The organism is Ancrocorticia populi (assembly GCF_003123745.1).
GTDB lineage: Bacteria > Actinomycetota > Actinomycetes > Actinomycetales > Actinomycetaceae > Ancrocorticia > Ancrocorticia populi.
Genome location: NZ_QETB01000006.1, coordinates 114,886 through 172,556, shown reverse-complemented (window position 1 = coordinate 172,556; position 57,671 = coordinate 114,886). Strand labels below are relative to the sequence as shown.

The 57,671-nt window shown below is 59.1% G+C and carries 51 protein-coding genes and 5 tRNA genes (2 of these 56 only partly in view); 16 read left to right on the top strand and 40 right to left on the bottom strand.

The genetic code is table 11. The annotated features are described in order from the left end of the window. Nucleotides 1–954: the 5' portion of an argininosuccinate lyase gene (gene argH, locus DD236_RS11335; protein WP_243410301.1), read on the bottom strand. It extends 474 nt beyond the left edge of the window; 954 of the gene's 1,428 nt are visible here — the first part of the coding sequence; the start codon lies at nt 952–954; its stop codon lies off the left edge, out of view. 88 nt (nt 955–1,042) lie between these two features. Here argH and argF point away from each other — a divergent pair, with 88 nt between their 5' ends. After that, a complete protein-coding gene (argF, locus tag DD236_RS11330; RefSeq protein ID WP_109094507.1) occupies nt 1,043–2,041 on the top strand; it encodes an ornithine carbamoyltransferase in 999 nt (332 codons plus the stop codon). Nucleotides 2,042–2,043: 2 nt separating this feature from the next. Here the strand turns inward: argF and zupT are convergent, their stop codons facing one another. Together zupT and DD236_RS11320 are read right to left on the bottom strand one after the other, a co-directional pair. Next, nucleotides 2,044–2,838 carry a zinc transporter ZupT gene (zupT, locus tag DD236_RS11325; RefSeq protein ID WP_109094506.1) on the bottom strand — a complete coding sequence of 265 codons (795 nt, stop codon included), beginning with the start codon at nt 2,836–2,838 and terminating at the stop codon, nt 2,044–2,046. A 103-nt stretch (nt 2,839–2,941) separates the two neighbouring features. Further along, nucleotides 2,942–3,703 carry an NADPH-dependent oxidoreductase gene (locus DD236_RS11320; RefSeq protein WP_109094505.1) on the bottom strand — a complete coding sequence of 254 codons (762 nt, stop codon included), beginning with the start codon at nt 3,701–3,703 and terminating at the stop codon, nt 2,942–2,944. A gap of 68 nt (nt 3,704–3,771) precedes the next feature. Here DD236_RS11320 and DD236_RS11315 point away from each other — a divergent pair, with 68 nt between their 5' ends. Continuing rightward, the gene (locus tag DD236_RS11315) at nt 3,772–5,205 is read left to right on the top strand and encodes an MFS transporter (RefSeq protein WP_109094504.1); all 1,434 of its coding nucleotides are present in this window, start codon (nt 3,772–3,774) and stop codon (nt 5,203–5,205) included. A 70-nt stretch (nt 5,206–5,275) separates the two neighbouring features. Here the strand turns inward: DD236_RS11315 and DD236_RS11310 are convergent, their stop codons facing one another. From DD236_RS11310 to DD236_RS11265, 10 genes are all read right to left on the bottom strand, one after another. Beyond that, a complete protein-coding gene (locus tag DD236_RS11310; RefSeq protein ID WP_109094503.1) occupies nt 5,276–6,517 on the bottom strand; it encodes an argininosuccinate synthase in 1,242 nt (413 codons plus the stop codon). A gap of 72 nt (nt 6,518–6,589) precedes the next feature. Next, nucleotides 6,590–7,075: an arginine repressor gene (argR, locus tag DD236_RS11305; RefSeq protein WP_109094502.1), complete on the bottom strand. Its 486-nt coding sequence runs from the start codon at nt 7,073–7,075 to the stop codon at nt 6,590–6,592. Continuing rightward, nucleotides 7,075–8,244 carry an acetylornithine transaminase gene (locus DD236_RS11300; protein ID WP_109094501.1) on the bottom strand — a complete coding sequence of 390 codons (1,170 nt, stop codon included), beginning with the start codon at nt 8,242–8,244 and terminating at the stop codon, nt 7,075–7,077. The genes argR and DD236_RS11300 overlap by 1 nt, the downstream gene beginning before the upstream one ends. Then, complete coding sequence (gene argB / locus DD236_RS11295; protein WP_109094500.1) at nt 8,241–9,149, bottom strand: acetylglutamate kinase; 909 nt, start codon at nt 9,147–9,149, stop codon at nt 8,241–8,243. Before argB ends, DD236_RS11300 begins: the two co-directional genes overlap by 4 nt. After that, entirely contained in the window at nt 9,146–10,303 is a 1,158-nt protein-coding gene (argJ, locus tag DD236_RS11290) for a bifunctional glutamate N-acetyltransferase/amino-acid acetyltransferase ArgJ (RefSeq protein ID WP_109094499.1), read from the bottom strand. Before argJ ends, argB begins: the two co-directional genes overlap by 4 nt. Beyond that, nucleotides 10,300–11,346, bottom strand: a complete 1,047-nt coding sequence (gene argC, locus DD236_RS11285; protein WP_109094498.1) for an N-acetyl-gamma-glutamyl-phosphate reductase — start codon at nt 11,344–11,346, stop codon at nt 10,300–10,302. Before argC ends, argJ begins: the two co-directional genes overlap by 4 nt. Nucleotides 11,347–11,454: 108 nt before the next feature. Further along, on the bottom strand, nt 11,455–13,011 hold the full coding sequence (locus tag DD236_RS11280; protein WP_109094497.1) for a GTPase: 1,557 nt from the start codon (nt 13,009–13,011) through the stop codon (nt 11,455–11,457). Beyond that, entirely contained in the window at nt 13,008–14,735 is a 1,728-nt protein-coding gene (locus tag DD236_RS11275; protein ID WP_109094496.1) for a GTPase family protein, read from the bottom strand. The genes DD236_RS11280 and DD236_RS11275 overlap by 4 nt, the downstream gene beginning before the upstream one ends. Next, nucleotides 14,735–16,051, bottom strand: a complete 1,317-nt coding sequence (hisS, locus tag DD236_RS11270) for a histidine--tRNA ligase (protein ID WP_109094495.1) — start codon at nt 16,049–16,051, stop codon at nt 14,735–14,737. Before hisS ends, DD236_RS11275 begins: the two co-directional genes overlap by 1 nt. A 57-nt stretch (nt 16,052–16,108) precedes the next feature. Beyond that, entirely contained in the window at nt 16,109–16,831 is a 723-nt protein-coding gene (locus tag DD236_RS11265) for an MBL fold metallo-hydrolase (protein WP_109094494.1), read from the bottom strand. Nucleotides 16,832–16,997: 166 nt separating this feature from the next. On the opposite strand from DD236_RS11265, the gene DD236_RS11260 reads away from it, so the two are divergent. Both DD236_RS11260 and DD236_RS11255 read left to right on the top strand, forming a co-directional pair. Next, on the top strand, nt 16,998–18,347 hold the full coding sequence (locus DD236_RS11260; protein WP_109094493.1) for a DUF349 domain-containing protein: 1,350 nt from the start codon (nt 16,998–17,000) through the stop codon (nt 18,345–18,347). A gap of 82 nt (nt 18,348–18,429) precedes the next feature. After that, entirely contained in the window at nt 18,430–19,050 is a 621-nt protein-coding gene (locus DD236_RS11255) for a hypothetical protein (RefSeq protein WP_109094492.1), read from the top strand. Here the strand turns inward: DD236_RS11255 and DD236_RS11250 are convergent. The 16 genes from DD236_RS11250 to DD236_RS11175 form a co-directional block, all read right to left on the bottom strand. Continuing rightward, nucleotides 19,007–21,298, bottom strand: coding sequence for a RelA/SpoT family protein (locus tag DD236_RS11250; RefSeq protein WP_109094491.1), 2,292 nt, complete (start codon nt 21,296–21,298; stop codon nt 19,007–19,009). The genes DD236_RS11255 and DD236_RS11250 overlap by 44 nt on opposite strands. Before the next feature lie 97 nt (nt 21,299–21,395). Beyond that, complete coding sequence (locus tag DD236_RS11245) at nt 21,396–21,941, bottom strand: adenine phosphoribosyltransferase (RefSeq protein WP_109094490.1); 546 nt, start codon at nt 21,939–21,941, stop codon at nt 21,396–21,398. Then, nucleotides 21,938–23,041 carry a protein translocase subunit SecF gene (gene secF / locus DD236_RS11240; RefSeq protein ID WP_109094489.1) on the bottom strand — a complete coding sequence of 368 codons (1,104 nt, stop codon included), beginning with the start codon at nt 23,039–23,041 and terminating at the stop codon, nt 21,938–21,940. Before secF ends, DD236_RS11245 begins: the two co-directional genes overlap by 4 nt. Then, complete coding sequence (gene secD, locus DD236_RS11235; RefSeq protein WP_109094488.1) at nt 23,041–24,903, bottom strand: protein translocase subunit SecD; 1,863 nt, start codon at nt 24,901–24,903, stop codon at nt 23,041–23,043. Before secD ends, secF begins: the two co-directional genes overlap by 1 nt. A gap of 31 nt (nt 24,904–24,934) precedes the next feature. Then, complete coding sequence (locus DD236_RS11230) at nt 24,935–25,297, bottom strand: preprotein translocase subunit YajC (RefSeq protein WP_109094487.1); 363 nt, start codon at nt 25,295–25,297, stop codon at nt 24,935–24,937. A gap of 103 nt (nt 25,298–25,400) precedes the next feature. Beyond that, entirely contained in the window at nt 25,401–26,426 is a 1,026-nt protein-coding gene (gene ruvB, locus DD236_RS11225) for a Holliday junction branch migration DNA helicase RuvB (protein ID WP_109094486.1), read from the bottom strand. 2 nt (nt 26,427–26,428) lie between these two features. Continuing rightward, the gene (ruvA, locus tag DD236_RS11220) at nt 26,429–27,019 is read right to left on the bottom strand and encodes a Holliday junction branch migration protein RuvA (RefSeq protein WP_109094485.1); all 591 of its coding nucleotides are present in this window, start codon (nt 27,017–27,019) and stop codon (nt 26,429–26,431) included. 35 nt (nt 27,020–27,054) lie between these two features. After that, complete coding sequence (gene ruvC / locus DD236_RS11215) at nt 27,055–27,693, bottom strand: crossover junction endodeoxyribonuclease RuvC (protein ID WP_109094484.1); 639 nt, start codon at nt 27,691–27,693, stop codon at nt 27,055–27,057. Further along, nucleotides 27,694–28,455, bottom strand: a complete 762-nt coding sequence (locus DD236_RS11210; protein ID WP_109094483.1) for a YebC/PmpR family DNA-binding transcriptional regulator — start codon at nt 28,453–28,455, stop codon at nt 27,694–27,696. A 97-nt stretch (nt 28,456–28,552) separates the two neighbouring features. Next, entirely contained in the window at nt 28,553–29,143 is a 591-nt protein-coding gene (locus tag DD236_RS11205; protein ID WP_109094482.1) for an NUDIX hydrolase, read from the bottom strand. Beyond that, entirely contained in the window at nt 29,127–30,338 is a 1,212-nt protein-coding gene (locus tag DD236_RS11200) for a PrsW family intramembrane metalloprotease (protein WP_109094481.1), read from the bottom strand. The genes DD236_RS11205 and DD236_RS11200 overlap by 17 nt, the downstream gene beginning before the upstream one ends. Then, a complete protein-coding gene (locus tag DD236_RS11195; protein WP_109094480.1) occupies nt 30,335–30,910 on the bottom strand; it encodes a hypothetical protein in 576 nt (191 codons plus the stop codon). Before DD236_RS11195 ends, DD236_RS11200 begins: the two co-directional genes overlap by 4 nt. After that, entirely contained in the window at nt 30,907–32,034 is a 1,128-nt protein-coding gene (locus DD236_RS11190; RefSeq protein ID WP_109094479.1) for a glycosyltransferase family 4 protein, read from the bottom strand. Before DD236_RS11190 ends, DD236_RS11195 begins: the two co-directional genes overlap by 4 nt. 3 nt (nt 32,035–32,037) lie before the next feature. Continuing rightward, the gene (locus tag DD236_RS11185) at nt 32,038–33,036 is read right to left on the bottom strand and encodes a phosphatidylinositol mannoside acyltransferase (RefSeq protein ID WP_109094478.1); all 999 of its coding nucleotides are present in this window, start codon (nt 33,034–33,036) and stop codon (nt 32,038–32,040) included. Between the two features lies 1 nt (nt 33,037). Next, on the bottom strand, nt 33,038–33,652 hold the full coding sequence (gene pgsA, locus DD236_RS11180) for a phosphatidylinositol phosphate synthase (RefSeq protein WP_109094477.1): 615 nt from the start codon (nt 33,650–33,652) through the stop codon (nt 33,038–33,040). Between the two features lie 70 nt (nt 33,653–33,722). Continuing rightward, nucleotides 33,723–35,054 carry a family 20 glycosylhydrolase gene (locus DD236_RS11175; RefSeq protein ID WP_109094476.1) on the bottom strand — a complete coding sequence of 444 codons (1,332 nt, stop codon included), beginning with the start codon at nt 35,052–35,054 and terminating at the stop codon, nt 33,723–33,725. 86 nt (nt 35,055–35,140) lie between these two features. Here DD236_RS11175 and DD236_RS11170 point away from each other — a divergent pair, with 86 nt between their 5' ends. The 5 genes from DD236_RS11170 (at nt 35,141) to DD236_RS11150 (ending at nt 40,433) form a co-directional block, all read left to right on the top strand. Further along, on the top strand, nt 35,141–36,295 hold the full coding sequence (locus DD236_RS11170) for an ROK family transcriptional regulator (RefSeq protein WP_109094475.1): 1,155 nt from the start codon (nt 35,141–35,143) through the stop codon (nt 36,293–36,295). 73 nt (nt 36,296–36,368) lie between these two features. Further along, complete coding sequence (locus DD236_RS11165; RefSeq protein WP_109094474.1) at nt 36,369–37,688, top strand: extracellular solute-binding protein; 1,320 nt, start codon at nt 36,369–36,371, stop codon at nt 37,686–37,688. Between the two features lie 53 nt (nt 37,689–37,741). Continuing rightward, a complete protein-coding gene (locus DD236_RS11160) occupies nt 37,742–38,650 on the top strand; it encodes a carbohydrate ABC transporter permease (RefSeq protein ID WP_109094473.1) in 909 nt (302 codons plus the stop codon). Beyond that, nucleotides 38,647–39,531 carry a carbohydrate ABC transporter permease gene (locus tag DD236_RS11155; protein WP_243410300.1) on the top strand — a complete coding sequence of 295 codons (885 nt, stop codon included), beginning with the start codon at nt 38,647–38,649 and terminating at the stop codon, nt 39,529–39,531. The genes DD236_RS11160 and DD236_RS11155 overlap by 4 nt, the downstream gene beginning before the upstream one ends. Continuing rightward, nucleotides 39,528–40,433 carry an ROK family protein gene (locus DD236_RS11150; protein ID WP_109094472.1) on the top strand — a complete coding sequence of 302 codons (906 nt, stop codon included), beginning with the start codon at nt 39,528–39,530 and terminating at the stop codon, nt 40,431–40,433. Before DD236_RS11155 ends, DD236_RS11150 begins: the two co-directional genes overlap by 4 nt. Here DD236_RS11150 and DD236_RS11145 read toward each other — a convergent pair. Further along, nucleotides 40,430–40,978: an HIT family protein gene (locus DD236_RS11145; RefSeq protein WP_109094471.1), complete on the bottom strand. Its 549-nt coding sequence runs from the start codon at nt 40,976–40,978 to the stop codon at nt 40,430–40,432. The two genes, DD236_RS11150 and DD236_RS11145, sit on opposite strands and share 4 nt — an antisense overlap. Next, the gene (gene thrS / locus DD236_RS11140) at nt 40,975–42,978 is read right to left on the bottom strand and encodes a threonine--tRNA ligase (RefSeq protein ID WP_273488747.1); all 2,004 of its coding nucleotides are present in this window, start codon (nt 42,976–42,978) and stop codon (nt 40,975–40,977) included. Before thrS ends, DD236_RS11145 begins: the two co-directional genes overlap by 4 nt. Nucleotides 42,979–43,127: 149 nt before the next feature. On the opposite strand from thrS, the gene DD236_RS11135 reads away from it, so the two are divergent. Continuing rightward, the gene (locus DD236_RS11135) at nt 43,128–43,862 is read left to right on the top strand and encodes a glutamine amidotransferase (protein ID WP_109094469.1); all 735 of its coding nucleotides are present in this window, start codon (nt 43,128–43,130) and stop codon (nt 43,860–43,862) included. A 157-nt stretch (nt 43,863–44,019) separates the two neighbouring features. Here the strand turns inward: DD236_RS11135 and DD236_RS11130 are convergent. From DD236_RS11130 to DD236_RS11115, 4 genes are all read right to left on the bottom strand, one after another. Further along, nucleotides 44,020–44,095 (bottom strand) — tRNA-Gly (locus tag DD236_RS11130). A gap of 47 nt (nt 44,096–44,142) precedes the next feature. Next, a tRNA-Val gene (locus DD236_RS11125) sits at nt 44,143–44,214 on the bottom strand. Nucleotides 44,215–44,219: 5 nt separating this feature from the next. Next, nucleotides 44,220–44,290: transfer RNA gene (locus DD236_RS11120), tRNA-Cys, on the bottom strand. Between the two features lie 34 nt (nt 44,291–44,324). Then, nucleotides 44,325–44,397: transfer RNA gene (locus tag DD236_RS11115), tRNA-Gly, on the bottom strand. Nucleotides 44,398–44,578: 181 nt separating this feature from the next. Between DD236_RS11115 and DD236_RS11110 the strand changes: the two genes are divergently transcribed. Next, nucleotides 44,579–44,650: transfer RNA gene (locus DD236_RS11110), tRNA-Val, on the top strand. Nucleotides 44,651–44,850: 200 nt separating this feature from the next. On the opposite strand, the gene DD236_RS11105 is transcribed toward DD236_RS11110, so the two are convergent. Further along, complete coding sequence (locus tag DD236_RS11105; RefSeq protein ID WP_109094468.1) at nt 44,851–45,252, bottom strand: hypothetical protein; 402 nt, start codon at nt 45,250–45,252, stop codon at nt 44,851–44,853. Continuing rightward, on the bottom strand, nt 45,249–45,860 hold the full coding sequence (locus DD236_RS11100) for a sigma factor-like helix-turn-helix DNA-binding protein (protein WP_109094467.1): 612 nt from the start codon (nt 45,858–45,860) through the stop codon (nt 45,249–45,251). The genes DD236_RS11105 and DD236_RS11100 overlap by 4 nt, the downstream gene beginning before the upstream one ends. A 163-nt stretch (nt 45,861–46,023) precedes the next feature. Here DD236_RS11100 and glgX point away from each other — a divergent pair, with 163 nt between their 5' ends. The 3 genes from glgX to treZ are packed head-to-tail and all read left to right on the top strand — an operon-like array spanning nt 46,024 to nt 52,621. Further along, a complete protein-coding gene (gene glgX / locus DD236_RS11095; RefSeq protein WP_109094466.1) occupies nt 46,024–48,267 on the top strand; it encodes a glycogen debranching protein GlgX in 2,244 nt (747 codons plus the stop codon). A 9-nt stretch (nt 48,268–48,276) separates the two neighbouring features. Then, nucleotides 48,277–50,823 carry a malto-oligosyltrehalose synthase gene (gene treY, locus DD236_RS11090; RefSeq protein ID WP_109094465.1) on the top strand — a complete coding sequence of 849 codons (2,547 nt, stop codon included), beginning with the start codon at nt 48,277–48,279 and terminating at the stop codon, nt 50,821–50,823. Between the two features lie 28 nt (nt 50,824–50,851). Further along, the gene (gene treZ, locus DD236_RS11085; RefSeq protein WP_165819908.1) at nt 50,852–52,621 is read left to right on the top strand and encodes a malto-oligosyltrehalose trehalohydrolase; all 1,770 of its coding nucleotides are present in this window, start codon (nt 50,852–50,854) and stop codon (nt 52,619–52,621) included. Here the strand turns inward: treZ and DD236_RS11080 are convergent. Further along, nucleotides 52,587–53,627 (bottom strand): lipid II:glycine glycyltransferase FemX, encoded by a 1,041-nt coding sequence (locus DD236_RS11080; protein ID WP_109094463.1) that lies wholly within the window; start codon nt 53,625–53,627, stop codon nt 52,587–52,589. The two genes, treZ and DD236_RS11080, sit on opposite strands and share 35 nt — an antisense overlap. A gap of 61 nt (nt 53,628–53,688) precedes the next feature. Here DD236_RS11080 and DD236_RS11075 point away from each other — a divergent pair, with 61 nt between their 5' ends. Continuing rightward, nucleotides 53,689–54,270 carry a DUF3000 domain-containing protein gene (locus DD236_RS11075; RefSeq protein WP_109094462.1) on the top strand — a complete coding sequence of 194 codons (582 nt, stop codon included), beginning with the start codon at nt 53,689–53,691 and terminating at the stop codon, nt 54,268–54,270. Further along, the gene (locus tag DD236_RS11070; RefSeq protein WP_109094461.1) at nt 54,267–55,478 is read left to right on the top strand and encodes an HRDC domain-containing protein; all 1,212 of its coding nucleotides are present in this window, start codon (nt 54,267–54,269) and stop codon (nt 55,476–55,478) included. The genes DD236_RS11075 and DD236_RS11070 overlap by 4 nt, the downstream gene beginning before the upstream one ends. Here DD236_RS11070 and dxs read toward each other — a convergent pair. After that, a complete protein-coding gene (gene dxs, locus DD236_RS11065; RefSeq protein WP_109094460.1) occupies nt 55,468–57,336 on the bottom strand; it encodes a 1-deoxy-D-xylulose-5-phosphate synthase in 1,869 nt (622 codons plus the stop codon). The two genes, DD236_RS11070 and dxs, sit on opposite strands and share 11 nt — an antisense overlap. A gap of 65 nt (nt 57,337–57,401) precedes the next feature. Beyond that, nucleotides 57,402–57,671, bottom strand: partial view of an aconitate hydratase AcnA gene (gene acnA, locus DD236_RS11060; RefSeq protein ID WP_109094459.1) — the 3' portion only. 2,385 nt of this gene lie beyond the right edge of the window; the window shows 270 of its 2,655 coding nt (coding positions 2,386–2,655); its start codon lies off the right edge, out of view; the stop codon is at nt 57,402–57,404.

Sequence of the window (57,671 nt, the reverse complement as noted above, 5' to 3'; positions counted from 1 at the left end):
CGGGAGGCCCTTCAGAGTGGCCAGTAGACCCGTCAGATCGCCGATAACACGTCCGGCCTTGCCACGCGCTAGCTCTGCAATATCGGGATTCTTCTTCTGCGGCATGATTGAGGAACCGGTGGAGAAGGAATCGTCCAGCATGAGGTAGCCAAACTCCTTGGTGTTCCAGATAATTATCTCCTCGCTGATACGTGAGAGGTCGATGCCGATCTGGGCCATGATGAAAGAGAATTCGGCGGTGGTGTCACGGGCGGCGGTTCCATCAATCGAATTCTCAGTAACGCCGGCGAAGCCAAGATCGCCTGCGATCGCCTGCGGGTCCATATTCAACGTATTGCCGGCTAGTGCACCAGAGCCATAGGGGCTCAGGGATGCCCGCTTGTCCCAGTCAATGAGACGATCGATATCGCGCAGCATCGGCCACGCGTGGGCTAGAAGCTGGTGGGCCACCAACACAGGCTGGGCGTGCTGCATATGTGTGCGGCCAGGCATGACCGAGTCCCCCGCTGCAGCAGCTTGATCAACCAGCGCTGCCACCACGTCGAGGAGCTTGCCGCCAATGATTCGAGCCTCATCACGCAGGTACATCCGGATGAGGGTGGCGATCTGATCGTTGCGGGAGCGGCCCGCACGTAGCTTGCCTCCCAGATGATCGCCCGCGCGTTCCAGCAGTCCACGTTCTAAGGCCGTGTGAACGTCCTCGTCCCCCGGGCCCGGCACGAAGGTACCCGAAGCCACATCGCCGTCCAAGCGCGTTAGGGCATCGAGCATGCCGTCCAATTCCTCATTCGTCAGCAGGCCAGCCTTAGCTAGGCCACGGGCGTGGGCACGAGATCCGGCGATGTCATACTTCGCCAAGCGCCAATCGAATTGGGTGGATCGGGACAGCTCGGTTAGGGCGTCGGCAGGGCCGCCTGCGAAGCGGCCTCCCCACAATGCGATGCTTTCACTCATGCGCTCCATCGTAGACGGTTTGGCAGCGGCGTCTCGAACCTAATTGGGTAATGGCCTGGTCACGGAGCGGTCCGGCTAAGATTGGTCCATGAATTTACGCGGACGCTCCTTTCTCAAAGAATCTGACTTCACGCCAGCCGAGTGGCTGGGACTCATCGAGCTAGCTACCTCCCTCAAGAAGGAGACGAAGGAGGGACACGAACGCCAGCGGCTTCTGGGAAAATCGATCGGTCTCATCTTTGAAAAGACCTCTACCCGTACACGGTGTGCTTTCGAGGTTGCGGCTTTTCAGCAAGGTGCCCACACCACGTACCTCGATCCGGTCAGTTCCCAGATCGGGCATAAGGAGTCCGTAGCGGACACAGCGCGTGTCCTCGGGCGCTTTTACGACGGTATCGAGTTTCGTGGGGATCGGCAGGCTGACGTAGAGGCTCTGGCTAAGTTCTCGGGAGTGCCGGTGTTCAACGGTCTCACGGACGATTGGCACCCCACCCAGATGCTCGCCGATGCCCTCACCATCCGCGAGCATACCGGCAAGCCGTTTGATCAGGTGGTTCACGCCTACCTCGGAGATGGGCGCTTCAACACGGGGCGCTCCCTCCTCGTATCCTCCGCCATGCTTGGCATGGACGTGCGCATCGTGGCACCGGTGGCCTACCAGCCAGATGCCGAGGCGATCGCTATCGCTCGGCAGTTCGCTCAAGAGACGGGCGCTCGTATCACCATCACGGACGATGTGGCGACCGGTGTTGCGGGCGCGGATGTGATTTCCACGGACGTGTGGGTTTCCATGGGCGAGCCCAAGGAGGTATGGAATCAGAGAGTTGCCGATCTGGCCGATTATCAGGTCAACGCGCAGGTCATGGCACAGACCGGGAATCCTGACGCGATCTTCATGCATTGCCTGCCGGCTTTTCACGATCTGGAGACGGCGGTGGGCAGGCAGGTGTACGAGGCAACGGGCATGGACGCTCTCGAAGTGACCGAGGAAGTGTTCTCCTCCCCGGCCTCAGTGGTGTTCGATCAGGCCGAAAACCGAATGCATACGATCAAGGCCGTCATGGTTGCCATGCTTGCTGGGGCCTGAGCTCACATCAGAAGGAGTAGCGAAAGTGCCATCACGGCCATTCCCGCGATAAGGCCGCCGATGGCGAAATGGTGTTCGCCGTATTCTTCCGCCGATGGCAGGAGCTCGTCTAACGAGATGTACACCATGATGCCGGCCACCCCCGCAAATGCGATGCCGAATACTGTATCGCTGAGGAACGAGCGCAGGATCAGGTAGCCGATCACAGCTCCAAGCGGCTCGGCCAGCCCGGACCCGAAGGAGAGCCAGAAAGCTTTCTTGCGGCTCTGAGTTGCATAGTAGATGGGAGCTGAGACGGCAATCCCTTCGGGGATGTTGTGGAGCGCAATGGCCACAGCGATGGGGATCGCCACTTCGGGCGCTTGAAGGCCGGAGATAAAGGTGGCAAAGCCTTCGGGGAAGTTGTGGATCGCTATCGCAACAGCGGTGAAGAGCCCCATCCTGTAGAGCTTGTGTTGGGCATCAGTATCGAGTCCAGTCGCGTTTGCAAATTCATGTGGGTTGGCCTCGGATGGGACAAGCTTGTCGATGATGGCGATCACTGCGATCCCGCCAAAGAAGGAGGCAGCCGTTGCCCACGCTCCCGTTTTCTGCCCGAGATCGGCGGTCAGCGCCTCTTGGGCCTGAGGAAAGAGTTCCATCATCGACACGTAGATCATGACGCCCGCCGAAAATCCCAGAAGCACGGAGAGGTATCTCGGGTTTTGGTGGCGTGAAAAGAACGCGATGACTGATCCAATGCCGGTTGATAATCCCGCCAGCAGAGTCAGAAGAAAGGCAAACCCAACCGAGTTCATAAGAATCCCCTCCGCAGATTTTCGGTAACCCGAAAACTCTAACCTTTTGCCCTATAACTCGGGCAGTCCTTAGGTCACAGCAGGTGCGGTTGGGCCAGCAAAGTCACTCGAGTGCGAAGTTGAAGCCCTGAGCCTGAGCAACCCTCATCATGTATGTTCGCTTGGGGTTTTCGACGCGAAGCTTATCCGCGGTCTGCTTGGTGAATGTGTCGGACGGCTGCCCACCCTCGCGCAGATCATAATAGGTTCTCATTATTTGGTCGTAGTCAGAAAGCGCGGCCGTCCACGATTCGGGTTCCCGGTAGCCGTTCTCCATGACGCGCAGGCTCATATCCATGCGCGGCTTGAGCTGGGGTGATTGGGCGGGGTATCCGAGTGACAGCCCTACTACCGGGAAGGTTAATTCAGGCAGTCCCAGTAGTTCGATCACACGCTCAACATCATTGAGCACGTTGCCAAAGTAGTTCGTGCCAAGTCCCAGAGATTCTGCAGCAACCACGATGTTCTGCGCGGTGAGGGCCGCATCAGTGACGGCCTCCATGAAACAGTTCATGGAACCGCCGAAGGGCTCGTCCACGCCCTGCTCCTTAGCGATCTGTTGGGAGCGGTGGGTATCGGCTACGAGGACCAAAAGTTCGGTTGCTCGCGCCATATAGGGTTGCGTGGCAATCTCCGCCATCTCATCCTTGATGGCCTGATCGGTAATTCGGATGATGGAGACCTGCTGGAGGCCACGAGAGCTCGCGGTGACCCGTGCCACCTCCATGAGCTGACTAAAGGTATCGGCGGCGATTGGCTCCCCGGTGAACTCGCGGATTGTCCGATGATTGAACTGAGTTTCAATTGTGCTGTTTATTGGCTGCATGGACCCATTGTCCCACCCATCATGGCCGCTTATTTGGTGCTCGGCTAGACTCCTTGAGAAAGGAAGCGATGAACACTCGATTTTTCTCTGTTCCGGGGAGCGACCGGAAGTATGACCGAAACATTATTCTTGCGGTTTTACTGATTTCGCTCATGATGTCCCTGCTCCAAGTGAGCTCCGTGAATAACCTCTTGCCGTCCATCCATTTGGCGCTGGACACGAGTGATTCGTCCACCCAGTGGATCCTCTCTGGGTTTACACTCGCAATCGGTGTCATGCTGGTTCCCGCGGGACGCATGGGCGATCTGGCCGGACGTTCAGGAATGTTTGTGCTGGGTCTGGGACTCTTCGCAACAGCATCGCTGGGATGCGGAATGGCCACCACCCCCATCGTTCTCAACATCATGCGAGTGATTCAGGGCTTCGGCGCTGGCATATACTCGCCTCAAGTCACAGGAATGATCCTCCAGTACTTTCAGGGGAAGGCGCGTGCCAAAGCCTTCGGTCTGATGGGCCTCGTGGTCTCAATGTCGGTGGCGGTGGGCCCCGTGCTCTCGGGCAGTATGGTCAACTTGTTTAGCCCAGACCCCGGCTGGCGCGTAACCTTCTTCCTCAACGTACCCATTGCCCTGATCGCTATGCTCGCATCTTGGCGCTACCTGCCCTTTACACATCAAAAAACTCGCCAGCACCTGGACATTGATCCTGTCGGGATGCTGCTGCTGGTTCTTGCCGTCCTGTGCATCATGGTCCCGTTCATGAATGATGCCTCGTGGCGCTGGTTCCTGCTCATTGCGGGCGCGGTGCTCGTCACTGCGTGGGTGATCTGGGAGCAGAAGTACGAACTGCGCGGCAAGGAGCCGATGGTCTCCATCAACCTCTTCCGCACCCGGTCATTCGGATACTGCACCGCCATCTCTGGCCTGCAGTTCCTCGGTTCGTCCTCACTTTTCGTTGTTCTCGCGATGTTCCTCCAGCAGGGATTGGGCGTTTCTGCCTTCTGGGTGGGGCTCGTGGGCCTGCCCAACGCAATCGCATCCGGCTTCATGGCAGTCTGGTCCGGACGGCACGCGCTTGACCATGGAAAGCAGATTCAGATCTTTGCCCTTTCAACCATGTTCGCCACCACGCTGCTCGTGATCCTCGTTGCATGGGGCATGACGCACGCCGATTGGCCCCTATGGGTTATGTCCCTCGTGCTCATCCCGTTCGGGATAGGAGCCGGGTCGATGGGAGCGGCGAACCAGACTCAGGGCATGCTCGATGTGCCGCCGAGCCACGGGGGCGCCGCCGGCGGTGTTCTCCAAACAGTTCAACGCACGGCTACTGCCATCGGCAACGCGATGATCACAGGTGTCTTCTTTGCGGCCAATTCAGATGGCGAGGAAGCCGCTCACTGGTTCCAAGGCTTCGGCTCCAGCCTCGTGGTTGTGGCCGTCTGTGTGGGATGTGCGGCACTGGTTGCTCTCCGGTACTGGCACGTCTCGCGAACTCGCAACTGAGGAACAACAACGGGACCTTCCGTACGTACGAAAGGTCCCGTTGTTGTTATAGAAAAGGCCGATTAGAGACTCAGCCGAGCTTGGACTTGCCCATCGCCTCGCCCTTGCCAAACTTGACGTCGCGCGCGGCGGCAAGCTGGGACGTGAGGCCGAAGATCTCGATAAACCCCTTGGCGTTGGACTGGTTGTAGGAATCGCCCTCGTCGTATGTGGCGAGGTTGAAATCGTACAGCGAGCTCTCAGACCGGCGGCCCGTCACGGTTGCGCGGCCACCGTGCATCACCATGCGGATATCACCGGAGACGTACTCCTGAGTATCGCGGATGAAGCAATCGAGCGAGCGCTTCAGCGGGGAGAACCACTGGCCTTCGTAGACTAGGTCGCTCCAGCGATCAGAGACCGTGCGCTTGAAGCGTGCCTGCTCGCGATCCAGCGTCACGTTCTCCAGCTCCTTGTGAGCAACGTGGAGGGCCATCGCGCCCGGTGCCTCGTAGATCTCGCGGGACTTGATGCCCACGAGGCGATCCTCAACGATGTCGATGCGGCCGATGCCCTGCGCGCCGGCGCGGCGGTTCATTTCCTGAATGGCCTGAAGCGGGCTCACGGCATTGCCATCGATCGCCACGGGAATACCCTTTTCGAAGGTGATCACTACTTCATCGGGAAGAGGCGGGTAGGTGGGATCATCGGTGTAGTTGTAGACGTCCTTGGTGGGGCCGTTCCAGATGTCCTCAAGGAAGCCGGTTTCGATCGCGCGGCCCCACACGTTCTGATCGATGGAGAAGGGGTTGTGGTGTGTGGTCTCGATGGGGAGATTGTGCTTGTTGGCATAGTTAATGGAGAACTCGCGGGTCATCGCGAGGTCGCGCACCGGGGCCAGACACTTGAGGTCCGGCGCCAGCGAGGTGATGCCGTTTTCGAATCGGACCTGATCGTTGCCCTTGCCGGTGCAGCCGTGGGCCACAACCGTGGCGCCGAACTCGCGGGCCGCGGTCACGAGGTGCTTGACGATGGCGGGACGCGAAATCGCCGAAATCAGCGGATATGCGTCCATATACAGGCCGCCGGACTGGAGCTGGGGCATGCAGTACTCACTGGCGAATTCATCGCGGGCGTCAGCCACGTAGGCTTCTACCGCACCACAGTCGAGGGCGCGCTGGCGTACGGTCTCCAGATCTTCGCCGCCCTGGCCAAGATCCACGGCCACGGTCACTACTTCCATCCCGGTCTGCTCGCCGATCCAGCCGATGGCCACCGAGGTGTCCAGCCCGCCGGAGTATGCGAGGACTACGCGATCTTTATGCTGTGGCATTGTTACTTCCTACTCTGCTATTCCGCTCTCACGCTCACGCGTTCATGCGTTGTGAGATTCTTACTTATTCGACTATCTGAGATCGAGAAGGTCTTCTCGAAGTTTTGTAGCGGCTTCATCGCTAGCTGTGATTACGAGGACCGTATCGTCACCCGCGATGCATCCGAGAACATCGTCGAGCAGTGCTCGGTCAAGGCCGGACGCTAGAAGCTGTGCAGCGCCCGGCGGTGTTCGCAGAATCAGTTGATTACGGGCTTGCTGGACGCTGATGAGAACCTCCGCGGCCCAGCGGGCAAGCTGGACGCGCGCACCCTGTGTGGCTGCCTGTACCTCTTCGGGTTCTGGCACGCGATAATGCTGTCTGCCCCCGGCATCCTTCACCTTCACTGCGCTCATCTCATCGAGGTCGCGTGAGAGGGTGGCCTGCGTAACCGAGATACCTTCCTCGCGAAGGCGCTTTTGAAGGCCAGCCTGCGAGCCAATCTTCTCTTTGACTAGGATCTGGGCGATGAGCGCTTGGCGCGCCGAACGGGTTCCTGGAATAAATGCTTCTGCCATTAGGACTCCTGAAACTCTCTGGCGTATTCGGCCATGATGGTGACGAATGGGGCCAGATCAGCCTTTGTGATGATAAGCGGGGGCGCCAGCCGAATCGTGGTGGGGTTGGGCGCGTTCACGATAATTCCCTGCTCAAGGAGGCGATCGCGTATGGCAGGGCCGTCGCTCACGGCGATCCCGATCAGAAGGCCTTCGCCACGCACCGAATACCCTGCGGCCGATAGCTCGGAAATAAGCCAGTCTCCGATGGTCCCAACATGGCCGAGCAAGCCCTCAACTTCCGTGAGGGTTGCCAGGGCAACAGCGCTCGCCACAGGATTCCCCGCGAACGTGGAGCCGTGGCTGCCCGGTGTGAAAAGCTCACCGGTAGCGCCCACACCTACGCAGGCCCCAATCGGGAAGCCGCCGCCCAAACCCTTAGCTAACGTCACTACGTCCGCCTGAACGCCCGCCGAGGCAAGCCACTGACCGGTACGCCCCACGCCCGTCTGGATCTCATCGATCACAAGGAGGGCACCAGCGTCATCACATAGCCGGCGGGCGTGGGCAAGCAGGCCGGCCGGAAGTGGCATCACGCCAACTTCCCCTTGGATCGGCTCCATAAAGATGGCCGCCACGTTGCCGGGCGCGAATGCTGCGTCTAGGGCCTCGGGGCTCGGCTCCACGAACTCCACTGAGCCGGCCAGAGGCGCGAACTGATCCTTAATGGCTGGCTTATCCGTGAGAGTCAGCGCGCCAAAAGTACGTCCGTGGAAGGAGTGTGAGAGGGCCAAGACGCGGCCCTCGGGCTTGTGTAGGCGCGTGAGTTTCAGCGCTGCCTCGATGGCTTCGGTCCCGGAGTTCGTGAGGAATACCTTGGCTGGTTCAGCGTATCCAGACTGAGTAAATACATCTTGAATCTTCTCCCCCAGCTCTACCTGGGCGGGGCTGGTGAAGAAGTTGGAGATGTGGCCGAGGGTGCCCACCTGATTGGTAGCGGCCGCCACGAGGGCAGGATGAGCGTGGCCAAGTGCGTTTACGGCAATTCCGCCGAGCAGGTCGAGGTAGCGCCGCCCGTCCAGATCCCACACGTACGTGCCCTCACCGCGAACCAGCGCGAGTTGGGGCGGACCGAAGGTATTCATAAAAGCCCGTGAGTAGCGGTTGATCATCGTCTCATTCGTGCTCATGCCTTACTCCCTTCCCATGTAACCTGTGTGCCGATCCCCGAATCCGTGAATACTTCTAGCAGCATCGAGTGGGCCATACGCCCGTCGATCACGTGCGCTTGACCAACGCCTCTGTCCACCGCCCTCAACGCTGCTTCCATTTTGGGAGCCATCCCTGAATCAAGAGTCGGTAGAAGCGCGCGGAGATCGGCCGCGGAAATCTCATCCACAAGTGAGGACTTGTCTGGCCAGTTCAGATAGAGCCCCTCAACATCCGTGAGCATGATGAGCTTGCGAGCCCCAAGCGCCGCAGCAATGGCGCTCGCTGCGGTATCGGCATTGACGTTCAGGACTTCGCGCGGAGAGGCCACATCAATGGCCACCGTGGATACCACGGGAATCCGTCTGGAATCCAGAAGATCAGTGATGGCCACTGGATCCACTTCCACCACGTCACCCACGTGGCCGATATCCACCGGGGCGCCGTCTACGATGGCCTTACGACGCTTCGCTCGAAGCATGCCCGCGTCTTCACCCGAAAGCCCCACGGCATATGGGGCATCCTCGTTGATGAGAGACACGAGTTCGCGCTGGACCTTTCCTGTCAGGACCATCCGCACCACGTCCATCGCGTCGTGGGTTGTCACGCGCAATCCGCCACGGAACTCGGACTCAATTCCCACCCGTTGAAGCATGGCGTTGATCTGCGGCCCGCCGCCGTGCACCACCACCACCTTGATACCCATGTGATGAAGGAACACGATGTCTTGCGCGAAGGCGGCTTTGAGATTCTCCGACACCATGGCGTTGCCGCCGTACTTAATGACGAACGTCTGGCCGGAAAACTCACGTATCCATGGCAGGGCCTCTACCAGAACCTCAGCCTTATGCTGGGCCGTTGCCAGCCTAGTCAGAATCTCACTCATGATGAATATGCCGAATTCTCTTCAACGTAGCCGTACGTTAGATCGTTGGTAAGGACCCGGACGCTCTCTGCTCCGGCCTTCAAATCAATATCGATGTTGACCTGCCGCGGGCTCATATCCACGAGCTCGCGTGGATCGCCCACGCCACCGTTGCGGCACACTGTGACGCCGTTGATAGCTACGTCAACCGACCCTGCGTCAAAAGGGGCTACCGATTCAGGAACTGTGCCCAGCGATGAGAGGACACGGCCCCAGTTTGGATCGTCGCCGAACACCGCGCACTTCAGCAGGTTGGACCTGCTCACTGCGCGCGCCACGGCAAGCCCGGCGTTCTGGGACGAAGCACCGTGGACGTTTACCGCAATGTCATGGCTAGCACCCTCGGCATCCCCGATGAGCTGCTCGCCAAGGGATTGGGCCACTTCGATGAGATGCTCCGTAAAATCTTCGGGTGAGGGATGAACGCCGGAGGCGCCCGATGCCAACAGAATCACCGTGTCGTTGGTGGACATGCACCCGTCCGAATCGATGCGGTCAAGGGTTTGGCCCATAGCCACCTTGAGGGCCGCATCGGCCTCATCCTCATTAAGCACCGCATCCGTGGTGATCACCACGAGCATGGTGGCAAGTTGTGGCGCCAGCATCCCCGCGCCCTTCGCCATTCCGCCAACCGAGTAGTCACCGGAGTAGACAGCTTGCTTGGGTCGGGTATCAGTGGTCATGATCGCGAGGGCTGCTTCTTCTCCGCCATCGTCAGAAAGCTTGGAACAGGCAGAACTGACTCCAGCTCGAATCGCGTCCATATCGAGGAGTTCACCGATCAGCCCTGTGGAACAGATCGCGACATCGGCGGGGATAACGCCAAGTTCGGCAGCCACTAGGTGGGCGGTCGCTACAGTATCGGCGTACCCGGCATCACCCGTACATGCGTTCGCGCCACCGGAGTTGAGCGCCACCGCCTTCAGCGTCCTATTCGCCACCACCTCGCGGGTCCATTGGACCGGAGCCGCATACACACGGTTCGCGGTGGTCGCGGCCGCAGCTACATAGTGAGGGCCATTATTAACGACGACGGCGAAGTCGCGCCCGCCGCTATCTTTCAATCCGCACTCGACCCCCGCTGCGGTGAACCCAAGAGGCGATGTCACGCTCACGGCGCCACTCCATTCATAGTTAAGCCTGTTGTCTCAGGAATCCCCAGAGCCAAATTGATCGATTGGATTGCCGCACCCGCCGTGCCCTTGCCCAAATTGTCGATCACGCACGTGACCGTGATACGTTCACCGTCGCGATCCAGCACGGGGCTCACGAGCACACCGTTGGCACCCACAACGCTTGCCGTGGCAGGCTGCGCAGAGGTAACCGAAATAAAAGGTTCGTTCGCGTAGGCGGCCAAGTATGCCTCCCACACCTGCTCTTGCGTGGTACCGGCGGATACAGGAAGGGAAACTGTTGCATGAATGCCCCGCGACATCGGCACTAGTACTGGGGTGAAGGAGAGAGAACGAGTGGTTGCTCCCGCAGCTTGCAAGTTCTGCGCGATCTCGGGAATGTGACGGTGTGTTCCGCCCACCCCGTAGGCCACGGCGCTGCCAAGTGCTTCGCTTGCCAGCAGATGAGGCTTCAGTGCCTTTCCGGCACCGGAGTAACCCACGGCAAGTGCGGCCACGATGCCGGTTCCGTCAGCCAGCCCGGCCGCGATGGCCGGCTGAGAAGCAAACGTAACGGCCGAGGCGTTACACCCAGGAGCCGCGATGTGTGTGGCTGCCGCCAGAAGCTCGCGCTGGGTCGGGCCGGTATGACGAATAAGCTCGGGCATCCCATATGTCCACGGCTCGGCCGCCTGAGTACCGTAATAGGCCTCCCAATCCTCGGCTGATATGAGACGGTGATCGGCGCCTAAGTCCACGATCAGACAGTCAGGGTTGAGTTCCGCGATCTGAGCGCTTACCGCGGCCGACGCACCGTGTGGCAGGCCGAGGATCGCGATATCAGCATCCGCCAGAGTCTCGGGGTTCGTCTCTTGGACGTGAAGTCCGGCGAGCGAGCGCAGATGTGGCTGGTAATCCTCAATGGGTCCGCGTGTTGTGCCAGCGCATAGGGCGCTCACGGCAAGACCCGGGTGCCCGGCGATCAGCCGCAGAGCCTCTCCACCTGCATAACCCGTTGCTCCGGCAACCGCTACTCGTAACGTCATGTGTATAACTATACGCAATCATGCATGACCTCTCATGGCTGTCCACGGTGGGCTAAGCCACAACCCGCCTACCACCCCGGGAGTGCGTCAAATCTCGGGGAGTGAGATCTATAGCCTCCGGAGGTTCTGAACGTCCTCCACGAACCGCCCGTATTGAGCTAGCTCCTCACGCAACGGCACGGCCACAGCCGATTCGGCGGCTTCCGTCACCTGTTGACCTATGGCGCCATGAACCCGGGACCGGGTTCGCGAAGCGCCCCTCGCCAACACCCATCTGCCTACAATCGCACCAAGTATCCCGGCAAGTAGCCCTCCAATAAGGAGCATTGTCGGAACCGCGATAGGCCCGAACGCTGGCGGTTCAGGAAACTGGATGTGAAACGCGGCTGTAAGCCACAGCACTACCAGCCAAGCAAGTCCGGCAACGGCAACGAGTCCTGCAAGCCACTGGAAGGCAGCTGCAAACCCCCACCACAGAGGGTCCTTCCGCCCAAGGTCCGCCTTGGAAGCAAGCGACGAGGTCTCACAGGCGATCGAATCCGTCCGCTCCTCGCTAGCACCTACCACGTCGTAACGCCACCGCCTCGGCAAATTCTCGGCACTGCGAGACGCATAGCGGTGCACACTGGCTCGGGCGATCGCCAGTTGCCGTTCCTCGGGAACAAGCCGTTCGGAAACAGAATCGTTGTCTTTAAGGGGGTCCGCCCCGCGGGTGAGCCAAGAGGTACCCAGCCAGCCAACGCGGCGTTTACCGCGTTGACGATACGAAGTGGCTGCTGCATCAGCGAGCCGATTCGAGCCTGACGCTTCCAGAAGCACGTCAGAGACTTGGGAAAAAGGGGCTGGCTGATCCGGTACACGGACAACGCCATCCTCAGATTCCACCGCCGTGATCAACGCTTCACCTTGAGACTGCAGATCTGCCGCAAGACGGCGCATGGCCACCTGCTTTGAATCGTGAGCCTTCCCGATAGCCTCCTGAAGCTCGCGGATTCCTGCCCCGGTTGTGGCCGATGTGGGAATAATGTTGGCTTCGAAGCCTTCTAGCGCAAAGAGCTCGCGAAGATGCGATAGAACGGCCGGCAACTCGTGAGCTTCCAGCCGATCAACCTGATTGAAAGCGACGAGGCTGACGGCGCTGTGGTGTGAGAATGCCGCGAGGTAATCATCGTGCCACACCGAATCGGCATACTTCTGCGGGTCTGCAACCCATACGATGAGATCGGCGCGAGCAAGTATCTTCTGAGCCACGGCACGGTGAGCATATTCAGTGGAATCGATATCTGGCAGATCCACAAGAACCAATTGGGAATCGGGAGTAGCTGGCAGGCTCGCGCTTGTTGCAACTTCCTCGATTCCAAGCCACCGCGTAAGTGCAGAAACAGGAGCCCCTGTGACCGCAAGCGGTTGGGAAGTTGTGGGGCGGCGGGCCGCAACCGGCGCCACACTCTCACCGAGAACCGCGTTCAGCATCGAAGACTTTCCCGAACCCGTTGCGCCCGCAAACGCCACAACGGTGTGCTCAGTCCCTTCGGCCCTCCGGCCGCGGACCTTCACTAGGAGATCCTCACCTTGATTCACCACATGATCGTTAATGTGCCCGTTTGCCGCACCAAGCGCGTTCTCTAGACACACAATCCCTTCGGGCAACGTCAGCGTACTCACCGCAGTGTCCTCCCGTAAGCCTTCTCTAGGTTCTTGAACGCAGCCTCAACCGTGGCCGGAGCTTCCTCATCAACCTCCAACACGTCAAGGCACTCCCGGAATGGCTGAGACTCTTGAGCGAAGAACGCGCTCACGGCCCGCTCCAAATCCGTCCGTGCCTTATCCGCCATCCGCCGCACAGCATCTTCTCCGAACACGGCTTCCAACAGCTTCTGCGCCACAACTGCGGTTCCTCCGGCCACCGCAACTTCCCCACCCGTAAGCCCGGCAGTTGACGCGAAGATTACGATCATAAGGGCTGCGCCCACTACGTTGACACCAACGGAAAGCACGCGGGCGGTGGCCTTCTTCTCCTTGCCAGTGCTAGTGATCGCATCGGTGAGGCTCGCATGCCACTGGTCCACCAGCTCACGAGCAGCCTCGTTGCGCTCTTCACTGGATCGCACGCTCATCTGAGCCGCCGTCAAAACGCTCACGGATTCTGGCCGATCAAGCCACTGGGCCTCCAGCCTCGAAATTGCCTGCTCGGCTTGAGAGACAAGCAACACAACAAGCGAATCCGTGACAGCGTCTTCCACATGGTCCCCTTTGGGTGGACGCCCAGAGAACCATCCGGAGATCCGATCGCGAACTGAGGCAACTCCCGTTTCCAGCTTCCGCATCCACTCACCGGTGCCTACTACCTCTTGCCATCGGTGTAGGACCTCACCTCGAAGCACTGATCCGTCGTTTAGGAGGGTATCCATCCCGGAAGTTGCCGCAGAGAATGAGTGCTCCACGTCATGGACCATGGCCGATTTAGCGTCAACCTGCTGGCCAAGGGCCCCCACGATCTGCGGCTTGCGCTCGAGGAGTGCCCGCACCGCCCCGTCCAAACTCTGGCGCGCCACCGAAGTGCGTGACACCTTGTCTTCGGTCAGGCCGGCCAGCCATTGACGCAGTGGCGCCACGTCCTGTTCGGGGATAAACCCCGATTCGTCCACGGCCTCGGAGATCATGAAGATTGGCGCCGAACCAAGCCCGTGGCTCACGAGCCGCAGCGACAGATCCGGCCTAATCTGCATGCCAACCCCCGCCGGCACCCGGTTCAGCACAATAGCCAGCACCACATCGCGTTTGGCTGCCTCATCGAGCAGCGCCCACGGTATTGCATCGCCGTACCGGGCCGCGGTAGTCACAAAAATCCACAGGTCGGCCGCTTGAAGGAGCTGGCCCGCAAGCCGCCGGTTATCCTCCACTACAGAATCAATATCTGGCGAATCTAATAGGGCCACGCCGCTGGGAACGCCCGCCGCCGCAGCAAGCTGAAGTTCGCTTCCATTGCCCGGGTCACCGCTCGGCTGCGCGCTTGCCCCCATTCGCTTGAGATTCGGCAGAATTCGCGAATCGTTGAACCAGGCGGCCTCTTTTGGCGAATGCACGAGGAGTGGACGCCGGGTAGTGGGGCGAATAGCGCTGGATTCAGCCACATGCTCACGGATAAGCGAGTTCACCAAGAGGGATTTGCCCGAACCGGTTGAACCCCCGATAACACCCAGCAGCGGCGCCTCAAGAGTCTCAAAACGCGGAAGTATGTAATCCTCCAGCTGGTGCACGATGTCCGCACTTGCCTCACGCCCGTCTTCTCGATGCGAAGTGGCGATTGGAAACTGCACCTGACCCAACGCCTCATGCAATGCCTCTAGCTCGGGAGTTGGATCGGATTCGCGCACCGTCAGCTTCATCAGTTCTCAATCAATTCCGGGTAGAGATCTTCTGCGGGCGGTTCCCAAAGAGTGGGATCGGCGCTCACCTGTTCGCCCGAACGAATGTCTTTGACCTGTTCACCCTCTTCGGTGGCAAACCACACATACGGGATCCCGCGGCGATCGGCGTATCGGATCTGCTTCCCAAACTTCGCACTGTTCGGGGACACATCGGCGGAGATCCCACGCTTGCGCAGCTCCATCGCCGTTTTTTCGCCGTGGCGCCGCTCTCCCTCGTCATTCACCGCCACCAGCACGCAGGTGGGAACCTTCCGGCTGGGGGTAACGATTCCCTGATTGATGAGCCGGGAGATTATCCGGGATACCCCGATAGACAAACCTACTCCCGGATAAGCCTTCTTGCCGTCGCTCACCAGTGAATCGTAACGTCCGCCGGAGCACACGGAACCCAGATCTTCGTGCCCGATCATGGTGGATTCATAGACTGATCCGGTGTAGTAATCCAACCCTCGAGCGATCCTTAGATCGGCCACAACGGAACCCGGGATGAGTTCGTTCGCGCCCTCGATCAATCCGACAAGCTCCTCAAGTCCCTCTTCTAGTAGTTCCGAAGAGTACCCGAGCCCTCGAATCTGATCGGCAACGCTCGCGTCCGCGCCACTGATATCGGCCAGTGCAAGGGCAAGTTCTGCCTGTTGCTGGTTCGCGCCAACACCATCCGCAAGCATCTCCGCGATGGCCGCTGGCCCCACCTTGTCCAACTTGTCAACGATTCGCAGCGTTTCCGCCACGTCCTCAATACCGATCGCTTCGTAAAACCCTTGTGCAACCTTGCGGTTGGAGGCCCGTACCACTACCCGCGGGACGGGTAGCTTGGACAGCGCATCCACCATCACAAGGGGCAGCTCAATCTCGTGATGGAACGCAAGCGTATCAGCACCCACTACGTCCACATCGGCTTGAACGAACTCGCGGAAACGCCCGTCTTGAGGCCGCTCCCCTCGCCACACCTTTTGGATCTGATACCGCTTAAACGGGAAGTCCAGCCGCCCCTTGTTCTCCAAAACATAGCGTGCCAGGGGGACAGTGAGATCGAAATGCAGGCCCAGTTCCGCATCCTGAGCGTCCCCACCCTGAAGACGGTTGAGTAGGTAAACCTCCTTAGAGGTCTCTCCCTTGCGCAACAACTGATCAAGAGGTTCGGCGGCGCGGGTTTCTATCCCAGAGAAGCCGTGGAGCTCAAATGTGGCTCGCAGTGTATCAAGGATCTTCTGCTCGACGATGCGTCCGTCGGGCAACCATTCCGGAAAACCGGATAGAGGGGCAATCTTCATAGGCGCTATTCTTCCACGTTTTGCCTAGTGGCCTCACATGGCAACACGCAACGGCCTCTAAGCCAGCGCCTGCTTGAGGAATGGAGAACGTCGCAGTTCACGACCCATTGTGGAGCTGTGACCGTGCCCCGGGAAGAAAATTGTTGTTGGCGGAATCACCTGCGCGAGGTTCCGAAGTGATCGCTTTGCGGCCTCGGGATCGCTTCCCGGCAGGTCCGTCCGTCCCACCCCGTCGCGGAAAAGTACGTCCCCACTGAGCATGAGCGCCGTACCGAAGGAACCTTCTGGCGCCGGTGCAGCCTCTGGATCGGGCGCGATGTTTCCCTCTAGTGTGAAGACGCTCGATCCCTCCGAGTGCCCGGGCGCGGCGATGGCCGCAAAGCTGATTCCTGGCACGATCTCCGCGCCGTCAGCCTCGTAAAACTCCTTCGGAAGAGCCAATGGGTTATCCGGACGCACCCATTCACTTCCGGAGTACTGCACAAACAACTGGGAGAAAGAACCGGTGAACTGGGCTGGGCTTTCCAGTCGGTACAGATCAGGTTCGGGAATATAGACAGGTATTTTCCCCGCTACCGCCGCGCTGTCCCACACATGATCGCCGTGGCCGTGGGTGCACAAAACTGCGCTTAGCTGCAGATCCCGGGCAGCTAGTGAGTTCTTCACCCAGTCCCGCGCCCCTGCACCTGGATCAACTACGAGAGCCTTCCGCTGAGTTTCATCGGCGAGGATATAGCAGTTGGCTTCAATGAACGTGTTCGAGTAGCGCAAGAAGATCATACGACTACGCTATACGCGCCGCTTAGTAATTGCCACGAAAGCTTCGTCGTCGTTATAAAAAGTACGGACGACGACGGCGCATCACAAACCCGTCAAAACAACGTAGACTAGCCCCGAAGATTGTCACGTACGGTGAATCACCACCGTCTCCACTGAGGAGCTCCACATGAGTGAACCCACTCCTACCCCTAAGCCGAAGCCACGCCCAATTCCGCGCCCGCGGCCAACGGCGCCCAAGGATGTTGCGCCTGCACCGGCTCCCCTCGATCAGGCAGCGGCCTCAGCGGCTGCAGCTTGGGGCCGGGTAGATTCTGGAGGCAACGTCTGGCTACGTTCGGACGAAGGCGAACGCATCGTTGGCCAGTACGCCGCAGGTGGCGGTACCGAAGATGCACTGGGGCTCTATGTACGCAGATACCTTGACCTCGCCTCTCAGGTTTCACTCCTCGAATCTCGTGTGGATAATGTCAGCCCAGAAGAATCCCGGGCCTCGGTGAAGTCTCTGGAAGAACAGCTTGTTGAACCCGCCGTTGTTGGTGATGTTCAGGCGCTGCGCACTCGTGTTGCCACGGTAAAAGAGAAGATCAAGTCCCTTGCGACCAAGATTCAGGCCGAACGCGAAGCTGCACGCGATCAGGCCATTACGGAACGAACCAAACTCATCGAACGCGCCGAGGAGATTGCCGATACAGATCCGGCGAAGATCCACTGGCGCAATTCGCGTGATGAGTTCGCCCAGATCTTCGAATCGTGGAAGGCCGCACAGAAGAACGGGCCACGCATCGGACGGACCACTGAAGATGAATTGTGGCAGCGCTACTCGAAAGCCCGCACAAAGTATGAGCGCACCCGCCGCGCCCATTTCGCCGAACTGGACACAGAGCGAGCCTCTGTGGTGACGCGCAAGAAGAAGCTCATCGAGCGGGCTAAGGCGCTGTCCGATTCCACTGATTGGGGGGCCACGGCCGGACAGTACCGCGATCTCATGGACGAGTGGCGCCAGGCCGGGCACACGGCACGCAAGGATGATGACAAGCTGTGGGCTCAGTTCCGGGCCGCCCAGCAGGTGTTCTTCGATGCCCGCAACGCCCATTTCGCCGAACGGGATGCCGAATTCGAGGAGAATCTGGCCGCTAAGCTTAAGCTCGTGGAAGAGGCCGAGGCACTATTGCCCGTCAAAGACCTCGAGAAGGCACGCGAGCAGCTTCACGATATTCAGGACCGTTGGGAGGCAATCGGGATGGTTCCCCGTGCCGAACTCAACCGCACCGAAGGCCGCCTGCGCAAGGTTGAGGATGCCATCCGCAACGCGGAGGCGGAGAAGTGGCGCAAGACGGATCCGCAGAAGAAGCAACGTTCCGATGGCATGGCGGCTCAGCTAGAGCAGTTGATCGCAGATCTTGACGATGACATCGCCGCGGCCGAGGCATCTGGGAACGCGAAGAAGATTAAGGAACTCAAAGACGCGAAGGCCGCCCGTGAGGCGTGGCTAGCACAGGTGAACAAGGACCTCTGAGTTCTCCACAGCCGATGTGGCCCCGGTGATCCCTTTGGGGATTGCCGGGGCCACTTCTGTCTGGTTCGTGTCACAATGATGTATGGCGACGTGGCGTAACTCCCCCGAACTCACGAATAACGAACGGCTCCTGATACACGAGGGGCTCTACACAGAGGTTGCGCCCGGACATGTGATCGAAGCGGATTTGGCAGGGGCACCTGCCCTACGCGCCAACCAGCTTCTCCGTCATATTCCCCGAGGTCACATTGCCGTCACCTTCTCCGCCTGCTGGATATTCACGGGCTGGTGGCCTCCCGGGAGAATGCGTGAGGTCTACGCGGCCCATCCCAAGCGGACGAAGCCACCAGCCGTATACCGCCACGCCGTTCCCGAGGAATTCACGCGGAGGATAGGCGGACTAATGGTTACTTCCCCCGCCCGAACCGCCGTTGACCTGCTCCTCCTTGAGCCTCTCGAGGAGGCGATGGAAGGGCTCCTGCAGCTCTACGGCGCACACCTGACGATGGCCGAACTTCGCGCCCATGTGGATCTAGAAGCGCGCCGCAAGAAGCTCCCGATGGTACGAGAGATCGTAAACCAATTCGCCGATTACGCCACGTGGCGGCGTGACACGATGATCGAAGCCGTGCGAGAGGCAGCACAGGAAACGAGCGGTGCTACTTCGTTACCCGGCGATGATCACCCTTCTTCGAGCCGGTGACGCGATAGGCATCGTAAACGCCCTCGATCTTCCGCATCTCGCGCAGCACGGTCTGCAAGTGCAGAGGATCGGCCATCTCGAAAACGAAAGTGGACTTAGCAACCCTCTCCTGAGACGTAGAGATCGATGCCTGAAGCAAGTTCACTCCGTTTTCGCTCAGAACCTTTGAGATATCGTGGAGCAAGCCTTGGCGGTCGAGTGCCTCCACCTGTACCTGGACCAGATACACGGCATCTGCCGTATCTGACCAGTCAACATCGATGAAGCGTTCCGGCTCCTCTTCCCGCATGGCTGCCACGTTCGCACAGTCCGCCCTATGCACTGATAGCCCGCTGCCTCGGGTCACAAATCCGACGATCTTATCCGGCGGGACTGGGGTGCAGCACTTGGCCAGCTTTACCAGAACGTCCGTGGAATCGATGGATTGGACTACCACAGCGCTATCGCCTGTTGCGGTACGGCGGTGCTGGATACGCGTTGGAGTCACCGCTTCAGCAAGAGTCTCCTCAACACCGGCTTCCCCACCCTGAGACATCACTAGGCGCCGAACTACCGTTTCGGCAGAGATAGCTCCCTCACCGATTGCAGCGTACAGTTCGGTCACATCATTACGGGACAGGTCCTGGGCCACTCCGCGCAGCGTATCGTGACTCATCAGCCTCTGGATCGGCTGGTTCTTCCGGCGAATTGCGCGGGCTAGCTTCTCCTTGCCGGTTTCAATGGCCTCATCGCGCCGGGAGTGCTTGAACCATGCCTTGATCTTCGAGCGCGCACGCTGGGAAGCGACGAAGTCCAGCCACCCTTGGGAGGGCCCAGCATCCTCACCTTTGGCGGTGATGATCTCTACCGTGTCGCCGGATTCGAGACGGTGATCCAACGTCACCAGCCTGTCATTGACCCGGGCGCCCACAGTGCGATGGCCAACTTCCGTATGGACTGCATAGGCGAAATCGACGGGCGTTGAACCGGATGGCAGCTCCTGAACCTGACCCTTAGGAGTAAACACGTACACCTGATTGCCGGAGATTTCGTAGCGCAGCGAATCGAGGAACTCCGTGGGATCGGCCGTCTCGCGCTGCCAATCCACCAGTTGGCGTAGCCAGTTGAGCTGCGTCTCCTGCTCGCTCGTCTCTGGAACCTCTTCAGTGTGCTGCTTGACGTTCTCCTTGTACCGCCAATGTGCAGCCACCCCGTATTCAGCGCGCCTGTGCATCTCATACGTTCGGATCTGGACTTCGAGCGAGCGCCCGCCCGGGCCAATCACGGTTGTGTGAATGGACTGGTACAGGTTGAACTTCGGCGAGGAAATGTAATCCTTGATGCGGCCTTGGATCGGTGTGAACATCGTGTTGGTAATGCCGAGGGTGGCATAGCAATCGGGAATTGATTCAACTAGGACACGTATGCCCACCAAATCGTAAATATCCTCGAAGTCCTTACCCCGCAGAATCATCTTCTGATAGATCGAGTAGTAGTGCTTTGGCCGCCCGGTAATCGTGCACTTAATGTGGGTGGCCTTGAGCTCCTTCTCTAAAGATTCCTTGATCTGGGCGATGTAGGCTTCCCGCTCGGGCGTGCGCTCGGTAACTAGGCGCTCAATCTCCGTATAGACGGCCGGGTAGAGGGCTTTAAAGGAAAGATCTTCTAGCTCCCACTTAATGGAGTTCATCCCCAGACGGTGGGCTAGCGGCGCGTATATTTCGAGAGTCTCACGCGCCTTGCGTGAGGCGTTCGATTGGCTCACGTACTTCCACGTGCGGGCGTTGTGAAGGCGATCAGCCAGCTTGATGAGCAGGACCCGGATGTCCTTGGACATCGCGATGACCATCTTTCGTACGGTTTCGGCCTGGGCGGCCTCGCCGTATTCCACCTTGTCCAGTTTGGTGACGCCATCAACCAGCAGCTCTACAGTGGGGCCAAATTCGTGGCGCACTTCCTGCAGCGAGTAGCCAGTGTCCTCAACCGTGTCATGCAGCAGGGCACCAACAATCGTGTCTTCATCCAGCCCTATCTCCGCGAGAATCGTTGCCACGGCAACCGGATGGGTGATGTAGGGTTCACCAGATTTCCTAGTCTGGCCACGATGGCATTCGTCCGCTACCTCGAAGGCGTGGATGATGCGGGACTTGTTGACGTTGGCGGTACCGAGCGCGCGCATAAGCGGCTCGAGGATCGGCGGAAACTGGGGGCCGCTACGGCCCGTCAACCAATTCAATCGGGACCGCACCCGAGGTTGTGTTTCACTCATTGTTCCCCCAATCTTTCACCATAGTGTAGCTGGAGCTGTACACCCCACACCTAAAAAGAACGGCGGAACTGCCTAAACAATTCCGCCGTTCATTCATCTAATAGGAAAGAATGGCTTCGATCTCGCGGCCGTCAAGGGCGGAGCGTCCGCCCAAATCAACCAGTTCGATAAGCACACACAGCCCAACTGGAACCCCTCCGGCTTGCTCAACAAGGTTGAACGCGGCATTTGCGGTGCCTCCCGTTGCTAACACATCGTCAAGGATCAGGACCCTCTGGCCGTCCTCAACGGTGAAGGGCTGAACCTCCATACGGGCCGATCCATATTCCAGATCGTAATCCACGCCCACTACCGGTCCGGGCAGCCGCCCGGCCTTACGGATGGTCACCATGCCAACGCCGAGTGCGATCGCCAGCGGTGCCGCCAGTATGAATCCGCGTGACTCCAACCCGGCAACGGCATCCACCTTGCCGCGGTAACGGTCCGCGAGCATATCGATAAGCGCGCCGAAACCTTCCGAATCCGCAATCAGCGGCGTGATATCTCGGAACAGGACACCCGGAGCGGGAAAGTCCTGAACCTCCCGTAGCCTCGCTTGGACAAGAGAAACTGTCTCTTCGGGGAATGGGTTGCTTTCGCTCACTTCTTGCTCCTCTTCTTGCGTTTCGGTTGGGCGGAGTTCGCCTTGCGAACGCCTGGGTGGCGGATAACCCCGTGGCTCGGGACACCGTCGCTCAGCAGATCAATATCCTCATCTTCTGGGCGCTGATCTCGGGCAGCCAACACCTGAGCCGTGTGCTCTTTGATAGCGGAGCTCCTCTCAGCAAGAGCCACCGCGATGGGCGAGGCGATGAAGATCGACGAAATGGTGGACAGGATTAGCCCAATAAACATCACGAGGGCCAAATCCCTCAGCGTACCTGCTCCCAGAAGCAAAACGCCGATGAATAGAATCGAACCCACCGGCAGGATGCTGGTGACCGACGTATTGATCGAGCGGATGAGCGTCTGATTGACCGCGAGATTGGTTGACTCAGCAAAGGTATAAGCCGATTGCTTCGTTAACTCATCAGTGTTCTCACGGACCTTATCGAACACAACCACGGTGTCATACAGCGAGTAACCGAGAATGGTCAGCAGGCCGATCACAGTAGATGGAGTTACCTCGAACCCGAATGCGCAGTATACGCCCAGAGTCACGATTAGATCGTGGAACAGAGCGATGATTGCCCCGGCGGCATTCCGCCAGCTTCGGAAGTAGAGCGATAGTCCCACCCCAACCAGCACCAAAAACACAACGAAACCGTTCAGCGCCTTACTCAGGATGTCTTGACCCCACGATGGCCCAATATACGTCGAGGTGACGTCAGCAGGATCCACATCGTATGCTTTCGCAAGCTCCGTACGGATCTCTTCGGTTTCCGTGTTAGAGAAGTCATCGTTGTTGACCGTCTGGACACGCAGCGTGTGCTCTCCTACCTGAGCAACGCGAGCGGCATCGGTTACCCCGTGATCGCTCATGACGTCGGTGGCGGGTTGCTGATCCGTATTCTGCGTATTCGAGATCGTGAATTGCGATCCACCGGTGAACTCGATACCAAGGTTCAAGCGAACAGTTAGCAGGAGCGTAACCGAAACAATTACAGCTACGGCTGCAATCGACAGCCAGATCTTCCTCTTACCCACAATGTCATAGGACTTCTTGCCGGTATAAAGATCGTTGGCAAAGCTGTACATAGGCATTACAGATCGCCCCCTTCTATTCTCTTTGCCCGCCGTTCGCGTGCTCGCCTTTCGGCCAAGCTGAGATGTTCTTCCCCGTCAAAGGCGTTACCCAGATCCTCCGGAGAAGCCTCTGCGGGTGCCGGAGAATCCGCCGACGGGGTCTCGGGGACTGTCACACGTTCCTTGCTGCGGGACTTCCTCCGCCCAGCTCCGCGGTATGTTGGCTCGCGCCCGAGGGCCGCAGCATCCATGCCGGAGAACCGCCTACCCTCACCAAAGAACTTCGTCCGGGTGAGGAGCACCATGACGGGATAGGTGAACATCATGACGATCACAAGATCGATCAGGGTTGTGAGGCCCAGCGTGAAGGCGAAGCCTCTCACCGAACCGACGGCTAGGAAGTACAGAACTACGGCGCACGCCAGATTCACCATGTCCGCAACGATGATGGTTCGCTTGGCGCGGTTCCACCCGTGATGGACGGCCGATCGCAGCGGGCGCCCTTCACGGATCTCATCACGAATACGCTCGAAGAACACGATAAAGGAATCGGCCGTCACTCCAATGGAGATGATGAGGCCTACAACGCCAGCCATAGAAAGCCGGTATCCCATCACCCATGAGAGCAGGCAGACCAGAAGATAGGAGGTGGCAGTAGCCAGAAGGACGGACCCCGAGGCAACGATCGCGAGCCCGTGATACTGCCACAGAAGGTAGAGCACCACGAGGACCATACCAATCAGTCCCGCGATCAAGCCGGACTGAAGCGAATCCGATCCGAGCGTGGCAGAAATCTGCTCCTCAGACTGTACTTCGAAGTGAAGAGGTAGGGATCCGAAGCTCAGCTGATTCGCGAGAGTCTTCGTTGTTTCGGCGTTAAGCCCAGGGCCGCTGATCTGCGCACGGCCGTCCGTAATCGCGTTCTCATTCTGTGGTGCCGAAATCACCTGGCCGTCCAGCACAATCGCAAACTGGTTCTGCGGTGATTCCAGCTGCGCGAGGCGGCCGGTCACCTCACCAAATGCATCGGCTCCTTCGGAGTTGAACTCCATGGAAACGATCCACTCGTTCTGTTGCTGATCAAAACCAGAAGTAGCGGAGGTGACCTGGGTGCCCTCGACCTCGGCCGGACCCACGATGTACTTAGCGCCGCTTTCGGGTTCACATGTGACCAGAGGCGCGTCCGGATCGTCCTCGCCGCGGCTTACCGCCGCTGTATCAGCACAGTCGATTGTCAACGCATCATAGGTGACCTGCTCAGTTATCCATGCCGCGTCAGAAGCACTCTCGGGCTCAGTGGTCGGCTCAGCTGAGAGTTCACCATCACCGTCGGCATCCGCGATCTCCATCGCGGCCGCCTTCAACTCGTCATCCGTAAAGGGTTCTGAATTGTCAGTGTCCTCCGACTCAGCTTCGTCCGAGCCTTCGGCCTGAGCCACCATCTGATCGTAGGTCTCGCGGGTCAAGGGGCCCGTATCGGCTGTCTGAATCACGGCGCGCATCCTCAGTACCGCGGAGGTTCGCACGAGGTCAAGAGTTTCTTTCGATGGCGTGCCGGGTAGGCCCACCACTATGTTGCTGCCGCCTTGGGAGGTAATCTCCGCCTCGGCCACGCCTGAGGCGTCCACGCGCTGGCGGATGATCTCGATCGCCTGATCGACGTCATTCTGAGTAACCTCCGAACCATCTGTGGTGGTAGGGGTAAGAATGATCTGTGTTCCGCCCTCGAGGTCCAGTGCAAACTCTGGGAGCCACCGGGACTTGCTCCCCGTCAGCGAGCCGACAAGCAAGCTGGCAACCAGAGCAAGGATTAGGACAATAAGGAAGACAAGGCGGCGCCAAGGGGTTACCTTGGCCGCCTTCTGATTAGAAGAGGACATGTAGCTTTCTTTCTAGCACCTTGGGAGGTGATTACTCCCAGGCAGATCCAGACTTGTTTTCTCCGAGATCTCCGGTGCCAGATTCCTCTGTAGCGTCTTCTACGGTCTCTTCATCTTCATCATCGCCAAGAGGAAGATCAGATACGGCATTGATTGAGCTGCGCAGCCACACGGACTCATCGCCACTTGGGCTCTGCAGTGTCACAGCATCTCCATCAATATCCACGATGGTTCCGAAGAATCCGGCCGTGGTGACAACGTTATTTCCTAGCTCTACAGCAGCTTCGCGCTCTGCCGCCATCTTTTCGCGCATCTTCTTTGACGAACGAGACATCCACCAAAACATGAGGACCATCAGTGCAAGAAGGATGATCATTGAGATTGAGGGATCCACGGGCCACTCCTAGTATTCACAAGACATGTACCGCCACATTCTACTCAGCTTGGCTGAATACCGATGCTCAAAAAACGTGCGTTGCATCTCCCTTATGTGATCACTAAGTGAACAGGGTGTCACTTTGCTCGGGCGGAGCCATCCCCAGATGTTGCCAAGTCAGGGCAGTTGCCGCACGGCCCCGAGGCGTACGAACAAGGAAGCCCTCGCGAACCAAATAAGGCTCTGCCACCGATTCGACGGTTTCAGGTTCTTCCCCAACCGAGACCGCAAGAGTTGTGAGCCCCACCGGCCCTCCCCCGAAACGCACGCACACTGCCTCAAGGACGGCACGATCCAGACGATCAAGGCCTCGCTGATCCACCTCGAACACATCCAGCGCAGCCCGAGCAGCAGAAAGATCAAGCTTCCCGTTACCTTTAACCTGAGCCCAGTCCTGTACACGGCGGAGCAATCGGTTGGCGATGCGGGGTGTACCGCGGGAACGCGAGGCAATCTCATTAGCCGCATCCTGAGTCAGGTCCGCGCCTAGTTTCACAGCGTTGCGCACCACGATGGTGGCGAGCTCGTCGTCGTCGTAATACTCAAGGTGACCCGTAAATCCGAAGCGATCACGTAATGGGGCCGGAAGCAAACCCGCCCGCGTTGTTGCTCCCACCACCGTGAACGGCGGAAGCGGAAGCGGAATCGAGGTGGCGCCCGGGCCCTTGCCCACCATGACGTCTACGCGGAAGTCCTCCATCGCGAGATAGAGCATTTCTTCGGCGGTTCGCGCCAAACGGTGGATCTCATCGATAAAAAGGATGTCTCCTTCCTGAAGAGAGGAGAGTACGGCGGCTAGGTCTCCAGGCTTTTGGATCGCGGGTCCCGACGTGAGCCGGAGTGACCCTCCCACCTCATTGGCGATAATCATCGATAGGGTTGTTTTACCCAGTCCCGGCGGACCCGAGAGCAGAACGTGATCGGGAACATTTCCTCTGGAGATCGCCGCCTCCAACACCAACGAGAGCTGCTCGCGCACCACCGGCTGGCCCACGAAGTCCTCCAGATGGCGCGGACGCAGCGCGGCCTCTGCGGCACGTTCGGAATCTGCCGCATCGGGCATGACAAGATCGGACGATTCGGACATGGTCACCTCGCTCCGAGAATTTGAAGGCTTGAACGCAGAAGGCCAGCCACACTGCCATCAGTTTCAGTGGCGGCGGCACTCTCGTAGGCTGCGTGAGCATCACGCTCGGGCCAGCCCAACCCCACAAGCGCCTCTACAACGTCAGATTCGAGGGCATTAGCCGGTGCCGCTGGCCGAGCGCCCACACCGGTTGCCGGCCCCAGTTTATTGCCAAGCTCGAGCAGGAGGCGCTCGGCACCCTTCTTGCCAATGCCCGAGACGCGCTGCAGAGCGGCACTATCCTTGTTCGCTACGGCCGTCCGCAACGCGTCCGGCGTATGGACGCTCAGCACGTTCAATGCCACCTTGGGCCCAACGCCGGAAACGCCTTGCAAAATGTTGAACGTATCACGCTCATCATCATCGGAAAAACCAAACAGAGTAAGGGAATCTTCGCGAACCACGAGCGAGGTGGCCAGCCTTGCCGGAGCACCTTCGCGTAGTCCGGACAGTGTTGTGGGAGTAGCAAGCACCGCCAAACCCACACCGCCCACCTCAATCACGGCCTGGGCAATACCCACGTGCGCCACCGTGCCATGAACCGACGCAATCATTCCCCCACCTCTCGAACAACTGTTTGCAGTTTAGCTCATTGCTCTGACGTTTCAGTTGGAGCAACGGCCCCGTGTCTCCGCGACATGCGTTCTGCACCCGCCCACATCTTCTGCGCGGGTGTCAGATCATAACCAGTGGACCTCGGGAGCATCCCGGCTCCCCCATGCTGAGTGCGGTCCGGCTCAGCAATTAAGGACTGCTGGCCGCCTCGCCATGCCTGAGTAATGGCAATGGCCAGAGCATCGGCAGCATCGGCGGGCTTTGGGCGTTCCTGCAGGCGAAGAATCCGCTGAACCATAATCTGCACCTGTTGCTTCTCCGCACGCCCGTTGCCCGAAACAGCGGCCTTCACCTCGGGCGGCGTGTGCAGTTCAACGGGAAGGTCCGCACGCGCGGCCGCCAACATGACGATGCCAACAACCTGAGCCACGCCGGTGACGGAGCGAACGTTATCCTTCGCGAACACACGCTCAATCGCCACAACGTCTGGCTTGAACTGATCTAGGACCACGTCAAGCTCATCGGCGATCATGAGCAGGCGCTTATGGGGAGCAAGTTCGGCCGGCGAACGGGCCACCCGCACGTCTACAAGCGAAACTTGGCGCGCGCCATAAGAATCGATGGTGCCAAGCCCACACCGAGTCAGGCCGGGATCTACGCCCAGGATCCTCAATTAGTTCTCTGCTTCCAGCTCTTCCATCACAGCATCGGGGATATCCACATTCGAGAAGACGTTCTGAACATCGTCGCAATCGTCCAGAGCGTCGATCACCTTGAGGACCTTTGCCGCCTTCTCCTTGTCAACCTCAACTTTCATGGAGGGAACGAACTCGACTTCAGCAGAGTTGTAATCGATCCCGGCTTCCTGAAGAGCGGTACGTACAGCCACAACATCGTTTGGCTCAGATTCGATAATGAACACATCATCTTCTTCACGAACCTCGTCCGCACCCGCATCAAGTACGGCCATCAGGACGTCATCTTCCTCCAGGTCATCTACCTTTGGAGCCTCGACAACGCCGCGGCGTGAGAACAGGTAGGAAACCGAACCTGGATCTGCAAGCTGGCCGCCGTTACGTGTCAATGCAACCCGAACTTCAGAGGCCGCGCGATTTCGATTATCCGTTAGGCACTCGATCAGCACGGCAACGCCGCCCGCCGCATACCCTTCGTACTGGATGTTTTCGTAGCTGACACCATCGTCACCTTCGCCCGAACCACGCTTGAGCGCGCGATCGATATTATCGGCGGGAACGGAGTTCTTCTTCGCCTTCTGGACGGCATCATACAGAGTTGGGTTACCTGCTGGATCTGGCCCACCAGTGCGCGCTGCAACCTCAATATTCTTGATGAGGCGGGCAAATAGCTTGCCGCGCTTGGCATCAATAGCAGCCTTCTTGTGCTTGGTTGTTGCCCACTTAGAGTGTCCCGACACAGGTTTCTCCTTGATTCTTCACGTATATTCCGCCTCACATCATACCGCGCGAGCCGGTATGGAGCACTTCTCCCCTCGCGGAACGTGCGAATACCCGCTAATCCTCGCGCAACACCGGGCAGGAACCGTCCCACCCGGCATCCAACCGCTCAATGATATCTGCGATGCCTCGTGGATAGAATGTCTGGCCAGCCGCTTCAGCAGCTCGAATACCTTCGGGCGCCCACCAGCGAAACTCATCAAGCACATCGAGCTCTAGCGAAGTCAGGTGCTGATTCTTCCCGGCCGCACGGCGTTCAGCACTATCAACGCGCGCACAGAAGAACAGCTCATCCTGACGCCGGGTCTCCAGCGCGAAATAGAATGTGGCCCGGCGCTTAAGCACAGGCCCTATCAGCCGATCTGGATCCAAGGACAGTCCGGTTTCCTCGAAGAGCTCACGGCAGGCACCCCGAACCGGCACCTCATCTGGGCCAACTCCACCACCCACGGTGAACCACCATTGGTGGTTGAGATCCCCAACATCGTGTCCTCGGACCAGCAGGGATCTCCCCGAATCATCGAGCAGGATCACGCGGGCCGCGTTACGGTGCAGAATCCCGTCAGCATCAGCCACCCACTCGGAGTTGACTTCGGCCTGCTGGCTCTTTGTCAGCCCATTCTGCCTATTCTTAGACTCTTGGGGCATTCTGTCCACCCGTATGCTGCACATGTCCAGTAAAGACCTCACGCAGGTAGGCCAACAGTTCGAGCCTGCGGGCCTCCTCCGCGCGCACCCGTGGAGCATTGACGGTTCCTCGGTGCAAGGCACTCACACGGGCATTCGCTAGATTGAGTAGCTCCTCTTGGAATCTGCGCATGGCACGAACACCGTCTTGCTGATTGCCTCCGGCACGCGCAAGGTTTTCGCCGGCCCATGTTGCCGCCGAATCCCTATTCGCCACCGTTTGGATCATGGCCATTTCGTTCCCGGTAATCCAACCGGCCAGCGCATACTCACTCAGTACTCCGAGCACCATCTTTCGCTCGCGCACCCTGAGGTAGCAGATGAGGGCAACGGCGGCGATATAGATGGGGAGCTGGTAGCCCAAGCGTTGCGCGCTGCCCATGTCCTGAACTGCTGAAAAGTTATGCAATCCATGAAGCAGTACGGCACCCGCGTATCCCACCATGGACATTGGGACGATCGAGAACCTGCTGCGCCCTTGGCTCGCAAAACCCGCGCCCATCCCAGTCAGTGCAGTGGCGAGGGGATGAACGAAAGGATTCTCGATAGCGCGCGCCTGAAATACGGCACCTAGCTCATCGTAAAACTGTCCGAAGTAGAAGATATTCTCTGTGAACGCGAAACCCACGCCGATCAGCATGCCGTAGACGATCCCATCAACAGGGCCGTTGAAGTTCTTGCGGAATGCGAAGAAGATGAGAAGCACCCCGATGCCCTTGAAAGCCTCCTCGACAATCGGGGCGCCTACGATAACCGGAAGCGCGGCCTGCTGATAGGCGTCAAGATCGGTTCGAGCCCCAACAATTTCCTCGAACCTCTGGTTTCCCACGATGGACTGGAGAGTGGATATTCCTGCTCCCCATGCGAACGCCACTAGGTAGAGCCACTTGGGTTCGGGTTCCCACTCATCGATCCACTTGATAAGGATCAAAATAAGTACAACGGGAACGAGCGCCAGAAGAATAAGGACGAACGTGACTCCCGCTCCCTCAAAGCTGATAAGCGGAAGGGTGTAGAAGAATCCGGCCACCGCCACGGCAATGATTGAAACGACAGCAATATAAAAGCCGATGCCGTGCTTTGCCGGTTCAACAAACCTAGGCGCGGAGTAGTGCCCGTGGTGTGGCGCTCCTACGCGAATCCCCTGCTCACTCATCGTTCATCATCCATATCAACGGTTTCTGGCAGGGGTGCCGTTCCAGCCAGCCGGAAAAGGCGGGCCAGCAGCGTGCCGCGTACGCGCCGAACCTGGCCCACGTGAATATTGTGGAAGCTGCGCGTGAGCACAACGTCTAGCCGCGCCTTATCAAGCCTCTCCGCGATGGAGCGTTGGTGATCGCTGTATCCTTCGGAGTCAGTTTCATCCACTGTGAGCCGCAGCGTGCGGGACAGATTCGATTCGAGATCGCGGCGATCGGGGTAGTTCTCCTGCGCGTAGTTCACCTTCTCCATCGTGTCCAGGCCATCGGTGACGATCGGATCCATCCCGGCCCGCAGGCATGAATCCGCCGCATCCGTAAGTAGAATTGCGCCGGCCATATCAAGCACGCCGCACACGGCGAAATCGTGCGCGTATTGCCCCCGTGCCGTCAGTGCGTGTTCCAACGAGCGCCGCGATTTCAACACGTTTCGATTCAAGTTATCGATCCTGCGTGCACGCAGCGTGATCACACCGCCAACCACGAGAATCAAGCCAACGCCAAGTAGCAGCCACCACAACCACGTCATTCCGGTACCTCCATATGGGCGGTCCGATATGCCGTCTCGTATACGGCGAATACCTGAGATGCCACTGTGTCCCAGTCGTATCTGTGGGCCTCTTCGTGCGCCTTGGCCACAACGTCGGCCCGGTGTTCGGGCTCCGCCAATGCGGAGATGACGGCTTGGGCGAGTGATTCGGCGTCGTCGTTCGAAAAATGCGAACCAAATTCGCCGTTGCCCAAGACGGCGCGGAACGCCGGAATATCCGAACTGATAACGAAACTTCCGGCGCTCATGGCTTCAACGAGGATGATTCCGAAGGATTCACCCCCAGTATTCGGTGCGAGGTAAATATCCACGCTCGAAAGCAGAGCCTCCTTGTCCTCTTCGCTGACTCCGCCGAGGAATTCGACGGAACCCGCCGATTCCCCGAACATCTCACGCGCTTGAGCTTCATCCCCGCGGCCAGCAACGAAGAGCCGCACGCCCGGGTGAGCCTCGAGAATCTGTGTGAAGGCGGCCGCCACAACGGGAAGGCCTTTCCGCGGCTCATCAATGCGCCCCAAGAAGCCGATAGTTGGGTGTTCGGCAGTTCCCGTGAAGCGGTTGTCCTGCGGGGCCTTCTCGAAGGTGCGGGTGTAGACCCCGTTCGGAATGATGTAAGCGTCTCCGCCCAAATACTGCACCGCGGTACGCCGCGCCTCCTGAGACACGGCAATCCGCGACTGGATCTTGTCTAGTACGGGCCGCAGCGCAGGCGCCGCGATCTCCAAAGCAAGAGAACGATCCATCGCGGTATGAAAAGTGGAAACCACCGGGCATTCAGCGCTCATGAGCGCGAGCATCGAAACGGACGGGATAAACGGCTCGTGAACGTGGATAACATCGAAGTTGCCCTCCCGAATCCACTTCCGAACGCAGGCGTTCACGCGGGGCCCGAAAGATAGGCGCGCCACTGATCCGTTGTATCGGATCGGTATGGCCGCACCCGTAGAAGTGAAGTAATCGGGTAGGTCCGTTGTGTCCTCTGCCGGGGTGATCACCCGGACGTCATGACCGCGCCTGATTAGCTCCTCCGCAAGATCACGGATATGAAACTGGACGCCGCCGGGCACGTCCCACGAATAGGGGCAGGCAATACCAATTCTCATGTGTTAGCCCTCCTGCTCAGAATCGAGGTGCTGCACCTTCTCAGCCGCCTTGGCGCGCGAAGCCGCAAGCCGCGCCGGATCGAGATCATCAATAAACACCTTCTGCAGCATATGCCAGTCCTCTAGGTGAGCCTTGAGGTAGGGCTCGAGTGCGCTCATCCACTCTTGGCTCATGCGGACAAGATCCTGACGCCGCTCTTCCGCCGTGGAATCGAGGGTGGTGGCTGCGCGGACGCCCTCGAGGATCGTGACCCGAATTCCCCACGATGAACCGGCTTTCTTCCTACGCTCACCGCTCAGGCGCTCGTAGTGTACAAACGTTGGGTAGATCGTCACCCCGGTGCGCTGAGCCAACAGAGCGGGTCCAGGTGCAACACGCACGGTGTGGCCTGCGAGCACCACTTCGATGCCGGTGTGGGAGAGATCGCGATCGGCAAGAACCGGAGTGAATATCGGTGCGGCTTCCATATCGCGGGCCAGCTTGTGTAGAGCGCCGCCGCCTTTAACCAGTGGGTAGATGGTCATCCCCAAGCCCTCACGGAAGGCGAGGAATCCGTCGTAAAGCTCCGGGGGATCCAACTTTTCGGCAATCGTGTGCACTTCAGCCAACGCGATGTTGGACCATGCCCCCGCAAGATCCCAGTTTCCAGCGTGCGTGAGAGCACCGGTAATCGATCGCCCTTCGGCGAGCTCTGCCCGGACCCGCTCTGTGCCGGCCTCGCTCACTCTGGCGAGGATCTGTTCGCGCGATAGCGAATGAAGCCGGAGGCTTTCGTAGTAGTAGCGCATGTAGGAGCGCATGGCCCGGCTCGAAAGCAACCGCGCCTGAACCCAGTTCATTCCCGGGCGTAGCCGCGCTTGGTTCTTCCGAAGCTGGCGGGCTCCCCCCATGCTGGACACTCCGGAAACCGACCCAACGATGTTGAACAGCCCGCGTCCTACCGGCTCTGGCAGGCGATCCACGGCGCGCTGGGCTAAATCAAATACTCGAAGGATATCCATATCACGCTTTCGCTTGGCCGTACACGAACACCATCCGCTGAATCACGGTAATCACGGCGGCGATGAACAGGAGCCACATGGCCACGGCCAAGATCCAGTCTCCCCATTCCATGCCCACGAACCACACGGATACAAGCGAAACAACCAACCGATCCGCCCGTTCAGCAAGCCCCACGCTCGCTGTCATGCCAAGTCCCTCGGCGCGAGCCCGGGCGTACGGAACCACCGATCCGAACACGAGCGCACCCAGCGTGCCCACCAGAATCCAGTCCTGATAGCTCGGATCCGCCCACAGGTACGCCCAAATCAAGATGCCGGAGAAGATCGCCCCATCGGACACTCGGTCCAGTGTGGAATCGAGAAAGGCTCCCCACTTTGAAGAGGTCCCTGTCAGGCGCGCGATCTGTCCATCGAGGTTATCGAAGATCACCAGTACGCCGATGGTCCACGCGGCCGCAGTCAGATGATCGAACGGAAGGAGCGTTAGCGCAGCAATGACACCGGCAAGCGTTCCTCCTATCGTGATGGCATCGGCGGATATGTGCGCCTTGACGCACAGGCGAGCGATCGGCCCAAACAATACCTGTGAGAGTGGGCGGCCAGTTCGGCTCAGCATTCGGTTCCTCTTCCTTCATACCCGCACGGTTGCGGGCAGCCACGCTACAGTCTAGCGGCGAGGGGCCACCCTATGGCGATGGTGGGCGCCACAACTCGCGGACCCGAACACGGGCTTCGAAAGATTCCCATTGTCCTTCAGTCCCGATCCCAGTACCCGCCCAAGCAACCTCGGCCACCGCCGCCAAACGTGGCATCAGCATATAGAGAAGTTCGTCCTGCGTCTCAATAGTTTCAGTGAAGATACAGGCCTCCACGCCGTGGACTGCCGCCGGATCAAGGCCCTCGAACAGAGCACGTGGATCCCACTCGTAGGCCTCCCGCAGCGTCGTAGTGCCGGCCCAGGTGAGGCCAAGCCGCTCATCGTCGGCGTATTTCATGTCCAGATAGACACGCGTGGCCGGTGAGGCAATAATCCGAACACCGCGCCGTGCGGCCTCCACCACACCGGAAAGATCCTGACGCTCATCCCACACCTGTAGGTACTCGCCCTCCTCAAGCACGGGTGCCGCCTCCTGCCAAGCAATCACGGGCCGGCCGGCCGCACGCACGTATCCAGCCGCGCTCGCCACGAGCCTATTAAACTCCGCGGGAGGGGTTAGTAGGCATTCGTCCCCGCCTATGTGGACGCCCTCCTGACCGTGCGGAACCAGCGTTCCAAAGACTCCCTCTAGGAGCCTCTCGGTTTCTGGCAGATCTTCGGTAAGGCTAGAGATTCCCACCTCAATTCCTTCGTACACATCTGGCTGGGCGCCATCGGGGTTCAGCCCCGGCAGGGCGTGCAAGGCGGCCGTCACGTGCCCGGGTACATCAACCTCCGGCACGATCGCGATCCCTCGGTGCGCCCCCTGAGCAACCAGAAAGTCCAAATCTTCTTGGCTCAGGAATCCCCCGGGCCCACCACCCACGCTTGTGCGCGAGGATCGCTCGGTCAATTCCGGGATGGCAGGAATTTCGATTCGCCAACCCTGATCATCGCTCAGATGCAGATGCAGGCGATTCAGCCCCAACTCGGCCATGATATCCATGACTGCCACAAGGTCCTCGACCCCAAAAAAGTGCCGAGCAATATCTACACTCAAGCCACGCCATTCGAACTCTGGCCGATCCGTGATCACGAGGTCCGGGACGGTTCGAGAGGTCCGTAACTGGCGCAGGGTTCGCCGCGCATTCGCAACGCCTAGCTCCCCCTCCGCAGTGATTTCCGGCCGGCTCGCCACGATTTCCAACCGATAGGCCTCCTTGCGCTGCCAAGTTGGACTCCCTGCCAGTAGTCCGGGAACGGGCTGATTTTTTACGACGACGACGTCCTCTCCATCCCGGTCCCCCTGCCACGGATACTGTTCTCCGGTAATCGACATCTGCCACGGGCGCGGCAGCAACCCTAGATCGTCGCGCGTCATCGCATTCACCCTTCCTTCCAAGAATCATCGACAAACTTCACTGTAATAGATGACACAGTAATTGTAAGTATGCTTAACTAACATACATGGGGACACAGAATCTTCGCCGGACCGAAACGGCGCGGCCCACACAAGCACGTGCGCACAACCGGTCACTCGTGTTGCAGCACCTGTTTCAGGTGGGGCCGGAATCCCGGGCCGATCTAGCCCGGTCTACCGGCCTCACCCGCGTCACAGTGTCGGCTCTGGTGGACGGGCTCCTGACCGAAGGGCTTGTTCAGGAGTTAGGGAGCGAGGAACGCACTGGAAAGGTGGGCAAACGCGGCACTCTCGTGGGCCTGTCAGATGATCGCTGGTGTATCCCGGCAGTCAATCTCACGAACGACGGATCAATCTCTGGTGCCATTCTTACTCTTTCTGGCACCATCAGGCAGCATATCGATGAGCAACATCCCCTCCCCAAGGGCGCCGAGGGCGTCGATGCGCTCCTCTCCTTCTGCCGCCGCCTCATTTCTCAGGCGGATTCGCAAATCCTTGGCCTCGGGATTTCCTCCCCCGGAATCATTAGTGAGGATGGAGTGATCGAACAAGCACCCAATCTCGGCTGGTACGACGTGGCCTTAGCCGAAGTTCTTTCCGATCAGCTCGGTGTAGCAGTACACATAGCTAATGACGCTAATTGCATAGCCTTAGCCGAATACTCCTTCGGCGGCGTTGAAGGCGACGAACTCCTAAGTATCGTGGTGGGGCAAGGAATGGGAGCCGGGATTGTCTCTGGCGGAACGCTCCTCCTCGGTGCAGGGGACGCTGCTGGGGAGATCGGGCACGTTACGGCGATGGACAGCCGGGATCTTGGCGATTCACCTCTAGGCACCCCACGGCTATGCGCATGTGGACGAACCGGCTGCCTCGAGACCATCATGAGCGAGGCCGCGCTTCACGCCGCCGCAGGCGATGCGAGGACCGAAGGCAGTGAAGCCCTTCTGGGTGCCATCGGGGCACGGCTGGGCACAATTCTTGCTCCTATCGTTGCCATGCTGAACGTTTCGGACATTGTGGCTTCGGGCCCGGAGGATTTGCTCCGCGGCCCACTTCTTGAATCCTGCGAGCATCAAATTCGCGAACGCACCCTCCCCAGATCTCATCGGAAGCTCCGTGTCCGATTATCGACACTCGGTCACGATAGCGGCCTTCGGGGCGCCGCCGTCCTAGTTCTATCGGGGAGGCTTGGTATCGCATAAACTCCCTCACTCTTTTCCCATCGATTCCTCCATCCACCACGGCGCAAAGCAGCGCATCCTTGAAAGGAAAACCATGAAACACAAGAAGATCGCGGCAATGATTGCCGCGACATCAATGCTCGGGCTATCCGCCTGTAGCTCGGACGATTCAACAACATCGGACGATTCCGGCGGCGCCACAAATCAGGACGGCGCCAACATCACGCTCTGGCTGGCCGGTAGCGACACCCCCGACGAACTCCGCGATTATCTGGTCAAGACGTTCGAGGAGCAAAACGAAGGGGCAACCCTCACTATCGAGGAGCAGGCGTGGGGCGATCTAGTCACCAAGCTAACAACAGCTCTGCCCGATGAAAAGAACACGCCTGACGTTGTGGAGATCGGAAATACTCAGGCTCCCACCTTCACCACCGTTGGCGCATTCCGTGATCTCAGCCCGATCTACGAGGAACTGGGTGGAGACAACCTCCTCCAGTCCTTCGTGGATGTGGGAACTGTTGACGGAACGCAATACGCGCTGCCCTACTATTTCGGTTCACGCTATGTGTTTTACCGTGCCGATATTTGGGACGAAGCTGGGGTTGACGTCCCCACAACTCTCGCGGAATTCACGGATGCCGCCAAGGAGCTCACTACCGATGATCAGTCGGGATTCGCGATGGGTGGCCAAGATTGGCGTAACGGAATCTCATGGGTATTTGCGAACGATGGCGAGCTAGCCACGGTGGACGGCACGGAGTGGACGTCTACACTGTCCGATCCCAAGACCATCGAGGGCTTGGAAATGTGGCAGGAGCTCGTGACAAGCTCATCGAAGCTGCCCACAACAGAACGCGACGTTGCCTACTGGGATTTCGTCAATGACGGCACTGATGGGGCTGCTCCTGAAGCCACCTCCATGATGGCTCCAGGTTGGGCCCGCTGGTCCATTGGTGATCTCACTACAAACGAGGATGGCGAAGAAGTTCGTGACGGCATGGCCGACGAATCCAAGTACGATATCTTCGCTCTGCCCGGAGTAGACGGTGGCGTTGCCCCCGTGTTCGCGGGAGGCTCCAATATCGCAATTTCGGCGAAGTCCCAGAATCCCGAGCTGGCTGAGAATCTGCTAAAGATCATCTTCTCCGAGGAATACCAGACGATGCTCGGTGAGAATGGGCTGGGGCCAGCCAATTCTGAGTACGTCGATTCCCTTGGAGACGATAAATTCGCCACCACCATGATCGAGACTGCCGAAGCATCAAAGCTAACGCCCGCCGCACCGGGCTGGGCCGCCATTGAGGGAGCGTTTGTTTACGAGGAGCTCTTCCAGAAGATTGCTGACGGTGGAGACGTCGAGGCTCTGGCAACGGAGTACGACGCCAAGCTCACACCTATGCTCAACGGAAACTAATCTCATCACATGGTGGGGCGGCTCGGCCGCCCCACCATCGAATCGGACTCGCCATGGCACACACCAAACGCCGCAAGAAAACTAACCGGGCCGCAAGCCTTCTGCTTGCCGGTTCCCTCGTGATCCTCGTTGCCGGGCTGGGTTACCCAGTTCTGTGGCAGATCATCACCTCGTTCCAGCATTTTGGGCTGGAGCAGCAGTTCGGCGCTCCCCCAACATTTGCCGGACTGGACAACTACATTCGGATCTTTACCGATGATCGCTTGTGGTCCGTGGTTGTCCGTTCACTCCTTTTCTGCTTCTTCAACGCGTTTATCACGGTATTCATTGGCCTGATGATTGCCCTGCTCATGCGGGCCGTTCATGGGGGCATCCGCATCGTCATTCAGATTGCACTTCTATTGGCGTGGGCAATGCCCATGGTTGCGGCCGTGACCGTGTTCCGCTGGCTGTTTGACTACCGAACGGGCGTTGTGAACTGGCTCCTGACCTCCCTTGGCCTATCTAGCTTCGAAAGGTTCGCATGGCTCTCGCACCCGATGACCTTCTTCATCGTGGCCAGCCTCATCATCATATGGATGTCAGTTCCCTTTGTTGCCCTGTCACTGTTTGCTGGCCTCACCCAGATCTCCACTGACGTTATCGAGGCGGCGGAAATCGACGGCGCATCACGCACCCAACAACTCCGCTACATCCTTATGCCTATGGTTCGGCCCGTCTTGTCAATCGTGCTTCTGCTCCAGCTCATATGGGACTTGCGAGTGTTCGCGCAGATCCGCCTACTCCAAGATGCCGGGGCGCCCGTCTCCGAAACCAACTTACTCGGCAACTTCATTTATGAGCTCGGCATGGGAAGCCATGACTTCGCAGGAGCCTCTGCAGTCTCGCTCTTTGTTCTAACTCTGACAATCATCATCAGCTGGCCCTATGTCCGCTCACTCTTGAAGGAGGACGAACAGTGACCGTCACTCCACTGCGCACCACCCGACGCCGTATCCGCCCAGGCAAGATTGCCTTCGATCTTTTGGGCATCGTAGTTGCACTGGGATGGGCCTTCCCCGTCTACTGGATGATCCTCTCCGCGCTCACCCCGAACGCGCGGCTTCGTCAGGTTCCCCCCTCGTTCCTTCCTACAAACACCACGCTCGTCAACTTCAAGCGCGCCATCACTGATCCAGGGTTCCTACCGGCCCTCAAGATGAGCCTCATGATCACCCTGCTCACGGTGGCCATCGTTCTGATCTTCGCATTCCTTGCAGCCTTGGCGGTGAGCCGATTCCGGTTCCGCGGCAGGAAGTCCTTCATTTTGGCCATCCTCATCATCCAGATGCTGCCCGCGGAAGGTCTGTTCATTGCCCAGTACAAGATGCTCTCCACGCTGGGAGAAAGCGTTCCCGCCCTCGGATTAAATTCCGTTCTGGGCGTCACCGTGCTCTATTCGGCAGCCATCATTCCATTTACCATTTGGATGCTGCGGGGATTTGTGGCCGGAGTTCCCCTTGAGCTTGAGGAGGCAGCTATGGTGGATGGCCTCTCGCGCACCCAAGCGTTCCTCAGGATCACTTTCCCCTTGCTGGCGCCGGGCCTTGTGGCGTCGGGCGTTTACGCCTTCCTACAGGCATGGAACGAATTCACCGTGGCACTCGTGGCACTGCCTGCGGGCCCCGCGCATACCCTTCCCCTATGGCTACGTGAGTTCCTCAACGCCTCGGCAAACCGCGGCTTGGACTGGGCTCAGGTGATGGCGGCCTCCACGATCATCGCCATCCCAGTAGTGATTTTCTTCTTGTTCGTACAGAACAAGATGACCTCCGGGCTAGTGTCAGGGGCGGTGAAGGGATGAACGTCCGAATTGGCATAGACATCGGCGGCACGAAGGCGCTCGCGGTGGCCTACGGGGGCGATGGCCCGTTGGCTCAGGCTCACAGCTACACCAATACGGATGGTTTAGCCGGCCTCACGGCAACCGTAAGCGGGCTCGTAATCGAGCTTGCCGCGGCCCCGGAGCTAGCAGGGCACACCATTGAGGCCATCGGTATTGGCATTCCCGGGATCGTAGATACGGACCGAGGAACGGTCTCTCACGGCGTGAATGTGGGCCTCGATTCGGGCGACGTCCCATTGGCCCGAGCCATCACTGAAGCAACAGGCATACCCACCCGGCTCTCCAATGACGTAACCGCCGCAACCATTGGTGCCGCACACTACCTTGGCTCTAGCAACGATGTAGCACTGATTTCACTGGGCACCGGACTGGCGGCCGGTCTCATACTTGATGGCCGCCCCCGCACCGGTCTTCTAGGTAGCGCTGGAGAAATCGGGCATATCCCCTACATTCCGAGCGGGCCCGAGTGTCCTTGCGGACAACGCGGCTGCCTTGAGCTGTACGCTTCCGGCCAAGCGCTTTCGCGCCTGTGGCCCCAGGGCGGCAAGCACCCCGCCACCCACCTGCTGGCCGCAGCTCAGAATGGCGATCCTGCCGCCCAAACCGCCCTATCCACGTGGATCGGGGCAGTTGCTCACGCTGTGACCTTGCTAGTTCTCACCCTCGACGTTGCCGAAGTCCTGATCGCCGGAGGAGTCACAGAGGTAGGAGGTCCGCTCCTTGACGCCCTACGCTCCGAACTAGAGCGGCAGGCAAACCAATCGCGGTTTCTCTCTCAGATGGGCTTAGCCGAACGTATACGTCTGGTCCCCTCCGAAGCAAACATTGCCCCACTCGGGGCGGCACTGGCTACCTTTTAGCCGTATAGCTCTTCCCACATGGAGGCAAGCTGATCGCGCGTCTCCCCCAAAATGGCCGGAACGGCCTTCACCTGGGCGATGATTGGGAAGAAGTTGGCATCGCCACCCCATCGCGGCACTATGTGCTGGTGGATGTGAGCGGCGATCCCGGCCCCGGCAACTGCTCCCTGATTCATGCCCAAATTAAAGCCCTGTGGATGCATGGCAGCGTCCAGAACCTTCATGGCACGTGCCGTCATCTCACCCATCTCCGTACGCTCCTCGTCGGTAAGGTCCGGGTAGAGGGAGACGTGCCGATAGGTGCATACCAAGACGTGCCCCGAGTTGTACGGGTACAGATTCAGCAAAGCGAAACATGTGCGCCCGCGGGCGATGATCAATCCGTCGTCGTCGTTTCCATCGGGAGCCTTACAAAACGGACACTTGGAAGAATCCTCGTTAGTGGGCTTCTCATGCCCACTCACATAGGCGGCGCGGTGCGGGGTCCACAGCCGTTGAAATCCGTCCGGGTCTCCCGGGTGGCTCTCGGCACTGTCCAGCTTCATACCAAACGCTCTCCCTCAACATCGTTAACCCGCCGCGCCACGACGTCCAGAATGTGCTCGACAGCCTGATCCACGGCGATCCCATTCTCCTGATGTCCGTCGCGGTAACGGAAGGAGACGGCTCCGGATTCAACGTCCTCGCCACCGGCGATCAGCGTGAAGGGGATCTTCTCCTTGGAGGCGTTGCGGATCTTCTTACCGAACCGATCGTCCGAGTGATCAACCTCCACACGAATTCCGTGCGCCCGGAGCTTCGAAGCAACGTTGTCCACGTAATCGTCGAACGCTTCGGCCACAGGAATGAGGCGCGCCTGCACTGGGGCCAGCCACGCCGGGAAAGCCCCAGCGTAATGCTCGGTGAGAACCCCGATGAAGCGCTCCACCGAACCCAGTTTTGCCGAATGGATCATGACGGGCCGCTGGCGCGAGCCGTCCGGCGCCGTGTACTCCAGCCCGAAGCGCTCGGGCTGGTTGAAGTCATACTGGACGGTGGACATCTGCCAAGTACGGCCCAGAGCGTCCTTTGCCTGGACGGACACCTTAGGTCCGTAGAAGGCGGCCCCGCCCGGGTCCGCCACTAGGTCCAACCCGGTGGATTCGCACACTTCCTGAAGCACGCGCGTTGCTTCAGCCCAATCCTCTTCCGAGCCGATGAACTTATCCTGATTCTTCTCGGTATCGCGAGTGGACAGCTCAAGGTAGAAGTCAGAAAGCCCGAAGGCGGAGAGCACATCATCGAAGAAGCCCAGCAGCTCCTTGATCACCTGCGGTGCCTGATCGGGTGTGCAGTAGATGTGCGAATCATCCTGAGTGAATCCGCGCATACGGGTCAGCCCGGCAACCACCCCGGACTTCTCGTAACGGTAATCATGGCCCATCTCGAACAGCTTGAGCGGCAGATCGCGGTAGGAGCGCCCGCGCGAGCGGTAAATGAGGTTCTGCATCGGACAGTTCATGGCCTTGAGGTAGTAATCCTGCCCGGCCTTGGTGACGTTACCCTCGGCATCGCGCTCCTCGTCCGCAACAAGCGGCGGAAACATCGTGTCCGCGTAGTGCGGGAGGTGCCCGGAGGTGTGGAAGAGCCCACCCTTGGTAATCTCAGGGGTGTAAACGATCTCGAAGCCGCGTTTCATGTGCTCATTGATAATGAACTCTTCGACGTTGTGGCGCAGCATCCCGCCCTTGGGATGGAACAGCGCGAGGCCCGGGCCTACCTCCTCAGGGAAGGAGAACAGGTCCAACTCCGCCCCCAGTTTGCGGTGGTCGCGACGCTCTGCCTCCTTGATTCGCTCCTGGTAGGCCACTAGCGCGTCCTTCGTGGGCCACGCCGTGCCATAAATGCGCTGGAGGCCGTCATTGTTTTGATCGCCCTTCCAGTAGGCGGCCGAGGACTTCGTCAGCGCGAAACCATTGCCTATCAGCTTAGTTGTGGGCAGGTGCGGGCCTCGGCACAGATCCTTCCACGCCACATCGCCGTTCCGGCGGACGTTGTCATAGATAGTCAGTTCGCCGTGGCCAACCTCAACAGAGGCGCCATCGGCGTCCGAGCCCTTGGTGGTCACCAGCTCCAGCTTGTAGGGCTGATCCGCTAACTCAACACGTGCCTCTTCCTCGCTCACCACACGGCGGCGGAAGGTCTGTCCTTCCTTGACGATGCGCTGCATCTTCTTCTGGAGGTCCTTAAGGAGTTCTGGGGTCACGGCATCGATATTGCCGAAATCGTAGTAGAAGCCGTCCGTAATGAACGGGCCAATCCCTAGGTTCACATCCGGGAAAGTGTCCTGAACCGCCTGGGCCAGCACGTGAGTGGCTGAGTGCCGCAGAATGTTCAGGCCATCGTCCGAGGAGATGTTCACGCCCTCAACCTGCGTGCCCTCCGGCAACGCTGCCAGATCCGTATCCAGATCCTTGAGCTCCCCATTCACGCGCAACGCCACGATCTCACGCTGCTTCTGGTAAAACTCGATGCCGGTGGTCTGCTCATTGATCGGGGTGGACATCCCGTCCATAATGAGGTTCACGTGGTCTCCTTTATCTAGGTCTTGTACGCACATACGAGGGCACGTACCGGGTATATCCTACTCGGCTTTTTATACCGACGACGATTCCTCATCCCCCATCCACCCACCCCACCATTTATAATGCGAGGGTGAAGCCATTCGTCCTCATCTCTTCGCGTCCCGAGCCACAACTGGCGCGGGCGGAGTACCTTTCGTTCCTGAAGCACTGTGGGCTTATTCAGGATCAACTTCGGCACGTTCGGGTGGATCTGCATCCGCTGCCCGAACTTGATCTGGATGCGATTTCCGGGATCCTCGTGGGCGGTAGCCCGTTCAACGCCTCCATGCCTTCCGAAGAAAAGTCCGCACTCCAACACCGAGTGGAACGCGAAATGGCTGGGTTGCTCGACTCGTTGGTGCCGCGGGACTTTCCCTTCTTTGGCGCATGTTACGGGGTTGCAACCCTCGGCCTCCATCAGGGCGGAACGGTGGATACAAAGTTCGGTGAGACCGTATCCGCGCCCGCGATTTCACTGACCGATGCCGGCCGCGCCGATCCGGTGGCGCAGGATTTACCAGACACTTTCCACGCTTACGTGGGCCATACCGAGGCGATTCGCGATTTTCCAGAAACAGCAACGTTACTGGCGACCTCCGGCCCCTGCCCCGTACAGATGTTCAAGGTTGGGAAGAACATGTATGCGACTCAGTTCCACCCGGAGCTGGATCAAAATGCCTTGGCCCAGCGCGTGATGGCTTATGACGGCCACGGCTACTATCCCAGCGGAGAGGCCGCCCAAACTCTGGCCGTACTGCAGGGCGTAGACGTGGCTCCCTCGCATTCGCTCCTGAGAAACTTTGCTAGGAAATACGCGCGAGAGTAATCGAAACCATGGCCGCACCTCTTACCAGCGATATAGGCCTGACCGTCTCGCCCTTGAATAATGCGTCAGCCTCGTAATATACGAGGCAACGTTCGTATTCAAGGACAAAACTCCTTCTACTGATGAGCAGACGGGCCTAATGCCCGTGGAGGAAAGATGGAGCGGATGACGGGACTCGAACCCGCGACCCTCACCTTGGCAAGGTGATGCTCTACCAACTGAGCCACATCCGCAGTTGCCTCATAAGAAGCATAAAACCCCGGTTAAACCGGGGTTCTAGTGGGCGATACTGGGATCGAACCAGTGACCTCTTCCGTGTCAGGGAAGCGCGCTACCGCTGCGCTAATCGCCCATGCGAGGTGGGTACGGGATTCGAACCCGTGTACACGGCTTTGCAGGCCGTTGCCTCGCCTCTCGGCCAACCCACCGTGCGGGATTGACAGTTAGACTGCCGTTCCTCCGAGCGGATGACGGGACTCGAACCCGCGACCCTCACCTTGGCAAGGTGATGCTCTACCAACTGAGCCACATCCGCATGGCGTTACGCTGCCAGTTTGTTGCCTCACCGGCGGCGCTCCATAACTATATGCAACCTCCCTCCCCCCTGTCCAACTGAGCCGGTGAGGTGCACGCCACGTGCCACCGCTTTGCGCTTTGACGCATCTGCGGGCTATTCTCATTGGGCACGCGTTGAGGTTTTCCTCGGTGTTTGCACTGGGCCATTAGCGCAGCGGTAGCGCGCTTCCTTCACACGGAAGAGGTCACTGGTTCGATCCCAGTATGGCCCACGAAAATGGTCGAGACATTTTCGAAGCAAGAGGGCCCGCATTGCGGGCCCTCTTCGCATTCCCCAGCCTCTGGGTGCTTTGACCTACACTATCGCCTAGGCATTGATCCCCGAGGAGACTTCCATGAGCACGATTGACCCCAATAGCAGGTGGTGGAACAGAACCAGTGGGCGCATCACACTAGCGTGTGTGGTGATCGGCTAGACCAGGCCCATGGCCCACACGCCAACGAAGCCGCATACGCCCGCCATTAGGTAGGAAGCCAGCGTGCCTATGATGAAACGCTCGTTGAGCGCGGGATTTGCTTGAAGCTCTGACCACCGCCCCAGTCCCTTAATAGCCACAACGGCGGCGATCAAACCCGATGCGCCCGCCAAGATCGCACCCGTGATAGCGATCCTCTCCAACACACCGATCCACATACCACCCCGCAGCACTTCAACTGGCCCCGGTTCGGGCAGCATCGTGGCCTCGTACCCACCACGCCGTGGCGGCCCGCCGGCAGACTCGCGAACATGCGCCAGCCGAAACACAAGTTCCACGGCTAGCCACCCAAGCAGTGCCGAGGCTACAAGCGCACTGAGCAGGATTACCACGGTCATGACGCACCTCCTTTAACAGCGTCCAATTCCGTCAGTAGCCGCCGCACCGCGGGCCAGCCCGCCTCTTCCTCCGAGATCCTCGAAAGGCTGCGCCGTCGAGAAACTGACGCCTCACTGATCCCCAGTTGTTTGGCGATCTTCTGGCCGCTGAGACCCTCGCCTGCCAGTTCCACAACTTCGCGCTGTGCATCAGTCCGAGAATCGATAATGACGCCAATCAGTTGGAGAACCGCTTGAGCATCGCCCGCAAGCTCGGCATCCGCCCCCACAACGGCAACGGATACGGTGTACTTCTTGGAAGCCTCCACCGCCTCGCGTGCCCTGATGAATGCGGGACTGCGGGCTGAGCGCATGGCGTCGTCGTCGGCAAAAACATCTGTGGATTCCGCCCTCCCACAGCCGATGCCAATGTGCCAGCGCCCGGACCACAAGCCAATACGGACAGCGCGAACTACTTGGCCCGCGTTCGCGAGCGCGCCTTGCACCTCATCCCCAACTGTTCGCGCGAAGCCTCCCACAGTCTCGAGGGAATCCAGCCGAGTCAGGAGATCCGGGACTCGGTCCGTATCGTGGCGCGAATCCTTCTGATCCATAGTGACAACAAACATGCATCAACCATACCGCAATTAGGTTCAATTAGCTTATGTAGGCTAATTAGAAACAATTAGTCTTATGGGGCTAATGTGCTTAATGGCAGTCGCTTAGGGCGTAATTCGCAGACCTCACACCATATATATCGCGAACAACGGCCAGACGTGGGATGCTTATTTCATGCAAATTTGGCCAGGACATCCTTATCCTCTTGGGGCCACCTTCGATGGCAGTGGCACAAACTTCGCTATCTACTCCTCAATCGCAGATAGTGTGGAGTTGGTGCTTCTCACCGAAGACCACGAGGAAGAGACCATTCAACTCACCGAGGTCGATTCCTCTGTGTGGCACTGCTACCTACCCGGAATAGCACCGGGACAGCGCTACGGATACCGCGTTTACGGGCCCTACGAACCTGCGCAGGGTCTGCGTTGCGATCCATCCAAGTTACTTCTCGATCCGTATGCGAAGGCCATCGATGGAGAGATCACCAATGATCAGGCTCTCTTCTCTTACGATTTCAACGATCCCTCAAAGCGTAAGGAGCTAGATTCACTCGGGCACACGATGACGTCCGTAGTGATCAACCCGTACTTTGATTGGGGCCATGACCGGCCACCCGGCCATGAATACAACGAGACCATCATTTACGAGGCCCATGTGCGCGGCATGACGATGCTCCACCCAGATGTGCCCGAGGACCTGCGTGGAACCTATATGGGGCTCTGCTGCCCACCCATCCTCGATCATCTGGAGGATCTGGGTATTACGGCTATCGAGCTCATGCCGTGTCACCAGTTCGTCAATGACACGTCTTTGCAGGACAAGGGGCTCTCCAACTACTGGGGGTACAACACAATCGGGTTCTTCGCGCCTCACAACGCATACTCGGCTTCAAGTAGCTCCTATGGTCAGGTCCACGAGTTCAAGTCCATGGTGAAAACGTTCCATGAGGCTGGCATTGAAGTGATCATGGATGTGGTGTATAACCACACCGCCGAGGGAAACCATATGGGGCCCACGCTCTCTTTCAAGGGTATCGACAATCCTTCGTATTACCGCTTGGTTGAGGACGATGAGGAACACTACTTCGATACCACTGGTACCGGAAACTCTCTCAATATGCGCTCGCCCTCATCGCTCCAGCTCATCATGGATTCCCTGCGCTATTGGATCACAGATATGCACGTGGACGGGTTTCGGTTCGATCTGGCCTCCACGCTGGCACGTGAACTCCACGCAGTGGATAAGCTTTCTTCCTTCTTTGACATCATTCATCAGGATCCGCTTATCTCTCAGGTTAAGCTGATTGCCGAGCCGTGGGACATTGGGGAAGGCGGCTACAACGTGGGTGGCTTCCCTCCCCTGTGGACAGAGTGGAATGGGCAGTACAGAGATACGGTACGTGATTTCTGGCGTGGCGAGCCCGCCATGCTCTCTGAGCTAGCCTCCCGCCTGACAGGTTCTTCAGATCTATACGAGAGCTCTGGGCGCCGCCCATTCGCCTCCATCAACTTCGTGACCGCCCACGATGGTTTTACCCTGCGCGACCTTGTTGCGTATAACGATAAGCACAACGAAGCCAATTTAGAGGGCGGGAACGACGGCGAATCCAACAACAGATCTTGGAACTGCGGCGCCGAGGGTCCTACGGACGATCCCGAAGTTCTCAACCTCCGCGCCAGGCAAGTGCGCAACTTCTTGACCACACTCATGTTGTCACAGGGAGTTCCGATGATATGCCATGGCGATGAGATGGGCCGTACTCAGGGAGGCAACAACAACACTTATTGCCAAGACAATGAGATCACGTGGATCGATTGGGATCTCAGTGCCCCTCAGCGCGCACTGCTCGATTTCACTTCCCGACTCATCCACTTCCGGCGTGATCACCCCGTACTCCAGAGGCGGCGCTTCTTCGCTGGCTCATCCCAACGTGGTGGCAGTTCGGATGTGGGTGAAATCGAGTGGTTCCGACCCGACGCCTCCTGGATGGAGGATGCGGATTGGCAAGCAGGGTTCGCTCGTTCCCTTATGGTGTACTTGAACGGCAAGGCTATCCGGGAGCCTGATCACCGCGGTAATGAGATCGTTGATGATGACATCATCATGGCAATCAATGCCGATGCTAATGAGCAGACCTTCTCGCTACCTGACGAAACGTACGGCAAGTCTTGGAGAGACGTGCTGGATACCGGCACGAATCTTGACAATGAGAGGCTATACGCTGCCGGAGAGTCGTTCCGTGTAGATGGGCGCGCCATGCGCGTGTTGATCCGCGACACCTCTTCGGAGCCTACCAAGGCAAACGAGGAAGAGGACTCCAATATCGAATCCGTTTCTAACTTCGCCGATCCACGGCCCGAGGCACGTTCATGGGACGAAGTCTCGGCAGAAGATGAGGAATCCGCCACGGTGAAGTAAGGTCGGGATATGACCGAGGTTACAGATACACGGAAGATTCCTGTTCAGTTGACTCATGCGCCGGCGCCGGATAAACGCCAGCCCGTATCAACATACCGGCTTCAGCTCGGCCCCCAGTTCACCTTCGATGATGCCACACAGATCATCCCATACCTTAAGACCCTCGGGATCACGGACGTCTACTGTTCTCCGATTCTTCAGGCCGCTCCAGGTTCCACTCACGGGTATGACGTTGTGGATCACACGAAGATCTCGGAGCCCATGGGAGGGCGAATTGGCTTCCAACGCCTCGCGGATGCCGCCCACGCGGCGGGCATGGGCGTGGTGGTGGATGTTGTCCCCAATCACATGGCCGTACCCACGCCGCTCTATTTGAACCGGGCCCTGTGGTCCGTTCTTCGCGAAGGCGCCGAATCCCCGTATGCCAATTGGTTCGATATCGAACTGAGCGAGGCCCAAGATGGCCTACTCATGCCGGTGCTTGGCAACCGCATCGGGACCGTACTGGCCAATGGCGAAATCTCACTCGAAAAGATGGTGGTGCCGGGATTCGAGGACGTGGGAGAACAATACGTAGTGCGCTACTACGAACACGTCTTTCCAGTCCGTGCCCAAACCGAGGCGCTTCCGCTGGCTGACATGCTTGATAGCCAGTTCTACAGGTTGGCTTACTGGCGAGTAGCGGAAGAGGAGTTGAACTATCGGCGCTTCTTTGACGTTGATACGCTCGCCGCCATTCGAGTCGAAGATCGTGAAGTATTCGCCGGTTCTCACGCCCTGCTCCTCGAACTTCACGACACCGGGTATATTGACGCCTTTAGAATCGATCATCCGGACGGTTTAGCGGATCCTCGCCAATACATGGCGCGTCTGCACAAGGCCACGGGCGGCGCATGGATCGTGGCCGAGAAGATTATTGAAGGGGACGAAGAGCTTCCTCCTGATTGGCGGTGTTCAGGCACCACAGGATACGACGCATCGTGGCGCATCGGCGCCGCCCTTACGGATCCGGCCGGGGTGGGCCTCCTCTTGGCCCAATACGTGGAGCTGTCCAACGTGACCGAAAGCTTCGAATCTATCGAAGCCAAGGCTAAGCGCCAGATTCTCGATACCTCTCTCAAGGCTGAGATTGTCCGGCTGACGGATCTGTTGGTCAAGGTCTGTCACGCCGATATCCGTCTGCGCGACCACACGCGGGGTTCGCTCTTCAGCGCACTATCAGCGCTGATCGTCGCCATGGACCGCTACCGCGCCTACATTGTGCCGACCGAACCGGCACCCCCGGTGTCCGAGCAGGCAGTATGCGATGCCGCCGCCCGTGCCCGCCCTGAGCTAGACGAGGACGCAGCTACCTCGCTTGATGTAGTGGTGGATCTGCTCACGGGTCAAGAGGTTGGCTCCGCGGGCAGGACCTTCGAGGATGCCCGGGCAGAAGCGATCATTCGCTTCCAGCAGGCGTGTGGGGCCGTTATGGCCAAGGGCGTCGAGGATACGGCCTTTTACCGCTACACTCCCCTTACTAGCGCCAATGAGGTGGGCGGCGATCCCTCCCGCGCCGCGATTTCCACGGACGATCTTTCCTCTTGGGTCGCCAACACGACGGCACACTGGCCGGTCACAATGACTACTTTGACAACCCACGACACAAAGCGCGGGGAGGACACCCGTGCGGCAATCTCGATACTTTCTGAGTGGCCAAGCCTTTGGCGCAGCCTCGTCACTAATCTCCGCGCACGCCACGCTCCGGACCGTCCGCGAGACATCGACGGCCAGATCGAAAATCTCCTGTGGCAAACAATCGCCGGGACGTGGCGCCCGGATGGCCCCATCGAAATTGATCGCCTTGTGGCCTATCTAGAGAAAGCCGCCCGCGAGCAAAAGTCATGGACTACGTGGACGGATCCATCCACCGAACAGGAGGAGGCTCTCTACTCTTACGCACGGGCAATCCTTTCGAATGAGGACACTCTCAGGGATCTGACCGATGCCTATGCCCGCACACAGATCTCACGTGATGTCACAACGCTGACCCAAAAGACGATCGCTCTGACGATTCTGGGCGTGGCCGATAACTATCAGGGCGAGGAAATCACACAGAATTCTCTCGTGGACCCGGATAACCGGCGCCCGGTGGATTACGAGGCTATCGGCCAGATGCTCGCCGACCTAGACGAACGCGATACGCTGCCCGGGAACGCGACCTTAGACCAGAAGAAGCTTTGGATCACATCGCGAATCCTGCGCTTGCGCCGCGAGCGGCCCCAAACGTTCGCTTCGGGCCATTCGGGCTTCACTCCCCTGCCGGTTACCACGGGACACGCGTATGCCTTCTCCCGGACGCTCGATGGCGTCCCGGATGTTGCGGTGATCGTGCAGAGATTGCCGCACCAGCTTGCGGATAATGGGGGCTTTGCGGATCACACCGTGGTGCTTCCTTCCGGGCAGTGGCGCGATGTCCTTTCGGGGAACGAGTTTGGCGAGGGTGCGGTTGGCCTGGCGCAAGTGCTCGACACCCTGCCGGTGGCAGTGTTGGCACGCTGCAGCGAGCTTAAGTAGCGGTTTAGCAGACCAGAGGAGTAACAGCATGGCCGAGAACCTTCGCGTATGGGCCCCAAAAGCGCACGAACTGACCGTGCACATCACCGGCTCAGGTGAGGACATCCCAATGATGCCCGCAGGGCCCGCCCCGGAGGACGCGGGCTGGTGGATTAGTCCGCAGCCTCTCGCCTCCGGAACGCGCTACGGCCTGCGAATTGACGGTGCCGATCCCCTGCCTGATCCGCGTTCGCGCCGCCAGCCCGAGGGAATTCACGGCCCGTCCGAGGTTGTGGATCTTGCGAACTTTTTGTGGTCTGATTCGCAGTGGTTAGGGGTGGATGCGCGCGGGGCCGTCACCTACGAGCTCCATATCGGCGCGTTCACGCCCCACGGCACGTTTGAGGCCGCGGCGGCCAAGCTCCCTCATCTGGCGGAACTTGGCGTGGACATCGTTGAGGTGATGCCCATCGTCCCGGTGCCCGGCACCCGCAATTGGGGGTATGACGGCGTTTCGCTTTATGCGGTCACGGAAAACTTCGGTGGCCCAGCCGCATTTGCAGCCTTCGTTGACGCGGCCCATGCCCACGGTATCGGGGTGTGTCTTGACGTCGTGTACAACCACCTTGGTCCGGATGGAAATTACCTTTCCCAGTTTGGTCCTTACTTCACCGATAAGCACGAAACACCGTGGGGCTGGGCGGTAAACCTTGACGGAGAAAACAATGCTCCCGTTCGCCGCTACCTGATCGAAAACGCGATGCAGTGGATCCGCGATTACCATGTGGATGCGCTGCGGCTGGACGCCGTGGCCTTCCTTATTGATACTTCGCAGCGCCACTTCTTGGCGGAATTGTCCGATGAGGTTTCCGCGTTCGCGGCGGCAACGGGCCGCAAGATCTCTCTGATCGCCGAATCGGACCTCAACGATCCGATTATGGTGACCCCTACTTCCGAGGGTGGCCGCGGCATGACGGGCCAGTGGGATGACGATATTCATCATGCCCTACACGCTTATGCCACTGAAGAGTCGTTTGCCTACTACGCCGATTTCCGTGAACCCGGCGCCCTAGAGAAGGTTTTCTCTCAGGCCTTCGCACACAACGGAAACTACTCCACCTTTAGGGGCGCGAACTGGGGTGCTCCCCTGGCACCCGGAACGAGCGGGCACCGCTTTGTCGCATGCACCGAGGACCACGATCAGGTGGGTAATCGCGCCATCGGTGACCGACCATCCGCGAAGCTCTCGCCCGGTCAACTTGCCGCCCAGATGGGCCTGTTGCTCGCCTCCCCCTTCTCCCCCATGCTGTTCATGGGGCAAGAGTGGGCCACTCGCACCCCGTTCCAGTTTTTTACAGATCACAGCGGGGATTTAGGGAAGGCCGTTGAGGAGGGCCGGATTAACGAGTTTAAGGATTGGAATTGGTTGTCTATTTATGGCGACGACGAAATCCGCGTTCCTAACCCGCAACACGAGAGCACCTTCAAGGACTCAACGCTGGACTGGCACGAAGTAGACGAGCCCGAACACCGCGACTTTCTCGCATTTGTGCGCGAGGCGATCGCCCTGCGCCGTGCAACGCCCCAGTTCGCTAGCGGTGATCTGGCCACCACCGAGATTGTCCGGCTGGGACGCTCAGGATATTTGCGCCGAGCGGACGCTTTTGTGGCCTATTCGTTTGAGCCAGACGCGTGTGTGGCGCTCCCTGCCTCAGGGCTTGACGCCGCACTATCGTGGGGCGGCCCTGAAGTTACTGCTTGCGGGACGGGTAGTGCGGTCACGTTTACTCAGCCGGGTGTCGCGTTCCTTTTACCTTAGCCACGGCGGCGCGCTTAGCGGCTAGTGCCACATGGAGGCCGCGATAGAAGGTCTTATAGATCGGGTAATCCCAGGCGCCCGGAACATCCTTGATCTCCTCGGTGAACTTCGTCTTGAAGCCGCGCACTCCGGATAGCTGTGGTGCTCGCTCTGAGTCAATTCCCATCATGTCGAAGCTCTTGACTCCACGCTCGCGCAACATGCATGTCATGGACCACACCAGCAGATCCGGTGCAAGGGCCTTGCGGCCTTCGGCGCTGGAGGCGGCGTAGTAGTAGGTTGCCTGCGTGGCCGTGGTGGTCACGATGCCCCAACACAGCGGGCGGCCATCCCGTCGCACCGTGTAGAGCCTGCAGTGCTCTGGACCAAGTGCGCTCAGCATCTTCTCATACGTTGCGCGTGGGGAAATACCGAAGGAATCGCGCTCGCCCGTCTCAATGAGTAGCTGGTAGAGCTCCGGAAACACCTCGAGCGCCCGGCCGGTCTCATCAGCGGCAACCATGGATTCATCACGCAGCGCCTTGCGCACGTCCCTACGCCCGCGCTTCTTCATTTCCGCGAGGAGCTGGTCCTCGTCCTTAGTCAAATCTAGGACGATCGTGCGGTCATAGGTGACGGACTGAAGGAGTTCACTCAAATCATCGGAGCGGTGCACGCTGTGAAGGCGCACAAAGGCTATCGTTCGATCGGCTTTGCGGATAAACGTGCGGAGTTCAGCACGCATCGCACGCTCTTCGGTGTAAGTGGGTTCGGGCTGCGTCCACACCGGGCCGTGCTTACCCCAGAGGTAAGAAAAACCCCGTCCCTTCATCTTCGTGAGAGCGAGGAATGCCCGAGGCTGCTCGTCTACCAGCCACACGAGCTTCGCCCACGGGGTGCGGCCATCGGCGGCAACGTCGAAAGAGTCCCAATCAGGCGTTTGCTCCAACGGCAGGTCAATCGAGGCATCGGCCGCGGCGGCCACGAAGGCTTCGTCGTCCATTTTCACGAATCTGGAAGTGGTCATGGCTCCACACTACCCGGCGCGCCGCCCCAGATGGCGCTATCACGCCCGCTAAGGTAAACGTGTGCCTGAGATAAATGCCCCATCCGCGTTCGTGGCGGCGTTGGATTCCCTTCGAGGCCATTCGTTTCGTCCTGAGATCCACATCGTCCAGATTCCCCCACCCAAGCGAATTGCTCCCTGGGCTGTAGCGCTTCAGGCGGAGGTCAACGATTCGACCGTCCTAGACCCTGACGCCTACCGCGGAAATGCTCGCTTCGTTCTACTGCACGATCCAGAAGGCCAACCGGCCTGGGACGGAACGTTCCGCATCGTGTGTTACGCCAGTGCACCCGTTGACAGGGAGATCGGCGATGATCCCATGCTTTCTGAGGTGGCGTGGGCATGGCTGACTGATGCTCTTCATGGGCACGAGGCGGAATATCATAATCTGACTGGCACGGTCACTCGCCTCTATAATGAGACCTTTGGAGGGGAATCCCTGTTGTCTTCTCGAACCGAGGTAGAACTTCGTGCCTCGTGGAGCCCTGAGGATCCAGATGTTTCAGCCCATCTCCAGGCATGGGCAGCATTTGCCGCGGAGGCCTGTGGGCTTGGCCCCGCAGGAGTTTCTGCGCTCCCTCTCAGGCTTGAGGAGATGGAATGAACGAAAGCGTTGACCTTATCGCACTTGATGAGCCACGCGACGGTATCCCCGGTGTGACCCACGAAGAAATCGATGAGGTGACCGCTGCCCTCGCGGCCGGCCACGGGCCGTTTTCCGTGGATACCGAGCGTGCCATGGGGATTCGCTATTCCGACCGCGCCTACCTTGTCCAGGTGCGGCGTGAGGGCGCTGGCACATTTCTTATTGATCCAGTAGGTATCGAGCATCGGCTCGGTCCGCTTGCCGAGGTCATGTCAACCGATCAGTGGATCCTCCATGCGGCCGATCAAGATCTTCCCTGTCTACACGAACTCGGACTGTACCCGCCGGAGATCTTCGATACAGAGGTAGCTGGCCTACTGCTTGGCTTCCCGCGAATCTCCCTTCAGTCTGAGGTTGCTGAGGTTCTGGGATTTGGGCTTGCCAAGGAACACTCCAACTCCGATTGGTCCGAGCGTCCACTCGCCCCCGCACTTCTGGCCTATGCCGCCCTAGATGTTGAGCTGCTGTTAGAACTGCGCGACGAACTCACCGCCATGTTGGAGCGCGCTGGGCGCCTCGAATGGCTTCGCGAGGAATGTGAAGAGATCCGGCTGCGCGGCCCACGGCCACCCAAGGTTCAGCCGTGGCGCAAGGCTGCTCGTCAGGCGGGCGTCAAGGATCAACGTTCGCTCGGCATGCTCGAGGCCCTCTGGGTCAAGAGGGATGAGCTTGCCCGCCAGCGTGATCTCTCTCCCGAGAAAGTCCTTCCCTCTAAGGTGATGGGCCAGCTCGCTCTGCGTAAACCACGCTCTCGTCAGGACGTTGAGAATTCACCACTGCTTCGCTCCCGTTCTGGGCGCCGGGATGCTTTGGCCTACTGGCAGGCCGTGGAGCCGGTGTGGCGCCTCGAAGCTGAAGAGCTACCGAGCCGCCAGTTCAAATCGGACCCGTCACCGTTTCCTCCCGTCAAGCAATGGCAAAGGCATGGCGAGGATGTGGCGGAGCGATGGAATATCGTCCGCGGCGCTGTTCTCACCCGTGCCGACGATTTAGGAATCCGCCAAGAGTTACTCCTCAAACCTTTGCTTCAGAAGTATCTGGCGTGGGATGGTTGGGATAATCCAGAGGAAATCCCCGTCTTGTTGGCAGCCCTCGGGGCACGGCCATGGCAGGTAGAGAACGTGGCTCCGGCCATTGTGAATGGCGCGCGCCGGGCTACGAAGTAATCGCGGCGGCTATATCTGCGGGCCGCATGCCTTCATCAGCCTCGATTGAGGCCCGGTTTCCATGCTGGATAAACTCGCGGTGGATGCCGATCCTACACACGGGAACCTCAGAACCTATGTGCTCCAGCGCTAGCTCGATCTCGCTGCCTACTCCCCCGTCCATCAGACCATCTTCCACGCACACAACGCGATCAAACGAGGTCAGCAGATCCACTAGCTCATCTGAGATGGGTAGCACCCAGCGTGGATCAATGACGGTCACATTGACACCTTGGACGTCGCGGCACGCTTCAAGGCAATCGGCCGCCATTGCACCCACAGCAACCACCGCAACGCTGGGGGCCTGCTGTACCGCACTTTCCCAGAGGACATCCCCAGCGGGAGTTCTGCGAATTGCGTCCATATCCGGCGGGACCTCCCCTTTTGGATAGCGCACCAGCGTTGGAGCCTCAATAGAGCAGGCCTCCGCCAGTAGCTCGCGCAGCCGCTCGCCATCGCGCGGGCAGGCAGTGGCGAGGCCCGGAACCATCGCCGCTAAAGATAGGTCCCACATCCCGTTGTGCGAGGGACCGTCATCACCGGTGATTCCCGCCCGGTCCAGCACAAAGGTGACGGGCGCCCGGTGAAGCGCCACGTCCATGAGCATTTGGTCGAAGCCCCGGTTGAGGAACGTGGCATAGAGGGCCACCACAGGGTGCATTCCCTGATAGCCCAGGCCGGCCGCCATGGTAATAGCGTGTTGCTCAGCAATTCCCACATCGATCACCCGATCAGGGAATTCGTTAGCGAGGGGCCCCAGCCCCACGGGCCGCAGCATCGCGGCAGTCACGCCTATAATTCGCGGATTCTCATAGGCAAGCTTGAGGATCTGTTCGGCAAAGATTGATGTCCACCCGAACCGAGCGGGTGCAACCGGCAGCCCGGTCTCTGGGTGAATCTTACCGATCGCGTGGAAGCGGTCAGCCACATCGTCTTCGGCTGGCTTATACCCGCGGCCTTTCTCCGTGATTGCATGAACAACCACCGGACCCCCGTATTCTTTAGCCAGAGTAAATGCCTGTTCTAGTTCTTCGACATCGTGGCCGTCTACCGGTCCCACATACTTGATCCCCAGAGAATCGAATATACCGGCATCAACGAAGATATCCTTGACACCGCGCTTGATGGAGTGAAGAGCCCCGTAGGCCATCTTGCCCGGTGCGCCGGCGTCCTGAAGGGTCCTCTTCGTCCACTCCATGAACATCTCGTAGCTGCGGTTCACACGCACGGCATCAAGCTTGCGCGCCCCCTCGAAACGCCGGACCATTCCGCCCACTGTGGGGGCATAGGAGCGCCCATTATCGTTGAGCACTATGACAATTGGACGCTCGGGATCCTCGGAGATGTTGTTGAGTGCTTCCCATACCATCCCACCTGTCATCGCACCGTCTCCGATAACGGCCACCACACAGTGGGGATCCCGGCGGAGCTGCTTGGCGCGGGCAATACCATCCGCCCAAGATAGTGCGGTTGAGGCGTGGGAATTCTCCACGATGTCATGCTTGGATTCTGCACGGTTGGGATAGCCAGAAAGCCCCTCGCTCTGGCGCAGGTGCGAAAAGTCGTGCCGCCCGGTCAGCAGTTTATGGACATAAGACTGGTGCCCGGTATCGAACACGAGGGAGTCCGCCGGCGAATCGAAGATTCGATGTAGCGCGATAGTCAGCTCGACAACGCCGAGGTTCGGGCCCAAGTGCCCGCCGGTGCGCGAAACGTTCTCCACCAAGAACTGCCGAATCTCGGCCGCCAAATCGTCAAGTTCGGGCTGCGTTAACTTCTTAACGTCCGCCGGATTCTGGATGGAAGCGAGTATTCTCACGCAAATACCTCCTAGGGTGATCTATCCATACTAATGGCCAATCACCCTAGGAGGTATTCGGGGTGTTACTTGGAGAGTTCGCGCAGTACGTACTGGAGGATGCCACCGTTGCGGAAGTAATCAGCTTCCCCTGGTGTGTCGATGCGCACCCGCGCATCGAACTCGATGAGGGTGCCGTCTTCCCGCTCAGCGCTCACATGCACGGTATCGGGCGTTTGCCCGAGGTTCAGTGCGGTGATACCACGGACGGAGAAGGTCTCCTCGCCCGTCAGCCCAAGCGAATCAGCAGTCTCACCCTCGGGGAACTGGAGCGGGAGAACGCCCATGCCGATCAG

Coding starts and splice junctions, on each gene's coding strand:
- DD236_RS11315 (WP_109094504.1), top strand. CDS start 3,772: ATGAACACTCGATTTTTCTCTGTTCCGGGGAGCGACCGGAAGTATGAC.
- DD236_RS11145 (WP_109094471.1), bottom strand. CDS start 40,978: ATGAAGCTGGACAGTGCCGAGAGCCACCCGGGAGACCCGGACGGATTT.
- glgX (WP_109094466.1), top strand. CDS start 46,024: ATGCAAATTTGGCCAGGACATCCTTATCCTCTTGGGGCCACCTTCGAT.
- DD236_RS11260 (WP_109094493.1), top strand. CDS start 16,998: ATGAGTGAACCCACTCCTACCCCTAAGCCGAAGCCACGCCCAATTCCG.
- secF (WP_109094489.1), bottom strand. CDS start 23,041: ATGCCTATGTACAGCTTTGCCAACGATCTTTATACCGGCAAGAAGTCC.
- DD236_RS11160 (WP_109094473.1), top strand. CDS start 37,742: ATGGCACACACCAAACGCCGCAAGAAAACTAACCGGGCCGCAAGCCTT.
- DD236_RS11205 (WP_109094482.1), bottom strand. CDS start 29,143: ATGCCCCAAGAGTCTAAGAATAGGCAGAATGGGCTGACAAAGAGCCAG.
- ruvA (WP_109094485.1), bottom strand. CDS start 27,019: ATGATTGCGTCGGTTCATGGCACGGTGGCGCACGTGGGTATTGCCCAG.
- treZ (WP_165819908.1), top strand. CDS start 50,852: ATGGCCGAGAACCTTCGCGTATGGGCCCCAAAAGCGCACGAACTGACC.
- hisS (WP_109094495.1), bottom strand. CDS start 16,051: ATGAAGATTGCCCCTCTATCCGGTTTTCCGGAATGGTTGCCCGACGGA.
- DD236_RS11195 (WP_109094480.1), bottom strand. CDS start 30,910: ATGACGTGGTTGTGGTGGCTGCTACTTGGCGTTGGCTTGATTCTCGTG.
- argC (WP_109094498.1), bottom strand. CDS start 11,346: ATGACGTTACGAGTAGCGGTTGCCGGAGCAACGGGTTATGCAGGTGGA.
- treY (WP_109094465.1), top strand. CDS start 48,277: ATGACCGAGGTTACAGATACACGGAAGATTCCTGTTCAGTTGACTCAT.
- argF (WP_109094507.1), top strand. CDS start 1,043: ATGAATTTACGCGGACGCTCCTTTCTCAAAGAATCTGACTTCACGCCA.
- DD236_RS11170 (WP_109094475.1), top strand. CDS start 35,141: ATGGGGACACAGAATCTTCGCCGGACCGAAACGGCGCGGCCCACACAA.
- DD236_RS11300 (WP_109094501.1), bottom strand. CDS start 8,244: ATGAGCACGAATGAGACGATGATCAACCGCTACTCACGGGCTTTTATG.
- DD236_RS11250 (WP_109094491.1), bottom strand. CDS start 21,298: ATGAGTGAAACACAACCTCGGGTGCGGTCCCGATTGAATTGGTTGACG.
- argR (WP_109094502.1), bottom strand. CDS start 7,075: ATGGCAGAAGCATTTATTCCAGGAACCCGTTCGGCGCGCCAAGCGCTC.
- ruvB (WP_109094486.1), bottom strand. CDS start 26,426: ATGTCCGAATCGTCCGATCTTGTCATGCCCGATGCGGCAGATTCCGAA.
- DD236_RS11200 (WP_109094481.1), bottom strand. CDS start 30,338: ATGAGTGAGCAGGGGATTCGCGTAGGAGCGCCACACCACGGGCACTAC.
- DD236_RS11175 (WP_109094476.1), bottom strand. CDS start 35,054: ATGACGCGCGACGATCTAGGGTTGCTGCCGCGCCCGTGGCAGATGTCG.
- DD236_RS11185 (WP_109094478.1), bottom strand. CDS start 33,036: ATGGATATCCTTCGAGTATTTGATTTAGCCCAGCGCGCCGTGGATCGC.
- DD236_RS11080 (WP_109094463.1), bottom strand. CDS start 53,627: ATGACCACTTCCAGATTCGTGAAAATGGACGACGAAGCCTTCGTGGCC.
- argB (WP_109094500.1), bottom strand. CDS start 9,149: ATGAGTGAGATTCTGACTAGGCTGGCAACGGCCCAGCATAAGGCTGAG.
- DD236_RS11265 (WP_109094494.1), bottom strand. CDS start 16,831: ATGATCTTCTTGCGCTACTCGAACACGTTCATTGAAGCCAACTGCTAT.
- DD236_RS11255 (WP_109094492.1), top strand. CDS start 18,430: ATGGCGACGTGGCGTAACTCCCCCGAACTCACGAATAACGAACGGCTC.
- DD236_RS11150 (WP_109094472.1), top strand. CDS start 39,528: ATGAACGTCCGAATTGGCATAGACATCGGCGGCACGAAGGCGCTCGCG.
- pgsA (WP_109094477.1), bottom strand. CDS start 33,652: ATGCTGAGCCGAACTGGCCGCCCACTCTCACAGGTATTGTTTGGGCCG.
- DD236_RS11320 (WP_109094505.1), bottom strand. CDS start 3,703: ATGCAGCCAATAAACAGCACAATTGAAACTCAGTTCAATCATCGGACA.
- DD236_RS11190 (WP_109094479.1), bottom strand. CDS start 32,034: ATGAGAATTGGTATTGCCTGCCCCTATTCGTGGGACGTGCCCGGCGGC.
- thrS (WP_273488747.1), bottom strand. CDS start 42,978: ATGTCCACCCCGATCAATGAGCAGACCACCGGCATCGAGTTTTACCAG.
- DD236_RS11100 (WP_109094467.1), bottom strand. CDS start 45,860: ATGTTTGTTGTCACTATGGATCAGAAGGATTCGCGCCACGATACGGAC.
- DD236_RS11105 (WP_109094468.1), bottom strand. CDS start 45,252: ATGACCGTGGTAATCCTGCTCAGTGCGCTTGTAGCCTCGGCACTGCTT.
- DD236_RS11070 (WP_109094461.1), top strand. CDS start 54,267: ATGAACGAAAGCGTTGACCTTATCGCACTTGATGAGCCACGCGACGGT.
- DD236_RS11165 (WP_109094474.1), top strand. CDS start 36,369: ATGAAACACAAGAAGATCGCGGCAATGATTGCCGCGACATCAATGCTC.
- zupT (WP_109094506.1), bottom strand. CDS start 2,838: ATGAACTCGGTTGGGTTTGCCTTTCTTCTGACTCTGCTGGCGGGATTA.
- DD236_RS11310 (WP_109094503.1), bottom strand. CDS start 6,517: ATGCCACAGCATAAAGATCGCGTAGTCCTCGCATACTCCGGCGGGCTG.
- secD (WP_109094488.1), bottom strand. CDS start 24,903: ATGTCCTCTTCTAATCAGAAGGCGGCCAAGGTAACCCCTTGGCGCCGC.
- DD236_RS11275 (WP_109094496.1), bottom strand. CDS start 14,735: ATGAAGCTGACGGTGCGCGAATCCGATCCAACTCCCGAGCTAGAGGCA.